This is a genomic window from Saccharothrix saharensis (assembly GCF_006716745.1).
Taxonomy (GTDB): domain Bacteria; phylum Actinomycetota; class Actinomycetes; order Mycobacteriales; family Pseudonocardiaceae; genus Actinosynnema; species Actinosynnema saharense.
The window spans coordinates 57,672-115,342 of sequence record NZ_VFPP01000001.1 but is presented as its reverse complement, the minus strand read 5'-3'; the positions used below and the strand labels follow the sequence as shown (position 1 = coordinate 115,342).

At 73.0% G+C, this 57,671-nt stretch carries 41 protein-coding genes (2 of these 41 cut by a window edge); 13 read left to right on the top strand and 28 right to left on the bottom strand.

Going from position 1 to position 57,671, the window contains the following annotated elements:
- Both FHX81_RS00315 and FHX81_RS00310 read left to right on the top strand, forming a co-directional pair.
- Window positions 1-518: the 3' end of a 3-deoxy-7-phosphoheptulonate synthase gene (locus tag FHX81_RS00315; protein ID WP_141974655.1), read on the top strand. 691 nt of this gene lie to the left of the window's left edge; 518 of the gene's 1,209 nt are visible here — the last part of the coding sequence; its start codon lies beyond the left edge, outside the window; its stop codon occupies window positions 516-518.
- A gap of 228 nt (window positions 519-746) precedes the next feature.
- On the top strand, window positions 747-3,074 hold the full coding sequence (locus FHX81_RS00310; protein ID WP_211363335.1) for an ATP-binding protein: 2,328 nt from the start codon (window positions 747-749) through the stop codon (window positions 3,072-3,074).
- 6 nt (window positions 3,075-3,080) lie between these two features.
- Here FHX81_RS00310 and FHX81_RS00305 read toward each other — a convergent pair whose 3' ends face one another.
- Window positions 3,081-3,779, bottom strand: a complete 699-nt coding sequence (locus FHX81_RS00305; protein WP_141974654.1) for a GNAT family N-acetyltransferase — start codon at window positions 3,777-3,779, stop codon at window positions 3,081-3,083.
- Window positions 3,780-4,173: 394 nt separating this feature from the next.
- On the bottom strand, window positions 4,174-5,781 hold the full coding sequence (locus tag FHX81_RS00300; RefSeq protein WP_141974653.1) for a TlrC/CarA/OleB/SrmB family ABC-F type ribosomal protection protein: 1,608 nt from the start codon (window positions 5,779-5,781) through the stop codon (window positions 4,174-4,176).
- Between the two features lie 218 nt (window positions 5,782-5,999).
- Between FHX81_RS00300 and FHX81_RS00295 the strand changes: the two genes are divergently transcribed.
- The 5 genes from FHX81_RS00295 to FHX81_RS00275 all read left to right on the top strand — a co-directional run bounded on the left by FHX81_RS00295 (window position 6,000) and on the right by FHX81_RS00275 (window position 10,993).
- A complete protein-coding gene (locus FHX81_RS00295) occupies window positions 6,000-7,007 on the top strand; it encodes a protein kinase family protein (protein WP_141974652.1) in 1,008 nt (335 codons plus the stop codon).
- Window positions 7,008-7,009: 2 nt separating this feature from the next.
- Window positions 7,010-7,990, top strand: a complete 981-nt coding sequence (locus tag FHX81_RS00290) for a hypothetical protein (protein ID WP_141974651.1) — start codon at window positions 7,010-7,012, stop codon at window positions 7,988-7,990.
- On the top strand, window positions 7,990-9,225 hold the full coding sequence (locus FHX81_RS00285; RefSeq protein WP_141974650.1) for an adenylosuccinate synthetase: 1,236 nt from the start codon (window positions 7,990-7,992) through the stop codon (window positions 9,223-9,225). The genes FHX81_RS00290 and FHX81_RS00285 overlap by 1 nt, the downstream gene beginning before the upstream one ends.
- A gap of 18 nt (window positions 9,226-9,243) precedes the next feature.
- The gene (locus FHX81_RS00280) at window positions 9,244-9,879 is read left to right on the top strand and encodes an NUDIX hydrolase (RefSeq protein WP_141974649.1); all 636 of its coding nucleotides are present in this window, start codon (window positions 9,244-9,246) and stop codon (window positions 9,877-9,879) included.
- A 139-nt stretch (window positions 9,880-10,018) separates the two neighbouring features.
- Window positions 10,019-10,993 carry a heme-binding protein gene (locus tag FHX81_RS00275; protein ID WP_141974648.1) on the top strand — a complete coding sequence of 325 codons (975 nt, stop codon included), beginning with the start codon at window positions 10,019-10,021 and terminating at the stop codon, window positions 10,991-10,993.
- Between the two features lie 51 nt (window positions 10,994-11,044).
- Here FHX81_RS00275 and FHX81_RS00270 read toward each other — a convergent pair whose 3' ends face one another.
- From FHX81_RS00270 to FHX81_RS00255, 4 genes are read right to left on the bottom strand one after another with little or no spacing between them, the layout of a single operon-like run.
- The gene (locus FHX81_RS00270) at window positions 11,045-12,325 is read right to left on the bottom strand and encodes a ferritin-like domain-containing protein (protein ID WP_141974647.1); all 1,281 of its coding nucleotides are present in this window, start codon (window positions 12,323-12,325) and stop codon (window positions 11,045-11,047) included.
- On the bottom strand, window positions 12,322-13,128 hold the full coding sequence (locus FHX81_RS00265; RefSeq protein WP_141974646.1) for an HvfC/BufC N-terminal domain-containing protein: 807 nt from the start codon (window positions 13,126-13,128) through the stop codon (window positions 12,322-12,324). Before FHX81_RS00265 ends, FHX81_RS00270 begins: the two co-directional genes overlap by 4 nt.
- A complete protein-coding gene (gene bufB, locus FHX81_RS00260; RefSeq protein WP_141974645.1) occupies window positions 13,118-13,954 on the bottom strand; it encodes an MNIO family bufferin maturase in 837 nt (278 codons plus the stop codon). Before bufB ends, FHX81_RS00265 begins: the two co-directional genes overlap by 11 nt.
- Entirely contained in the window at window positions 13,954-14,685 is a 732-nt protein-coding gene (locus FHX81_RS00255) for a hypothetical protein (protein ID WP_141974644.1), read from the bottom strand. The genes bufB and FHX81_RS00255 overlap by 1 nt, the downstream gene beginning before the upstream one ends.
- 260 nt (window positions 14,686-14,945) lie before the next feature.
- Between FHX81_RS00255 and FHX81_RS00250 the strand changes: the two genes are divergently transcribed.
- Window positions 14,946-15,389: a PRC-barrel domain containing protein gene (locus tag FHX81_RS00250; protein ID WP_141974643.1), complete on the top strand. Its 444-nt coding sequence runs from the start codon at window positions 14,946-14,948 to the stop codon at window positions 15,387-15,389.
- Between the two features lie 70 nt (window positions 15,390-15,459).
- On the opposite strand, the gene FHX81_RS00245 is transcribed toward FHX81_RS00250, so the two are convergent.
- From FHX81_RS00245 to pdxR, 3 genes are all read right to left on the bottom strand, one after another.
- Entirely contained in the window at window positions 15,460-16,311 is an 852-nt protein-coding gene (locus FHX81_RS00245; RefSeq protein ID WP_141974642.1) for an alpha/beta fold hydrolase, read from the bottom strand.
- Window positions 16,312-16,369: 58 nt separating this feature from the next.
- A complete protein-coding gene (locus FHX81_RS40190) occupies window positions 16,370-17,101 on the bottom strand; it encodes a hypothetical protein (protein ID WP_170231866.1) in 732 nt (243 codons plus the stop codon).
- Between the two features lie 67 nt (window positions 17,102-17,168).
- Window positions 17,169-18,563: a MocR-like pyridoxine biosynthesis transcription factor PdxR gene (gene pdxR / locus FHX81_RS00235; RefSeq protein ID WP_246107537.1), complete on the bottom strand. Its 1,395-nt coding sequence runs from the start codon at window positions 18,561-18,563 to the stop codon at window positions 17,169-17,171.
- A 46-nt stretch (window positions 18,564-18,609) separates the two neighbouring features.
- On the opposite strand from pdxR, the gene FHX81_RS00230 reads away from it, so the two are divergent.
- On the top strand, window positions 18,610-19,551 hold the full coding sequence (locus tag FHX81_RS00230; RefSeq protein WP_170231865.1) for an aldo/keto reductase: 942 nt from the start codon (window positions 18,610-18,612) through the stop codon (window positions 19,549-19,551).
- A 53-nt stretch (window positions 19,552-19,604) separates the two neighbouring features.
- Here FHX81_RS00230 and FHX81_RS00225 read toward each other — a convergent pair whose 3' ends face one another.
- A complete protein-coding gene (locus FHX81_RS00225; RefSeq protein WP_246107536.1) occupies window positions 19,605-23,312 on the bottom strand; it encodes a glycoside hydrolase family 2 TIM barrel-domain containing protein in 3,708 nt (1,235 codons plus the stop codon).
- Window positions 23,313-23,747: 435 nt separating this feature from the next.
- On the opposite strand from FHX81_RS00225, the gene FHX81_RS00220 reads away from it, so the two are divergent.
- Complete coding sequence (locus FHX81_RS00220; RefSeq protein WP_141974638.1) at window positions 23,748-24,755, top strand: LacI family DNA-binding transcriptional regulator; 1,008 nt, start codon at window positions 23,748-23,750, stop codon at window positions 24,753-24,755.
- On the opposite strand, the gene FHX81_RS00215 is transcribed toward FHX81_RS00220, so the two are convergent.
- From FHX81_RS00215 to FHX81_RS00180, 8 genes are all read right to left on the bottom strand, one after another.
- Window positions 24,717-27,512 carry a beta-galactosidase gene (locus FHX81_RS00215; RefSeq protein ID WP_141974637.1) on the bottom strand — a complete coding sequence of 932 codons (2,796 nt, stop codon included), beginning with the start codon at window positions 27,510-27,512 and terminating at the stop codon, window positions 24,717-24,719. The genes FHX81_RS00220 and FHX81_RS00215 overlap by 39 nt on opposite strands.
- Window positions 27,509-29,806 carry an alpha-xylosidase gene (yicI, locus tag FHX81_RS00210; RefSeq protein WP_141974636.1) on the bottom strand — a complete coding sequence of 766 codons (2,298 nt, stop codon included), beginning with the start codon at window positions 29,804-29,806 and terminating at the stop codon, window positions 27,509-27,511. The genes FHX81_RS00215 and yicI overlap by 4 nt, the downstream gene beginning before the upstream one ends.
- An 88-nt stretch (window positions 29,807-29,894) precedes the next feature.
- Window positions 29,895-30,707, bottom strand: coding sequence for a carbohydrate ABC transporter permease (locus tag FHX81_RS00205; protein WP_141974635.1), 813 nt, complete (start codon window positions 30,705-30,707; stop codon window positions 29,895-29,897).
- Entirely contained in the window at window positions 30,707-31,609 is a 903-nt protein-coding gene (locus tag FHX81_RS00200) for a carbohydrate ABC transporter permease (RefSeq protein ID WP_141974634.1), read from the bottom strand. The genes FHX81_RS00205 and FHX81_RS00200 overlap by 1 nt, the downstream gene beginning before the upstream one ends.
- Entirely contained in the window at window positions 31,606-32,883 is a 1,278-nt protein-coding gene (locus FHX81_RS00195) for an ABC transporter substrate-binding protein (protein ID WP_141974633.1), read from the bottom strand. The genes FHX81_RS00200 and FHX81_RS00195 overlap by 4 nt, the downstream gene beginning before the upstream one ends.
- Complete coding sequence (locus tag FHX81_RS00190) at window positions 32,883-35,798, bottom strand: glycoside hydrolase family 3 protein (RefSeq protein WP_211363334.1); 2,916 nt, start codon at window positions 35,796-35,798, stop codon at window positions 32,883-32,885. Before FHX81_RS00190 ends, FHX81_RS00195 begins: the two co-directional genes overlap by 1 nt.
- 732 nt (window positions 35,799-36,530) lie before the next feature.
- Window positions 36,531-37,667 carry a S1 family peptidase gene (locus FHX81_RS00185; RefSeq protein ID WP_141974632.1) on the bottom strand — a complete coding sequence of 379 codons (1,137 nt, stop codon included), beginning with the start codon at window positions 37,665-37,667 and terminating at the stop codon, window positions 36,531-36,533.
- A gap of 213 nt (window positions 37,668-37,880) precedes the next feature.
- Window positions 37,881-38,606: an SDR family oxidoreductase gene (locus FHX81_RS00180; protein WP_141983626.1), complete on the bottom strand. Its 726-nt coding sequence runs from the start codon at window positions 38,604-38,606 to the stop codon at window positions 37,881-37,883.
- Between the two features lie 83 nt (window positions 38,607-38,689).
- On the opposite strand from FHX81_RS00180, the gene FHX81_RS00175 reads away from it, so the two are divergent.
- Window positions 38,690-39,559 carry a LysR family transcriptional regulator gene (locus FHX81_RS00175; protein ID WP_141974631.1) on the top strand — a complete coding sequence of 290 codons (870 nt, stop codon included), beginning with the start codon at window positions 38,690-38,692 and terminating at the stop codon, window positions 39,557-39,559.
- Between the two features lie 12 nt (window positions 39,560-39,571).
- Here FHX81_RS00175 and FHX81_RS00170 read toward each other — a convergent pair whose 3' ends face one another.
- The 3 genes from FHX81_RS00170 to FHX81_RS00160 form a co-directional block, all read right to left on the bottom strand.
- Window positions 39,572-42,337, bottom strand: a complete 2,766-nt coding sequence (locus tag FHX81_RS00170; protein WP_141974630.1) for a hypothetical protein — start codon at window positions 42,335-42,337, stop codon at window positions 39,572-39,574.
- 202 nt (window positions 42,338-42,539) lie between these two features.
- Window positions 42,540-43,862: a M20/M25/M40 family metallo-hydrolase gene (locus FHX81_RS00165; RefSeq protein WP_211363724.1), complete on the bottom strand. Its 1,323-nt coding sequence runs from the start codon at window positions 43,860-43,862 to the stop codon at window positions 42,540-42,542.
- A 60-nt stretch (window positions 43,863-43,922) separates the two neighbouring features.
- Window positions 43,923-44,873 (bottom strand): universal stress protein, encoded by a 951-nt coding sequence (locus tag FHX81_RS00160; protein ID WP_141974629.1) that lies wholly within the window; start codon window positions 44,871-44,873, stop codon window positions 43,923-43,925.
- A gap of 271 nt (window positions 44,874-45,144) precedes the next feature.
- Between FHX81_RS00160 and FHX81_RS00155 the strand changes: the two genes are divergently transcribed.
- A complete protein-coding gene (locus FHX81_RS00155) occupies window positions 45,145-45,429 on the top strand; it encodes a hypothetical protein (protein ID WP_141974628.1) in 285 nt (94 codons plus the stop codon).
- Here the strand turns inward: FHX81_RS00155 and FHX81_RS00150 are convergent.
- From FHX81_RS00150 to FHX81_RS00120, 7 genes are all read right to left on the bottom strand, one after another.
- Window positions 45,405-46,772 carry an MFS transporter gene (locus FHX81_RS00150; RefSeq protein ID WP_246107535.1) on the bottom strand — a complete coding sequence of 456 codons (1,368 nt, stop codon included), beginning with the start codon at window positions 46,770-46,772 and terminating at the stop codon, window positions 45,405-45,407. The two genes, FHX81_RS00155 and FHX81_RS00150, sit on opposite strands and share 25 nt — an antisense overlap.
- Before the next feature lie 103 nt (window positions 46,773-46,875).
- Window positions 46,876-47,388, bottom strand: a complete 513-nt coding sequence (locus tag FHX81_RS00145) for a DUF1360 domain-containing protein (RefSeq protein WP_141974626.1) — start codon at window positions 47,386-47,388, stop codon at window positions 46,876-46,878.
- A gap of 59 nt (window positions 47,389-47,447) precedes the next feature.
- The gene (locus FHX81_RS00140) at window positions 47,448-48,719 is read right to left on the bottom strand and encodes a glycosyltransferase (RefSeq protein ID WP_141974625.1); all 1,272 of its coding nucleotides are present in this window, start codon (window positions 48,717-48,719) and stop codon (window positions 47,448-47,450) included.
- Window positions 48,716-50,959, bottom strand: coding sequence for a GH92 family glycosyl hydrolase (locus tag FHX81_RS00135; RefSeq protein WP_281291772.1), 2,244 nt, complete (start codon window positions 50,957-50,959; stop codon window positions 48,716-48,718). The genes FHX81_RS00140 and FHX81_RS00135 overlap by 4 nt, the downstream gene beginning before the upstream one ends.
- A 112-nt stretch (window positions 50,960-51,071) precedes the next feature.
- The gene (locus FHX81_RS00130) at window positions 51,072-54,848 is read right to left on the bottom strand and encodes a WD40 repeat domain-containing protein (protein ID WP_141974623.1); all 3,777 of its coding nucleotides are present in this window, start codon (window positions 54,846-54,848) and stop codon (window positions 51,072-51,074) included.
- Between the two features lie 82 nt (window positions 54,849-54,930).
- The gene (locus FHX81_RS00125; protein ID WP_141974622.1) at window positions 54,931-55,932 is read right to left on the bottom strand and encodes a glycosyltransferase; all 1,002 of its coding nucleotides are present in this window, start codon (window positions 55,930-55,932) and stop codon (window positions 54,931-54,933) included.
- A 45-nt stretch (window positions 55,933-55,977) separates the two neighbouring features.
- Window positions 55,978-56,991: an Lrp/AsnC family transcriptional regulator gene (locus FHX81_RS00120; protein WP_141974621.1), complete on the bottom strand. Its 1,014-nt coding sequence runs from the start codon at window positions 56,989-56,991 to the stop codon at window positions 55,978-55,980.
- A gap of 103 nt (window positions 56,992-57,094) precedes the next feature.
- Between FHX81_RS00120 and FHX81_RS00115 the strand changes: the two genes are divergently transcribed.
- Window positions 57,095-57,671 carry the start of a M20 metallopeptidase family protein gene (locus tag FHX81_RS00115; RefSeq protein ID WP_141974620.1) on the top strand. The gene runs 593 nt beyond the window's last position, so the window shows 577 of its 1,170 coding nt (coding positions 1-577); the start codon lies at window positions 57,095-57,097; its stop codon lies beyond the right edge, outside the window.

The window sequence follows — 57,671 nt, the reverse complement described above, 5'->3', positions numbered from 1 at the left end:
CGGGCGGGGTGGACGGCGCGCACGTGCGGCTGCTGAGCCTGGTGCTCAACCCGGTGGCGTGCAAGATCGGGCCGCGGTCCACGCCGGAGTCGGTGCTGGCGCTGGCGGATCGCCTGGACCCGGCGCGCGAGCCGGGGCGGTTGGCGTTCATCGTCCGGATGGGGTGGGCGGAGGTCGCCGGGGCGCTGCCGCCGATCGCCCGCGCGGTGGCCGCGGCGGGTCTGCCCGCGGTGTGGTTGAGCGATCCCTTGCACGGCAACACGGTCCGACTGCCATCCGGCCGCAAGACCCGGTTCCTGGACCAGGTGGTGCGGGAGGCGGAGACGGTGCGCGACGTGCTGGCGCGGGAGGGGCTGCGGTTGGGCGGGCTGCACCTGGAGACGGCGGCGTCCCCGGTCACCGAGTGCGTCGGCGGTCCGATCACCACCGAGGACGAGCTGGCCGCCGACTACCGCACGCTGTGCGACCCGCGCCTGAACCCGGACCAGGCGCTGGAGCTGGTGGACGCGCTGTTCTGACCGCCCTCCACCGCACCCGGCCATCCACCGCACCCGGCCCGGCGTCGCCCCGACCGGCGCCGGGCCGGGTGCGGTCGCCCGGTCGTGCGTCGATCATGCCGGTGCCGGCGCCCTCGGCTAGCATCGTGCCAGCCGGTGTGAAGCACCAGCCGCTCAGGTCGTTGGCACGCGCGGGGCCTGTCCGGTGTGTGGACGACTCCCGCCTGGAACAGGGGGAGGCGTTCGGACGTGGTCGGGTGGTCGGCGCGGCGGTTGTTCCCCGGTGACGACGCGACCAGCGCGGCGCACCGCGCGCACGACTGGGCGTCCACGCCGCTCGGGCCGGTGGAGTCGTGGCCGGTCGAGTTGCGGGCGGCGATCCGCACGGTGATGCCGTCGCGGGTGCCGATGTTGCTGTGGTGGGGCCCGCGGTTGGTGCAGATCTTCAACCACGCCTACACGCCCGTGCTGGGCGGCAAGTACCCGCGCGCGATCGGCCAGCCCGGTGCGGAGTGCTGGGCCGAGGTGTGGGACGAGCTGGAGCCGCTGGCCCGGCAGGCGATGGACGAGGGCGTGTCGACGTACTCGGAGAACCAGCTGCTGTTCCTGCACCGGCACGGCTACCACGAGGAGACCTACTGGACGTTCTCCTACAGCCCGGTGCTGGCCGAGGACGGTGCGGTGGCGGGGATCTTCGTCGCGACCACCGACGTGACCGCGCGGGTGCTGGGTGAGCGCCGGTTGGAGACGTTGCGCCAACTGGGCACGCTGTCGATCGCCGAGGCGGACACGGCCGCGGACGCGTGCCGTGCGGCGGTGAAGGTGTTGGCGGGCAGTGCGGCGGACCTGCCGCGGGTCGCGGCCTACCTGCGCACGGGTGAGGAGGGGCCGGTGCTCGTGGCGTCCACGGGTTCGGGCGCGGACACGCCCGCGGCGGTGGTGGACCGGGTGTCGGCGACCGGGCGGGCGGAGATGCTCGGGCGGGACGAGACGCTGGTGCTGCCGTTGGCGGCGGGCGCGCGGGGCACGCACGGCGCGTTGGTGGTGGGGTTGAGCCCGTTCCGCCGCTTCGACCAGTTGTACGCGTCGTTCGTGGACCTGGTGACGGCGGGCGTGGCGACGGCGGTGGACGACACGGTCGCCTACGAGGCCGAGCGGGCGCGTGCCACGGCGTTGGCGGAGCTGGACGCGGCGAAGACGCGGTTCTTCCAGAACATCAGCCACGAGTTCCGCACCCCGTTGACGTTGCTGCTCGCGCCGTTGAGCACGTTGCTGGAGGATTACGCGGAGGTGCTGCCCGCGGACCAGCGGGAGGCGGTGTCGGCGGCGCACCGCGCGGCGCTGCGGCTGCGCCGGCTGGTCGACACGCTGCTGGACGTGGCCCGTGCCGAGGCCGACCACCTGCACTTGCGGCTGGAGCCGACGGACGTGGCCGCGTTGACCGCGGACTGCGCGGCGATGTTCCGCGCCACGGCCGAGGCGTTCGGCCTGGAGCTGGTGGTCGACGTGGCGGGCGGGACGGTGTGGCTGGACCAGGAGATGTGGGCGCGGATCGTGCTGAACCTGCTGTCCAACGCGGTGAAGTTCACGCCCGAGGGCACGGTGGCGGTCACCGTGCGGATCACGGGCGACAGCTGCGTGCTCACCGTGGCCGACACGGGAGTGGGCATCCCGGAGGCCGAGCAGGGCCGGGTTTTCCAGCGGTTCCACCAGGTCGACGGCGTCACCGGCCGCAGCCGCGAGGGCGCGGGCATCGGCCTGTCGCTGGTGGCGGACCTGGCGGCGGCGTTGGGCGGCACGGTGTCGGTGCGCAGCACGCCGGGGCGGGGCAGCACGTTCACCGTCACGGTGCCGAAGTCGGGGGCCGAGGCGGCGGCCCGGCGGATGACGGTGGACGACCTCGGTGCGAGCTTTTTGGGCGAGACCCGGCAGTGGGCGCCGCCGGCGGCGGCCGAACCGGTGGCGGGCAGCGCGCGGCGGCGGGTCCTGCTGGTCGAGGACAACGCCGACATGCGCGACTACCTGACGCGGCTGCTGTCGGCGCAGCGCTGGCAGGTCGACGGCGTCGGCGACGCGGAGGCCGCGCTGGAGCACGCCCGCGCGGTCCGGCCGGACCTGGTGCTCAGCGACGTGATGCTGCCCGGCCGCGACGGTCTGGCGCTGCTGGGCGAGCTGCGGTCCGATCCGGTGCTGGCGCGCGTGCCGGTGGTGCTGCTGACGGCGCGGGCGGGCACGGAGTCGGCGATCGAAGGGCTGCGCAACGGCGCGGACGACTACGTGGTCAAGCCGTTCCACCCGGCCGAGCTGATCGCCCGCGCGCGGGTGCACCTGGAGCTGTCGAGCTTCCGCGAGGCACTGCTGGCGGAGGGTGAGCGCGAGGCGAGCACGTTGCGGGAGGCGTTGGCCAGCCGCAGCACGACCAGCCAGGCCGTCGGCATCCTGATGGCGTTGCACCGCTGTGACGCCGACACCGCGTTCCGGCGGATCACCGCGATGTCGCAGCGCCGCAACGTGAAGGCGCGCGACATCGCGGCCGAGCTGGTGGCCCGGTTCGTGGCCGGTCTGCCCGGCCGGTGACGGGGGTCAGGCGCGCACGGCCGCCGCGGTGTCGGCGGGCACGCGCAGCAGCGCGATGACCAGTTCCATGCGCAGCCGGAAGCCCAACGACTCGTAGAGCCGGATCGCGGTGGTGTTGCTCGCGGCGGCGTGCATGAACGCCTGCTCGCCGCGTGCCCGGATGCCCGCGGTCACGGCCCGCACCAGCCGGGTGCCCAGGCCTCGGCCCTGGTGGGCGGGATCGGTGCACACGGCGCTGATCTCGGTCCAGCCCGGCGGGTGGAGGCGTTCGCCCGCCATCGCGATGAGCGCGCCGTCGCGGCGCAGGCCGAGGTAGGTGCCCAGTTCGACGGTCCGGGGCAGGAACGGCCCGGGTCGGGTGCGTTCGACCAGGTCGAGCATCTCCGGCACGTCGGCGGGCCCGAGCCGGACCGCCTCGGGCTCGTCGGCGGAGCGCACGCCGGCGTCCACGAGCTGCACCACGTCGAACCGCTCGACGACCTCCCAGTCGGCGGGTGGCGGGTGCGGGGTGGTGATCGGCACGGTGGTGCCCGGTCCGGCGAGCGCGGCGAGGTCGGACCACGTGCTGTCGTCGGGCCGGTCGGGCAGCGCCACGAACGTCGCCACGTCCGGCTGGTAGCGCAGCACCCGCCCGTGCCGTTGGGCGAAGCGGGCGTGCGGTCCGGTCAACGACGTCCAGGTCGGGTTGTCCAGCGGCGAAGCCATCGCGGTTCCCCCCAGTAGTGCGCGATCCACCGGATCATGCGTGCCGGCGGGGCGGTCTGTCCACCGCGTGATCGCCCCGCCCTCGGCGCACCGCGGGGGAATCGGCGCGCTTCGGGCGGGTGGGCTCGCCGGCGTCGACCGGCGTGGTGCGTCGGCTGGACCGGGCCCGACCGGGCTGCGGTCCGCCTCGGCCGTGCCCGACCTCGGTGACGGCATGACGATGGCCGTCGGTCCCCCTGCCGCCTGCCTCGCTGACCGACGACCCGGCGGCCGCGCGGGGCGTGCCGGCTCGGGCCCCGGTGCGGCGTCACCGCGCCGTGCCGGTTCGCGGTCGCGTGGCGGCCGTTCGCGGCGGCGACCGACCTGCACCGGTCGGCCGCCGCCGCGCCCCGGCTCACGTCACCTCGCCGTCCTCCATGTGCAGGTGCGTGCCGCGGAACTCGGCGCGGGTGCGCCGGTCGTGGGTGACGACGACCAGTGCGCCCGGGTAGTCGGCCAACGCCTGCTCCAGGTCCTCGACCAGGCCCGGTGACAGGTGGTTGGTCGGTTCGTCGAGCAGCAGCAGGTCGACCGGTCGGGTGACCAGGCGGGCCAGCTCGGCGCGCCGCCGCTGCCCGTAGGACAGCTCCCCGATGCGCGTGCGCAGGTCGCGCCGGTCGAACAGGCCCAGCGCGAGCAGCACGTCCACGTGCTCGTCGGGGTGACCCGGCAGGCCCTCGGCGAACGCCTGGAGCACGGTCAGCTCCGGCCGCCACGGCGGTTCCTCCTGCCGCAGGTGCCCGACCCGGCCCGGCACGTCGACCACGCCGGCGTCGGGGCGCAGTTCGCCGCCGAGCACCTTGAGCAGCGTGGTCTTGCCCGCGCCGTTGGGCCCGGTCACCAGCAGCCGCTCCCCCGGCCGCACGGTCAGGCGCAGCACCCGCAGCCGGTCGCCGACCCGCACGTCCGACAGCTCGGCCGCCCACCGGGCGTCACCGCCGCCACCGGGGATCCGGGTGGAGAACCGCAGCGGCTGCGGCGGCGGCGCGACCGGGTTGGCGGTCAGCCGCGCCCGGCGTTCCTTGGCGTTACGGATGCGGCTCATCGCGCCGTGCCCACGACCCCTGGCGCGGAACGGCCCGGCGGCGAACACGGCCAGCGGCAGCTTGCGCGGGATCTCGCCGAGCTGCCGCGTCGCCGTGGACAGCAGCCGGTCCTGGCGGGTCAGTTCGGTCCGCCACTCCCGGTGCTCGCGCAGGCGTCGGGCCCGGTGGGCGGCCTTGGCCACGAGGTAGCCGTCGTAGCCGTCGCCGAACCGGGCCGCGCGGCCCGCCTCGACCTCGACGATGGTGGAGGTGACCCGGTCCAGGAACTCGCGGTCGTGGGTGATCGCGACGACCGTCCCGGTGTGCCGGGCCAGGTGCTGCTCCAGCCACGTCACGGCCTGGTCGTCCAGGTCGTTGGTCGGCTCGTCGAGCAGCAGCAGTTCCGGCGAGGACGCGAGGGTCGCGGCGAGCGCGAGCCGGGACAGCTCGCCGCCGGACAAGGTGCCCAGCGCGCGCCGCCGGTCCAACCCGGGCAGCCCGAGGCCGTGCAGGGCCACCTCGACCCTGGTGTCGGCCTCGTACCCGCCCCTGGCCTCGAACAGCTCGACCAGCGACGCGTAGTGCTCCGGGTCGGCGCGCGGGCCGGCCAGGTCGGCCTCGGCCCGGCGCATCCGGGTCTCCAGGTCGCGCAGGTCGGCCAGCGCGAGGTCGACGACGTCGGCGACGGTGGCGTGCGGCGGCAGGTCGACGGACTGGGCCAGGTACCCGATGCCGCCGGGCGCGACCACGGTGACCTCGCCGTGGTCGGGTGCGACCCGGCCCGCGACGATCGCGAGCAGCGTGGACTTGCCGGAGCCGTTGTCGCCGATCACGCCGACCTTCTCGCCGGGTTTGACGGTCAACGAGACCGCGTCGAGCACGACGCGGTCGTGGTAGCGCTTGGTGACGTCGTGCAGGGCTAGTTGCGCGGTGCGCAAGGCAGACTCCTGTTCCCGGCGGGGCACGCCGAGTCATCGGTGCGGAGGAAGGGAGAACTGCGCTCGCGGAGCGGTGCTCGACGCGAACGCGGGACCGATGATCACAGGAAGTACAACATCGCCGACCACCATAGCCCCGAGATCCACCGCACGCCACGTGACCGGCGACACACCGCCATTCCACTCGACCGCGAGTTTGAGTCGTATAGACTCAAACTATGTTCACCAGGGACGAAGCGCTCGACATGGTCGAACGGGCGGGCTCGGCGGCCGACCTGTTCGGCCCGGTCGACCCCGACCCGGACCGGCGGAAGGAGGCACAGCGGCTCTACCTGAAGCTCGCCGCCGTCCTGCACCCCGACCGGGTCGGCCCGCACGACACCAGGGCCCACGCCGCGTCGGCGGACCTGACCCGGCTGCACCACGAGTGGCTGCACGCGGCACCGGTCGACCTGCGCACCGACCGCGCCACCTACCGGGTCGCCGAACGGCACGCCGTCGGCAGCGTCGCCAACGTCTACCGCACCGACGGCCCGCACGTGGTCAAGGTCGTGCGCAACCCCGCGCTCAACCCGCTGCTGCACGCCGAGTGGGACGCCCTGCGCCGCCTCGCCCGCTTCACCGACGAGCACCGCTGGCTGCGCCCCTACTACCCCCGGCTGGTCGACACCTCCGGCGACGTGGCCCGCGGCTCCCGCGCGTTCACCGTCCTCGCACCGCTCGTGGACGGGTTCGTCACCCTCGCCGACGTGCGGCGGGCGTTCCCGCGCGGCCTGGACGGCCGAGACTACGCCTGGATGCACCGCCGGCTGCTGCGGGCGGTCGCGGGCGCGCACCGGATCGGCCTGGTGCACGGCGCGATCACCGCGGACAACGTGCTGATCCACCCCGAGCAGCACGGCGTCGTGCTGGCCGGCTGGACGTTCGCCGTGAACGCGGGCGAACGGCCCCTGGCCACCGACCGGACCACCGCCTACCCGCCGGAAGTCCACGACGGACGACCGGTCACCCCCGCCACCGACGTCCACATGGCGCACACGCTCATGCGCGACCTCCTGGCGGACACCGAGACCGCGCAGCTCCGGTTCGCCCGCGGCTGCGCGCAGGACGACCCGGCCCGACGGCCGGACGCCGTCGACCTGCTCACCGAGTACGACGACCTGCTCGACGACCTCTACGGCGAACGGACCTTCCGCCCGTTCACCCTCACCAGGACAGGAGCCTGACCATGGGACACGGCAAGTGGGACGACAACGCCTACGCGGCGGCCAAGACCTTCCGCGCGGCCAAGGGCATCGACGACTTCGGCTACACCGCCGCGCTGCGGTCGCGCCCGTCGAAGGAGTGGAAGGCCGACCCGTCGCTGGACCCGAAGGGCGTCGTGGCGCGCGAGTGCCGCGACTCACCCGACCACGCCGACTCGACGCCCATCGCGGTGCTGTTCGACGTCACCGGCTCGATGGGCCGCGTGCCGCAGATCATGCAGCGCAAGCTCGGCAAGCTGCACGGCCTGCTCCAGCGCAAGGGCTACCTCGCCGACCCGCAGCTGATGTTCGGCGGCATCGGCGACGCCGACAGCGACCGCGTGCCGCTGCAGGTCGGCCAGTTCGAGTCGGACAACCGCATGGACGAGCAGCTGCGCACGATCTTCCTGGAGGGCAACGGCGGCGGCCAGAAGAGCGAGTCCTACGAACTCGCCGCCTACTTCGTCGCCCGGCACGTCGTCACCGACGCCTGGCAGAAGCGGGGCCGCAAGGGCTACCTGTTCCTCATCGGCGACGAGCTCAACAAGCCCCGCCTGGAAGCCCGGCACATCCGCCGGATCATCGGCGACGACGTCAAGCAGGACATCGACCCCGCCTCGGTCTACCGCGAGCTCAGCCGCAAGTGGCACGTCTACTTCGTGCTGCCCGACCAGTCGTCGTACTACCACGACCAGGACATCGCCGACCACTGGCGCGACCTGCTCGGCCAGCGCTTCCTCAAGCTCGACGACCCCGGCGCGGTGTGCGAGCTGATCGCCGCCACGATCGGCGTGGAGGAACGCGTCGTGGACCTCGACCAGGCGTTGGTCGACCTGGCCGAGGTCGGGTCGGTCGCCGAGAGCGCGGCCGTCGGCAAGGCGCTGGTCCACGTCGGCGGCACGACCGTCGCCACCACGACCGCTCCCCCGCGCCTCGACGGGCCCGACGACGTCACGCTGACGTGATGGACGGGCACATCATCGTCGTCGGCCTCGGGTTCGGCGACGAGGGCAAGGGAGCGGTGGTCGACGCGCTGTGCCACGACGGCCCGGTCACGTCGGTGGTCCGGTTCAACGGCGGCGCGCAAGCCGCGCACAACGTCGTCGTCGGCGACCGGCACCACACGTTCAGCCAGTTCGGGTCCGGCACGCTCGCGGGCGTGCCGACCCACCTCTCCCGGCACGTCCTGGTCGAACCGATCGCCCTGGCCGGCGAGTCGCGCGAGCTGGCGCAACTCGGCGTCCCCGACCCGCTGCGCCTGCTGACCGTCGACGCCGACGCCCTGCTCACCACCCCGATCCACGTCGCCGCCAACCGGGCCCGCGAAGACGCCCGCGGGCACGCCCGGCACGGCTCGTGCGGCAAGGGCATCGGCGAGACCACCTGGTACGGGCTGCTCGCCGACCGCGGCGCGGCACCCGGCGACGTCGTGGAGGACCAGGTCGTCCTCGGCGCACCCGGCGCACCACCGACGGTCGGCGACTGCGCGCACCCCGCCGTGCTGCGCGCCAAGCTCGACGCCCTCGCCCGGTTCTACGAGCCGCTGATCGGCGACGGCCCGTCGGTGGACGACCTCGTGTCGCTCTACCGCGACTTCGCCGGCGCGGTCCGCATCACGACCGGCGACGAGGTGGGCCGCCTGGCCGACCGGGGACGGCTCGTGTTCGAAGGCGCGCAGGGCGTGCTGCTCGACCAGTGGCGCGGCTTCCACCCCCACACCACCTGGTCCACGGTCACCCCCGACAACGCCCGCGACCTGCTCGGCCACCGCCCCGCCACCGTCGTCGGCGTGACCCGGACCTACCAGACCCGCCACGGCGCGGGCCCCTTCCCCACCGAGGACCGCGAAGTCCTCGCCCGGTTCCCCGAACGCCACAACGACACCGGCCGGTACCAAGGCGCGTGGCGGGCCGGCCACCTCGACGCCGTGCTGCTGCGCTACGCGATCGACGCCTGCGGCGGCGTGGACGCCCTCGCCGTCACCCACCTCGACGCCCACGACCTCCAAGTGGCCACCCGGTACGACGCGCCCCTGCCCGCCACCGACCTGACCGCGTTCCTCACCCACCGCGCACCCACCCTCGTCGACCTGCCCGACCCGGTGACCTGGCTCGAAACGCACCTGGACGTGCCGGTCCTGGTCACCGGCGCCGGACCCGACCGGACCGACTACGCGGTGCGCGCACCGGCGCGGCGCTGAGTGCGGGAGAATCACACCATGATCGAGTCGACCCCGGTGTCGGTGGACGTGCTGGCGTTGCGCTTCGACCCGACCCGACGCGCCGTGCTCCTCGGCATCGCGCCCCGCGCGCTCGACCCGTTCGCGGGCGAACTCGCCCTGCCCGGCGTCCTGCTGGGCAAGGGCGAACGGCTGCGTGACGCGGCCCGCCGCGCGGTCACCGGCAAGCTCGGCGTGCCGGAGGCGGCCATCTCCGCCTCCGGCCAGCTCACCACGTTCGACGAACCGTCCCGCGACCCGCGCGGCCCCACCCTCTCGATCGCCCTGTGGGCCACCATCGACCCCGCCGAGCTGACCGACGGCGGCCCCACCTGGACACCGCTGGCCGACGTCCCGCCCCTGGCGTTCGACCACGACCGCATCGTCCACGACTGCCGCCCGCTCCTGGCCGACCACCTCTGGCGCGACACCGCGTTCACCGCCGGCCTGCTGGGCCGCGAGTTCACCACCGCGCAAGCCCTCGACGTCACCGAGTCCCTCACCGGCGACCGCCCCTACCCGGCCAACCTCGGCCGCACGATGGAACGCCTGCCCGGCCTGCACCGCACCGCGCAGCACGCCGCCGCCCTGCCCAAGGGCGGGCGGCCCCCGTCCGTCTGGCGCTGGACCACCTAGCGCACCGCCACCACGCCCGTCCTCGATCGTGTGACGGACGTGCCGCGACGGGTGACGCCCCCGAGGTTTTCTTGAACCGCGTGACGGCCACGGCCGACCATGCCTCACAGGGGGACGGCGAACACACCTGGAGCGCCTGATGCCACTCAAGGCACAAATCGCGGACCTGTCACGCTTCCAGCAACTGCTGATCGGCACGTGGACGAACCAAGACCTGCCCGGCACCGGCAAGGGCGGCCCGGACAGCCCGTACTCCTACAACGTCATGCCCCTGCCCCAGCAATCACCCCAGAACGGCAAGAACCTCGGCTACATCCTCAAGAACTTCACCTACTACGAGACCATCCAGTTCAAGGGCATGGCCGACATCGCGAGCCCCGTCGAGGCACCCAACCGGGGCGGCACCTACCAGCAGTCGCCCTACGTCGTCTTCTACGACCAGCAGATCCGCTTCGCCGAAGGCCCCGGCATCGGCACCATCGTCCACGAGGAGAACGGCGCCTGGCTCCACCTCCAAACCGAGAAGCAGCAGATCGGCCCCTACCCCTACCCGACCGACAACCCCGCCCTTGAACCCGGTGACCCCGAACCACAACCACCGACCCAGACCGCCTGCAAGCAGATCTCCGTGCCGCACGGCGTCTCCGTCCTGGCCCTCGGCAGCTGCGAGGACGGCCTCTTCGCACCGCTGATCCCCGACGCGGCCCCGCCCCTGCCGACCCCCGCAGGCCTCGACACCTCCCCGTACGGCGACACCCTCACCACACCGGACAACTACCAGAACCCCCAACCCGCCCTGACCGAGCACATCACCCTGCCCCTGCAAGCCGCCATCCTCGACCTCGTCGCCGCGGGCCACGGCATCACCAACCACATCCACTGCCAGGTCGACACCGGCAACGGCGGCGCGGTGATGAACATCCCCTTCGAGAAGCGCAGGGCGGCCATCGTCGGCTACGGCGCCGACTACTGGCTCATGTCCCTCGACGGCGGCAACAACTACGACATCCTCGCCTACACGCAGCGGATCGTGCTCGAGATCCTCCTCGGCGACGTCACCTACACCTTCCCGCACCCCACGTCCAACGTCCTCACCAGGGTGCAGCCGAGGTGACGCCGCCGCGGACCGCGTCGACCACCCCGGCCGACGCGGTCCGGCGAACCGCTACCGGCGCACCCCGAGGTCCGGCGGCATCTGGTCGCTGATCAGCCACAGCACGCCGTTGTCCCCGCCCAGCGCCGGGAAGTGCGGCAGCACCCGCTCGCACAACTCCTTCAGGTGCCGGGTCATCGACACCCCCTCCGGGAACTCGTAGTACTCGAACGTCGGCGCGGCCTGCAACCCGCGGTAAGGACCCTCGGTGATCGGCGTGCGGACCAACTCCTTGATCACCCCGAACAGCAGACCCTGCATCGCCGCGATGAACACCCGCTCCAACCCGTAACGCGGGCTGGTCGCACCCGGCTTCACGTCGCTGCCCGAGGTGTTGTACAGCTCGTCCAGCAAGGCCAGCACGTACGTGTAAGCGGCACACCCCAACCGCCCCAGGTCCCGAACCGGCCCCTCCGGGTACTCGGCCACGCGCGGGTTCTCCGGCACCGGGTGGACGTCGCCGATCAGCTCCCACCCGTCCGCGATGCGCTTGAACTTCACGTAGTGCGGAGCCTCGAACAGCCCCGTCGCCAGGTCCTGCGCCGGGTTCGCCGGGTCGATCGGCACCTCCTGCTGATCCGGGTCCATGCCCTCGCCCTGCTCCACGATCACGTTGATCGCGGTCAGCGCCGAGTGCAGGTCGTGCACGATGATCGGCGCACCACCACCGCCCTCGTTCCAATAGGTGTTCGTGTACTGCAAGTCCAGTCGGTTGTGCTTGAACAGCTCCCGCTCCCGCTCCCCCGGCGACCCCGCCCGCCTGGCCACCGACGGGTCCACACCGCACAACCGCTGGAACCCGTCGAAGATCGCCTTGTAGAACTGGCCGATCGTCTGGTACTCGCCCGACTCCGGCGGCGCACCCACCTTCGCCGGCAGCTCCAACGGCATGAACACGTCCGCCACCAGGTCCGTGGTCAACGGCGCCAGCTTCAGCTCCAGCAGCGGCACCCGGTGCAGCATCGGCGAGGGGAACGTCGGCACGAACTCCTCGTGCCGGAACCTGATGTGGTCACCGCGCCCGATCGCCACGATCAGGTTGCGCACCAACGACAGGTGCAGCATCTCCTCGATCACGATGCTCTTGATCAACCGGAACGCACCCGGACCCGCCGACCACTGCGACACGTTGTCCGTCTTGATCGAGTACGCGGCGTACAGGTACAGCGGGATCGTCGACATCTCCAGCCGCGCCGCGTCGTAGAGGTGCGAGAACAGGTCATCGACCGAGTCGATCGGCTTGCCCGCCTTCGGCGGCCGGTACCCCGTGGGCACCGCGTGAGTGGTGGTCATCGGTGCGACGTCCTTCCGTTGATTCCGACGATCAGTCCTTCGGCCGTCCAGGCGCGCACGCACGCGTCGGTCCGCCCGGGGTCCAACCCCGCGCCACGACCGGCCCGACCCACCGGCGTGCCCGCCCGCAACGCCGCCAGCAGCCGGAAGCGCGGCTCGTCGAACTCCGCCACGGTCACCACGAAGTCGGTGCGCGCCACCACCAAGCGGACCTCGGCCGGAGCCGGCAACGGCGGGTCCTGGCCCGCCCTCACCGCGACCGCGAGCACGTGCACCGGGAAACCCGCCCGCACCAGCCGCAGGCACTCCACAGTGGACACGACCGTGTCGGCCCACCCCCGCTCACCCGGCCCCGGCACGGCCGGCGACGGCCCGCGGAACTCCGCACCCGCCGCCGCGTGCGCCTCCGTGAACGCCCGCTCGAACCGGACCACGTCCACCAACAGGTCGATCCAGGGCTCCCGCTCCCCCTCGACCACATCCGGACGGCCCGCGGCCAAGTGCTCGGCGAACCCCGCCCCGAGCGCCTCCAACGTGTGACCGCGCGAAGGCCGCGAAGACAGGTACTCCCGCGCGAACCCCTCGAACAACTCACCGCCCAGCAGGTGCCGGGCGACCGGGTAGTGCGCGCTCAGGCAGTCGACCAACCGCGAGCGGTACCCGTGCTGGTAGATCGCCAGCCGCCGCGCCGCCGACAACCGGGCCGTCCCCACCACCACGTCCGCCACCCCACCGGCACCCGCCGGGTCCAGGATCGCGCCCTGCAACCAGCCCTGCAGCAGGCGCAGCCGCTCAGCCGCCACGAGCCGCCCGCTCCCGCGCCTTGGCCAACTCGGCCGTCAGGACCTCGAACGCCGGCACCCGGTCGTCCCACTCCAGCAGCGCCGTCACCGACGGCAGCAACCCCGTCGTGAACTCGTACAAGTCCCACACCGGATCCGCCACCGGCCGGTCGTGCGTGTCGATCAGGTGCGTGCCGCGGTCGGTGTGCCCCGCCAGGTGCAGGTACACGACCCGGTCGGCCGGCAGCGCCCGCACGTAGTCGTACGGGTCGAACTCGTGGTTGACGGCCGACACGTGGACGTTGTTCACGTCCAGCAGCAACCCGCACCCCGACTCCTCCGCCAACCGGGCCAGGAACTCGCACTCCGACACCGTCGACTCCGCGAAACCCAGGTAGGTGCTCGGGTTCTCCAGGACCAGCGGGCGCTCCAGGACGTCCTGCACGACCCGGACCCGCCGCACCACGTGGCGCAACGACTCCTCGGTCAGCGGCAGCGGCAGCAGGTCGTGCGTGTTCAGCCCGAGCACACCGGTCCAGCACAGGTGGTCCGACACCCACGCCGCACCCACACCGCTCGCCAACCGCCCCACCCGGCGCACGTAGTCCAGGTCGAGCGGATCCGTGCTCCCGATCGACAGCGACACGCCGTGCAGCACCACGGGGAACCGCTCGGCGACCTGGTCGAGCAGGTACCGCGCGTACCCGCCGTTGTCCAGGACGTTCTCCGTGATGACCTCGAACCAGTCCACTCCGGACGGCCCGCGCAGCACGTCGGCGGCGTGCCGCGACCGCAGGCCGACGCCGAAGCCCAGCTCCGGCAGGCCGAGCCGGACCGGCGCCGGCATCAGGTGCGGCCCACGTAACGCGGCAGCTCGCCGCTCCCCCCGGCTTGCGGCGGTCCGCCCGCCTTCCGGGTTCCGCCGGTCTTCCCGCTCTTCGCCGCCTTCGCGGGCTCCTCGGTCCGCACCGTCTTCGCCGTCTCCGTCGCGATCGGCGTCGCGGTCAGGGAGGCGAAGAGCTGCGCGCGATCCGTCTCGTAGGCGGGCACCTTGTCGTTCGGGTAGCCGGCACCGGGCGCCGGGTCGAACGCGACGCCGGCGTCCCACATCCGCGCCTCGAACCGCGTGCGCGCCAGCTTCCACACGCTGGTGCCCTTGAACGGACCCGCCGACGCCACCCGGCACTCGTTGATCGGGCTCGCGCAACTGCCGTTGGCGCTGCACGACTGCTCGCCCGGCTTGGTCTGCTCGACCTCGCTGCCCGCGTACCCGCACCCACCCTGGCCCCGGCACTGGTTGTCGCCGTGGCAGACGTGCAACGCGGTGGCACAGGTGCCCGTGCCGGGCAGCTTCGCCTGACCGGACTCGTCATGGCCCTTGCAGGCGTTCAGCCCCATGCACACGTGCAGCTCGAGCACCGGCGCGGACGTGGTCAGGCCCTCCCGCGGCCCGCCGGCCTCGTGGCTGCTCTCGCGCAGCTCCCGGCCCGCCGGACCACCGGTCAGGAACAGCGCCGCCTGCTCCGCCGACATCCCGTCATGACCGTTGCCGCCACGTCGGTCGTGCGTGCTGCCCATCTTCGCGACCACCTTCCCCAGTGGAGCGCCGTCCGGTCCCGAGCGGAACCGGCCCAATCCCCTTCTACACCGCCGTTTCGCACGCAGGCGGGCGGATCGACGACCCTCCCTGATCGGGTAGGGGACATCACTGATCCGAGGGACGGAAGCGCTCACCGGGCGTGAGCTTCGGTCATCACTGACGTTATCGTGAACACGGAGGAGTCGGCCGCCACTCGATCGGGTACTCCTCGCTCGACCATCCGACCAAGGAGGCCGAGATGCACCCGCTCCCCATCCCCTTCGCGCCGTGGGTGTGGCGCAACGTCGACGAGCTGCTCGACGGGCGCGACACCGACTCCCCCGAGGCCGGTGAGGCCACCCGGTCCCCCGAGCGGCACGACCGACCGGACATCGGCCTGCTCGGGTACGAGGTCGAGGCGCTCGACGGCACGATCGGCGAGATCGACCAGTCCAACGCCCGGGTGCCCGCCGACTGCCTGCTCGTCGACGCGGGCACGTGGTCGTCGCACCGGAAGGTCGTGCTGCCGGTCGGCGCGGTCGCGCGGGTCGACCACGACGCGAAGAAGGTCCACGTCGACCGCACCAAGGACCAGGTGCGGCAGGCCCCGGAGTACGACGCCGACACGTTCGACGCCGACGAGTACCGGCAACGACTCGGCGACTACTACACCGAAAGCTACCGGAGCACGCCACCGTCCTGATCGGGCGGTAGCGGTCCGGTGTGGACCACGCGCACCCGGCGGCCGCCCCCGGCTGCCGGGTGCGCGCGGTTCAGGCCACCAGTTCCATGATCCGGGCCGCGACCTCGGCGGGGGCCTCCAGCGGCAGCATGTGGCCCGCGTCCTCCACCACCACGGACTCGCCACCGACCGCGGCGGCCAGTGCCTTGGCGTTCGACTCGGGCACCAGGCGGTCCTCGTCCCCGACCACCGCGATCACCGGCCGCTCCCCCGCGACGGTCAGCGCCGCCTCCCGGTCGTACCGGTCGACCGCGGGCCGGAACAGGGCGATCGTCTCCGGCCAGTGCGACCACACCATGTCCGCGGTGAGGTTCACGTCCTCCGCGCGCGGCTCGTCGCCGAACAGCCACCAGCGCAACCCGGCGGTCTTCGCGGGCTCGATCTTCTCCCGCACCGCCCGCACCAGGGGCCCGAACGCGCGTTCCAGCTCCCGCACCAGCTTGCCCAACGCCTTGGGCCACGCCAACGACGTCTCCGCCAGGTCCGTCGCGGCGGTCGACACGAACACCACGCCCGCCACCCGTTGGCGGTACAGGCGGGGACGGCGCTCGGCCATCGCCATCGCCGCCATGCCGCCCATCGAGTGCCCGGCGACGACGACCCGTCCCCCGGGCGCGAGCCGTTCGATCAGCTCGCCGAGGTCGTCGCCGAGCTGCTCGATGGTCGCGGTCTCCTTGTCGGCCGGTGAGGACGTGCCGTGGCCCCGGTGGTCGTAGGCGATCACCTGCACGTCCGCCGGCAGCGCGGCCACCACCCGGTGCCAGCTGCGGTGGTCGAGCGCGTAGCCGTGGGCGAGCACCACGGTCACCTCGGCGTCGGGCGGGCCGCCGCGTGCCACGTTCAGCTCCGTGCCGTCCTCCAGCCGCAACCGTTCGGTCGCCATGGCCGCTGTCCCTTCCGTCGTCGGACTCCGTTCAACCAACGAGTAACAACAGCGGCCGTTACGACCAGTCGTCGTCGCGGAGCAGGCGCAGGCGGCGGTCGAGCAGGGCGGCGAAGTCGTGCGGGCGGCCGACGACCAGCTCCACCTCCGCGTCGGCGGTGCGGACCACGACCACCTCGCCGCCCGGCGCGGCCGGCGTGTCCGCCACCCGCACGTCGGTGATCGCGCGCAGCGGCAGCTCGCCGCCGGAGACGTCCGGGGTGGACGGTCCCGTGGCCACGTGCCAGCGCAGCACCTCACCGTCGAAGTTGGCGTGGGCGAGCACGGGGTGCCCGGTGGGGTTGCGCACCTGCCGCGACGCGCTGCGCACGCCGAGCGTGGTCCCGGCGACCGCGCCGCCGGCCACGTCCACCAGCACCGCCCTCGCCCGGGTCACCAGCACCGCCGCGACCGCCGCGGCGAGCACGGTCGGCAGGCCCAGCAGGGCGTGCCGGGTGAGGATGCCGACGCCGAGTGCCTGCGCCGCGCCGGCGTAGGCGATCAGCCCGGCCCACCACCCGGGCCGGCGCACGTAGACCCGTGCCACCAGGAACCACACCGGCACGGTGACGCCGACGGCGAGCAGGACCCACCCGAGCACGGCCACGCCCGACCACCGTGCGACCAGAGCCACGACCAGGCTCACCGCGGGCGGGCCGAGGAAGCCCAGCAGCATCGACGCCCGCACGCGCGCCCACCGGCGTTCGACCTCCGCCCGGACCGACGAGTGCACGCGGAACGGCATCCGCACCCCGCACCACCTCCCGACCGCAGCGTAACGTCACCGTTTCGCACTCATCGGGTACGCACGGTGATGATCAGCGGGTCAGGGCCGCGCGCAGGAGTGCCACGGCGGCGGGGATCTCGGTGTCGCCGATGTTGCCGTACCCGAGGACGAGGGCGCGGTCCGGTGAGCCCTTCGCCCGGTAGTCGTCGAGGTCCGCCAGGCGCAGGCCGGCGGAGGCCGCGGCGCGCACGGTGGCCCCGGTGTCGGTGTCGTCGGGCAGGTGCAGCAGGACGTGCAGGCCTGCGGCGGTGCCGGAGACCCGTGCCCGCGGCAGCTCGGCGGCCAGGGTGGTGAGCAGCAGGTCGCGGCGGGCGCGGAAGCGGCGTCGGCCCGCGCGCAGGTGGGCGTCGTACCAGCCGCGGTCGATGAACGCGGCCAGCGCGAGCTGGTCCAGCACCGGCGGTGCGGCGGCCACCGGGTTCGCGGCCCGCAGCGCCGGGGTGACGCCGGCCGGCGCGACCAGCCAGCCCAGGCCGAGGGCCGGGGAGAGGGTCTTGCTGACCGTGCCGAGCAGGACGACCCGGCCCGGGTCCATGCCCTGCATGACCGCGACCGGGTGGTGGTCGTAGCGGAACTCGGCGTCGTAGTCGTCCTCGATGACGAACCCGTCGACCTCGCGGGCCCAGCGCACCAGCCCGGCCCGGCGCGCCGGGGACAGCACCGTGCCGGTCGGGAACTGGTGCGCCGCGCCGACGACGACCGCCCGCGCCGGCGTCCGGGTCAGGTCGTCCACGCGCAGGCCGTCGTCGTCCACCGGGACGGGGTGGACGCGCAGGCCGGCGCTCGTCGCGGCGTCACGCAGCCGCGGCCAGCCGGGGTGCTCCACGGCGAGGTCCGCGATCCCTTCCGCGCGCAGTGCGCGGCACGTGCGGACGAGGCCGTCGGTGACGCCGGCGCACACGAACACGGACGTGACGTCGGCGTCCGCGCCGCGTGACCGCCGGAGGTACCCGGCGAGGGTGCCGCGCAGCACCGCGTGCCCGGCCGGGTCGGGGATGTCGAGGTCGTAGTGGACGGCCGAGCCGATGACCGACCGGACCGCGTCGGCCCACCGCCGGCGCGGGAACGCGCGCAGGTCCGGCAGGCCGGGCGCGAGGTCGTACCGGATCGCGGGCCGGGTCGGCGCACGGCGGGTGCGCGGCTTCGGCGGTGCCGCCTCCGGCGACCACGAGACCCGGGTGGCCGAACCGACCCGCGCGGCCAGGTAGCCCTCCGCGACGAGCTGCCCGTACGCCTCCGTCACGACCCAGCGGGAGCAGCCCAGCTCCTCGGCCAGCGCCCGGCTCGGCGGCACGGCGTCGCCCTCGGCCAGCCGCCCGTCCCGGATCGCGGTGCGCAGGGCGCGGGCCAGGCGGTCGTGCAGGCGTCCCGGCCCGTCGACCTCCACCAGCGTCGCCCACGCGAAATTGGTCTGGGGAATCACCACGGGATTGGACAGTACCGCCGGGCCGAATCGACCTACGGTGGTGGTCATGATGGACAAGTTGGCCCTGGGCGCGATGCTGTTCGGCACGGTCACCGACGAGCGCCGGTCGTTCGAGCTGCTGGACCGCTTCGTGGACGCCGGTGGCGTCTGGATCGACACCGCGAACTGCTACTCGTTCTGGGAGGACCCGAGCGGGTTCGGCGGGCAGAGCGAGGAGTTGCTGGGCCGCTGGCTGGCGAGCCGGCCGGGCGTGCGCGACCGGGTGCGGATCAGCACGAAGGTGGGCTGCGAGCCGACCGAGGCCGGGCGGTTCCCGGAGACGGCGGAGGGGCTGTCCGCCGGGGTGGTCAAGAACGGGATCGAGGGCAGCCTGCGGCGGCTCGGCACCGACCACGTCGAGCTGTACTGGGCGCACAAGCCCGACCCGGTGACGCCGCTGGAGGAGACCGTCGCCGCGTTCGACGAGCTGGTGGCCGCGGGCGCGGTCGGCCGGCTCGGCGGCTCCAACTACCCCGTGTGGCAGGTGGAACGGGCGCGGCGGATCGCGCGGGACCAGGGCCGGACCGGCTTCACGGCCGTGCAGCAGCACCACACGTACCTGCTACCGCGCCCCGGTACCCGCCCGACCGTCGTGCACCGGTTCGGCGCGGTCACCGACGAGGTGGTCCACTACCTGGAGCACCACCCGGACATGGCGCTGTGGGCGTACACACCGCTGCTCAGCGGGCGCTACACGCGTGCCGACAAGCCGCTGCCCGCCGAGTACGACCACGCCGGCACCACGAACCGCCTGGCCGTGCTCGACGAGGTCGCCGCCGAGACCGGCGCGAACCGCAACCGGGTCGTGCTCGCCTGGCTCACCGGCGGCGACCTCGACGTCACGCCGATCGTCGGCGTGAGCGCGGTCGAGCAGTTGGACGACGCGATCGCGGGCGTGTCTTTGGAGCTGACCGCCGACCAGCGGCAGCGCCTGGACGCCGCGGCGTGACGGCGCGGTGGCCGGGTTCGCCGGTTCGGGGGTGCGGCGAACCCGGCCGTCGGTCACGCGCCCGAGGGCAGCCCCGCGCGTGCCTCCTGGGTGGTCAGCGGGCGCAGGGTCAGCACGTACTCGTAGGTGCTGTCCGGCCGCACCCGGCTGCGGGTGCGGACCGGGTTCGGGGTGTCGCCGACACCGGTCACGGCGTGGCTCGCGTGCAGCGTCACCCACCCCTTGTTGCGCTGGAGCTGGAACGGGTAGGCGGCCCGGTCCAGGTCGTCGTACGGCGTCACGCTGACGTCGTTCGCCCCGGCCACCAGCAGGCCGCCCGTGCGGCCGTCGGTGAGCAGCGCCCAGCGCGTGTCGGTGTGGTTCCCGTGGTCCTGCGGCCGGTGGTAGTCGACGTACTGCTCATCCACAGTGGACGAGTGGACGCCGATCGGGGTGCCGTCCTCGCGGTCGACGTAGCTCTCCGCCTGCCTGCCGTACCAGGCGAACCGGTCGTAGTCGTCCGGCACGGCGAGCGAGACGCCGACGCGCGGGAGGTACGGCAGGGTGCGCATCGCCCCCTGCGGCGTGACCTCGTGGCCGAGCCTGAGCACCCCGCCGTGTTCGACGGTGTAGGTCATGGTCTGGTCGAACCACGCGCCGGCGACGTCCGGGGCGGCCACCCGGCTGTCCACGACCACGCGCACGCCGGTCTCGGCCGGTTCGACCCGGACGTCGGTGACGGTGGTGGCGAGCCGGTCGAGGCCGACCGCGCGCCAGTCCTCCCCCTCCGCGCGACCCCACTTGAACGTCTCGTTGCTGATCGGCGCGCGCCACGCGTCCAACTTCGGCCCGCCCGCGAGCAGCTCCCGGTCCCGGACCTCGACCGACGACAACGTGCCGGTCTTCTTGTCCACGGTGTAGCTGACACCCCGGGCGGCCGCCGTCACGGTGCCCGCGGTGTCGGCGGTGATGGTGGCGCTACCGCCCCCGGGTGCGGGCTCCAGGCCGGGCACGGTCGTGCCGCCGAGGGGGAACTGGTCGTGCGCCACGACGTGACCGGCGGGGATCGTCGGTCCGGCCGCCGTGGTGACGGCCTCCACGGTCAGGAACCGCTCGCGGTCGGCCGGGTTCGCGGGCGGTGGTAGCGGGATCGTGCCGGTCGAGTCGGCGGCCACCCGCAGCGGCTGCCGGCCCCGCGTCACGACCCGGGAACCTTCGCCGACGCGCCACCGCAGCTCCAGCCCGTCCGTGCCGCTGAACTGCCGTTCGTTGCGCACGGACAGCACGCCGTCGGCGTAGCCGAACCGCAGCGGCTGGTGTGCCCACGCCATCTGGGTGGTCTCGGGTTGTGCATGGCGATCGGGACTGACCAGGCCGTCGAGGCCGGACAGGCTCGAACCGTAGGACAGGTGCGTGCCGCGTTCCTCGACCCGGTCGAAGTCCAGGGCCAGCACCGCGCCGCCGACGGGTTCGGCCGCGGTCAGCTCGGCCGGGGTGAGCGGGCGGTCGTAGATCCGGACGTCGTCCACCGCGCCGTGCGCCATCCGCCCGACCCGGGCCGGGTCGTTCCACGAGGTCTCGAAGTCGCGCCCGATGTTCACCTCGGCCGACGACGGGTCGATCGCGCCGGTGAACGGCTTGCTCGCGACCTCGCGCCCGTCGATGTAGAGCCGCAGCGCCGTGCCGTCGTACGTGCCGCTGACCCGGTGCCAGGTGCCGTAGAAGTCGCTCGGCACGGTCGCCTGCACCGCCTGCCAGGTGCCGCTGTGGATGAAGAACTCCAGCGTGTTCTCGGTCTTCATCTTCATGGCGTACTGGTGGTCGCCCTTGCCGACGATGCGGAAGTCGCCGCTCCACTTCGCGGGCTTGACCCACGCGTCCAGGGTCAGCGCCGTGCCCGTGATGTCGAGCTCGCGGTCGCGGTAGACCTCGACGAAGTCGTCGAGACCGGACAGGAACAGCGCCTTGCCGCGGTGGCCGTCGACCAGTTCCGGGGCGCCGGACAGGTGCGCGGAGATGTCGTTGCCGGACGAGTCGGGCAGGATGCGGACCTTCTGCCGGATGCTGCTTTCGGCCCAGTCCCAGATGAAGCCGCCCTGGGTGGCGGGGTTGGCCCGGATGGTGTCCCAGAACTCGCGGAAGTTGCCGAGGCTGTTGCCCATCGCGTGCGCGTACTCGCCGAAGATCAACGGCTTGGTCGTGCTCTTCGCCTGCTGCTCGAACCGCTCCGGCGACGGGTAGCGCGGACCCCAGACGTCGGCGAACGGCGCGTCGCCGTCGGGGTTGTTGGACTGGTGGTACTTCGGCCGGGTGGGCTCGTTGGCGTCCAGCCACTCCGCCATCGCGTAGTGGTGCGCGCCCAGGCCGGCTTCGTTGCCGGTGTCCCACATGAACACGCTGGGGTGGTTCTTGTCCCGCTCGACCATCGCCGTGAAGCGGTCCAGGAACGCGGCCCGCCACTCGGGCTGGTCGGCCTGGCACCAGTTGTCGCAGTTCTCGTGGTTGTGGGTCTCGATGTCCACCTCGTCGGCGATCCAGAGGCCGTGCTCGTCCGCCAGCTCGTAGAAGTAGGGGTCGGACGGGTAGTGCGAGGTGCGCACCGCGTTGACGTTGAGCTGCTCCATCAGGGCGACGTCGCGTTCCTGCGCCGCCCGTGGGACGTGCCTGCCGTGGTCGGGGTCGGTCTCGGCCCGGTTCACGCCCTTGAACAGCGTGCGCTCGCCGTTGACGAGCAACTGCTTGTCGCGGATCTCGATCTCGCGGAAGCCGGTGGTCTCGCTGGTGATGTGGGTGGTGCGGCCGTCCGGTCCGGTCAGCGTGAACACGACGGTGTGGAGGTTCGGCGTCTCGTCGGTCCACTTCGCCGGGTCGCGCACCGGCAGGCTCAGCCCGACCTGCCGGCCCTGACCGGTCACCTCGACCTCCCCGGTGACCTGGCCGACCTCCACGCCGCGGGCGTCGCGCAGGCTCGCCGTGACGCGGTGCGGGCCGGTCGACCCGCCGGACTGGTGACCCACTTCGACGGCGGCGGACAGCGTCGCGTCGGTGTAGGTGGCGTCGAGGTCGGTCCGCAGCGTCACGTCGCCGATGTGGGTCGCGGGCGTCGAGTGCAGCCGGACCGAGCGGAAGATGCCCGAGTAGCGCCACTGGTCGACGTCCTCCAGGTACGCGCCCGTGCTCCACCGGTGCACCTGCACCGCCACGCGGTTGCGGCCCGGCCGCAGCGCCGCCGAGACGTCGAACTCCGCCGGCGTGTAGCCGCCCTGGTCGTAGCCCACGTAGACGCCGTTGACCCAGACGAAGTAACCGGACGTGACGCCTTCGAAGCGCAGGAACGTGGTGCGGCCCGCCGTCCAGTCGGCGGGCACGTCGAAGTCCCGCGCGTACGCCCCGGTGGGGTTGACGTCACGCGGCACCCGGGGCGGGTCGTCCGGTTGGATCTCGGTGGCGATGTTGCGGAAGATCGGGTGGTCGAGCCCGTCGGTCTGCCACGTGTGCGGCACCGTAACCGCGCGCCACGTCGACGTGTCGTAGCCGTCGGCGTGGAAGCCCGCCGGCACCTCCTCCGGCCGCTTGGCCATCGCGATCCGCCACTCGCCGTCCAACGACCGCGTGTACGGGGTGCGCTCGTCGCGGCGAACGGCCGAGTCGACGTCGGCGTACGGGCGCAGGTAGGCGTGCGGGGGCTTCTGGCCCTCCGCGACCATCCCGGGGTTCTCCAGGTAGGTGGAGTAGAGGTCGCCGGGAGGCGCCTCGGCGGTGGCGCTCGGACTCACGGCCACCGCGGAAGCTCCTAGAACGAACATGACTGTCACCAGAGCACGCAGGCTCGGCATGCTGAACCTCCATGTTCAACCAGAACTACACAAGATCCAGCAAGGGCGCCCGGCGCGTCAAGATGCGACGGTGTCGAACCGGAAGACGTGGCGACGACCGTCCGTGAGCGGTCCCCTATGGACAGACGACTGCGGACCACGCTCCACACCGGCATGTGTTAGCGCTAACCCAATCGCGATCACCCGGATCGCCCGGACCCGGGAAGCAAACGATCACTTTGTTAGCTGAGCGAAGATATCGCTCGGCACCTGTGACGTGGAACACGTATGTTAGCGCTCCCAGTCGAACCCCCCGTTCGACACGATTCCGAGCGGCCGACGCGCTCGCCCGCATCGGTCCACAGTGGACTTGAACCCCCTCGGCCGTACTATGATCCATTGATGGTCACCATCGCCGACGTCGCCCGAGCCGCGGGGGTCTCGCCCAGCACCGTGTCGTACGTGCTGTCCGGCAAGCGCTCGATCTCGGAGACCACTCGGCGCCGGGTGCACCACAGCATCCGGGCGCTCGGCTACCGCCCGAACGCGGGCGCGCGGGCGCTGGCGAGCAACCGCACGAACGTGCTCGGCCTCGTCGTGCCGCTGCGCACCGACCTGAACGTCCCCGTGGTCATGCAGTTCGTCACCGCCACGGTCACCGAGGCCCGTTCGCACGACCACGACGTGCTGCTGCTCACCGCGGACGAGGGCGCGGAGGGCCTGCAGCGGGTGGTGGCCTCCTCGCTGGCCGACGCGATCATCGTGATGGATGTCGAGGCGGCCGAGCCGCGCGTGCCCGTGCTGCGCGGGCTGGGCAGGCCGGCGGTGCTGATCGGCGTGCCCGCCGACCCGCAGGAGCTGACCTGCGTCGACCTCGACTTCACCGCGGCGGGCGCGGACTGCGTGCACCACCTGGCCGACCTCGGTCACCGCGACATCGCGCTCATCGGCCCCTCCCCCGCCGTGTACCGGCGCGGCACGAGCTACGCCGGTCGGTTCCTCAGCGGGTTCCGGGCCACGGCCGCGAGTCGCGCCGTCGAAGCCGTCGCGCTGGCCTGCGTGCCCACCTACGACGGCCTGCGGGCCTGCCTGGACGACCTGCTGTCCCGGCCTCACCCGGTCACCGGCCTGGTGGTGCACAACGAGGCCGTCCTCGGCCCGCTGCTGTCGGAACTGGCCCGGCGCGGCCAGCGGGTGCCGCGGGACATCTCCGTGCTGGCGGTGTGCCCGCCCGACCTGGCGCAGGCGCAGTCGCTGCCGCTGTCGTCGGTCGACATCCCGGCCGTGGAGCTCGGCCGGCTGGCCGTCGAGCTGGCGATGCGCCACCTCGACGGCCGGCCCGAACCGGAGGTCCGGTTGCTGCCACCGCGGCTAACGGCCCGGGGCAGCACCGGTCCGGTGGTTGCCTAGGGTCATCAGGCTCACCTCCCCGGGGTCTCCCCGCGCCGCCCCGGTGGAGATCACGGCGAAGGTGAGCGTGTTGTGCTCGCGCAGCACCCCGGTCGGCAGCACGAACTCGCGCTGCGGTCCCGCGCCGTTGAGGTACTGGCCCATGTTCCAGCCGTTGACGAAGATCAGCACCCGGTAGTCGCGGGCGGTGGTGTCCTCGAACCGGAGGCCGAGCGAGACGTCGTGCCCGCGCGGCAGGTCCAGCTCGAAGGTCGTGCGGTACCAGGACACACCCGGTGTCAACGCACCCGGCGGGCGCCGCCAACCGCCGGAGCCGGGCAGGTGCCAACCGGCGCGTTCGCCGTACAGGCCACCGGTGTTCATCGGGCCGCGTTCGCCGTCCACCGGCCGCGAACCGCGGATCTGCCACGAGAGGGGCGCGGTCGAGCCCTCGACCACCACGCCGAACAGCCCGCGCGGCTGCTTGTGGCGGACGTCGTCGGCGGTCCAGTCGTCGTTGTGGCCCATGTTCTCGACCAGCACGGTCAGCGTCGCCTGCTGCCCGTCCGCCAGCAGTCCCCCGGGCACGGCGAAGTCGCCGCGTCCCGGGTCGGGGTTGACCGGTTCGGCGTCGGATTCGGTGCCGCCGGCGGCGGAGCCCAGGTAACGCCCGTTGAGCCAGACCAGGTAGATGCCGCGCCGGCCGGTGATGGCGTTGACCGTCACGGTCTTCTCCGCGCCGGTGGCGGTGAACCGGCCGCGGTACCAGACGTTGCCGTTGTGGTGGCCGTACTCGTCGGCGTAGAGCACGGGCAGCGTCTTGGGCTTGATCGGGCTCGCGGTGGTGGTCTTGTCCGCCGCGGTCCAGCCCGACTCGCCCTGGCCGGGCGCCTCGGCGCGGTACTGCCAGCCGGTCAGCTCGGGCAGGCGCACCGGCTCGGGGCCGGGCAGCGAGCCGACCAGGGACCCGCCGGCCGTGCGCCGCACGACCACCGGCCGACCGCCGACCGTCAGGTGGCGGACCGGGGCGAACACCTCCACCTCGCCGGCGCGGTCGGTGTCGGCGCGCAGCACCAGCCGGTCGCCCGTCACCTCGGCGGACCGGACCAGGGACGTGCCGCGGACGAGCACGGGGCCGGCCGCGGTGTCCTGCCGCCAGAAGTCGGCGGCGGTCTCGTCGGTGCCCAGCATCAGCAGCAGCGGCCTGCGCCCGCCGCCGGTGACCAGGACGCGCGCCAGGCCGGTGTGCGTGTAGTCCAGGCGCAGGTCGCCATGCTCGTAGGAGCTGCCGACCCGGCCGTCGAGCACCCGCACGGTGGGCTCGGAGTCGTAGCGCAGGACCGTGGAGCCCTGCTCGCCGTCACGGCCGTACAGCACGGCCACGTCCCGACCCGACACCTCGACGTGGGTCAGGACCTCCGAGCTCGACCACGCCAGCCGCTGGCCGCCGAGGTCGTACCCGGCGACGAGCACCTTGGCGTCCCGGCCCGCCACCCGCACCGGCACCCGGTAGCGGCCGTCGGGGGTGGCCCAGTCCAGGGTCGTGGACACGTCCGCGGTGCCGGCCAGGTCGGCTTGGCGCACCAGCACGAACTGGGTGCCGGTGTCCGGGTTGGCCCGCGCCCGCGCCAGCACGACCGGGTCGGCGGGTACCGGCGGGGCGGCCGCGTCGGTCTTGGTCAGCGGCGCGACCGCGGTCATGAAGTAGCCCTGCCGCTTGAACTCGTCGTACTTGGCGGTGAGCTGCCGGGACTCGGTGATCGCCGAACCGTAGTCGTAGGAGGTGTAGACGTCGTTCGGCTGCGGCAGCCAGCCCCAGGACGTGCCGCCGAAGGTCATGTAGTAGCCGAACATCGTCGCGCCGCTGGAGATGGCGTTGTTCTTGTAGAACACCTTCATGAAGCTCGGGCCGGTCAGGTCCCGGCACTTGTCGTACCCGGCGTCCTCCAAGTCGATCGCGCCCGCCTGGTACTCGGCCGCGTACACCGGCGCGTCGTCGCGCAGCCTGCGCGTGACGCCCTCGCCCCACGGTCCCCACGCGTCGGGGTTCCCGCACTCGAACGACTGCGGGTAGTCGTCCACGCCGGGGATCTGCACCGCGCCCGGGCCGGACGACCAGTTGGCCAGGTCGCCGTGGCAGCAGTTGTTGTGCACGATCGGCACGTCGATGCCGGCGGCCCTGGCCTGGTCCTGGAGGTCCTGCATGTAGGCCGGGTCGACGTTGACCGCGTACTCGTTCTCCACGTTGTAGGCGATGACCGGGCCACCGCGCGACACCTGGTGCCGCGCGATGATCGGGTTGAGGCGGCTCAACCACTCGGTGTACGCCGCTTTGTACCCCGGATCGCCGGAGCGGGCCCGGCCCGGCACCGTCTTCAGCCACGCCGGGAACCCGCCGCCGCTGGTCTCGGCGTTGATGTACGGGCCGGGCCGGGCCACCACGTACAGGCCCAGGTCGTCGGCCATCCGCAGCAGCCGGTCCACGTCGCGCACGCCGGTGAAGTCGTACACGCCCGGCGAGGGCGAGTGGTAGCCCCAGTGGAAGTACAGGGACACGCCGGTGAACCCGGCGGCCCTGATCTTCTCCAGCACGTCGCGCCACAGCTCCGGGCTGGGCAGCCGGAAGTAGTGGAACTCCCCCGACCACAGCATGACCCGCTCGTCGTCCACCATCAGCGAGTACTTGTCGTAGGTGACCTCGTGCCGCGGCTCGGCGGACACCGGGGTCGCCACGACGAGCGACCCCAGCAGCGCGAGCACGACGGCTAATCGCCTCACCGGACGCCCCGAAGGGTCAGGGTGGCGCCCCCGGCGCTGACGAGCACCCCGTCGGGGTGCGCGCCGACCGACCCGCCGGCCACGTCGTCGACCGCACGCGCGCCGACCAGCAGCAACCGCCAACTCGACGGCGCGCCCTCGACCTCGACCCGGATCTCGTCACCACCCCGGTGGGTGCGGAACGTCGTGTCGCCGACCACCGTCACGTGCTCGCCGTCGGTCAACTGGTACGCCTGGAGCGTGACGCCCTCGGCGTAGTCGTACTCCGGCCGGTCGTCCACGGCGCCGACGGGCAGCACCGTGTCCGGCCGCACGAGCACCGGCACGGTGAGGAAGTCGCAGCGGTCGCGCACCCAGCGCGGTCCTTGCACGGTCTCGCCGGTCAACAGGTGCGTCCACGTGCCCTCGGGGACGTAGTACGACACGTCGCCGGAGTCCGAGAACACCGGCGCGACCAGCAGGTCGTCGCCGAGCATGTACTGGCGCTCCAGGTGGGCGCAGCCGGGGTCGTCGGGGAACTCGACCACCATCGCCCGCATCACCGGCACGCCCTCGGCGGTGGCCTGCCGCGCCGCGCCGTGCAGGTACGGCATCAGCCGCAGCTTCAGCTTCACGAACCGCCGCAGCACGTCGACCGACTCCTCGTCGAACAGCCACGGCACGCGGTACGACGAGCTGCCGTGCAGCCGGCTGTGCGACGAGAGCAGGCCGAACGCGATCCACCGCTTGAACAACGCGGCCGACGGCGTGCCCTCGAAGCCGCCGATGTCGTGGCTCCAGAAGCCGAACCCGGACATGCCCAGCGACAGCCCGCCGCGCAGGCTCTCCGCCATCGACTCGTAGGTGGCCTCGCAGTCACCGCCCCAGTGCACCGGGAACTGCTGCGAGCCCGCCGTGGCGGACCGGGCGAACACCACCGCGTCACCGTCGCCGCGCCGCCTGCGCAGCACGTCGAACACGGTCTGGTTGTAGAGGTGGGTGTAGTGGTTGTGCATCCGCTCCGGGTCGGAGCCGTCGTGGTAGACCACGTCGGTCGGGACGCGCTCGCCGAAGTCGGTCTTGAAGCAGTCCACGCCCTGGGCCAGCAGGGCGTCCAGCTTGGCCGAGTACCAGGCGCGGGCGGCGGGGTTGGTGAAGTCGACCAGCGCCATGCCCGGCTGCCACAGGTCCCACTGCCACACGTCGCCGTTCGGCCTGCGCAGCAGGTAGCCGTTCGCCTTGCCCTCGGCGAACAGCGGCGACCGCTGCGCGATGTAGGGGTTGATCCACACGCAGATGCGCAGGCCGCGGGCGCGCAGCCGGTCCAGCATGCCGACCGGGTCGGGGAACGTGCTCGGGTCCCACTCGAAGTCGCACCAGTGGAACTCCCGCATCCAGAAGCAGTCGAAGTGGAACACGCTCAGCGGCAGGTCGCGCGCCAGCATCCCGTCGATGAAGCCCGACACCGTCTCCTCGTCGTAGGACGTGGTGAACGACGTCGACAGCCACAGCCCGAACGACCACGCGGGCGGCAGCGCGGGCCGGCCGGTGAGCGCGGTGTACTTCCGCAGGATCTCGCGGGGCGTGGGCCCGTGGATCACGAAGTACTCCAGCGACTGGCCCTCGACGCTGAACTGGACCTTCGACACCGCCTCCGAGCCCACCTCGAACGACACGTGGCCGGGGTGGTTGACGAAGATCCCGTACCCCGCGTTGGTCAGGTAGAACGGGACGTTCTTGTAGGCCTGCTCGCTGCTCGTGCCGCCGTCGGCGTTCCAGATGTCGACCGTCTGGCCGTTCTTGACCAGCGGCCCGAACCGCTCGCCCAGCCCGTAGACGGTGTCACCGACCCCCAGCGTCAACTGCTCGCGGACGTGGTGCGTGCCGTGCACGGTCATGAAGCCCATGCCCTTGGTGCCGCTGCTGGTCAGCGGGCGGCCGTCGGCGGTGAAGTCGACCCGCCACCCCTCACCCCGGTTGACCCGCACCGACAACGCGCCCGCGGTCATCACCACCCCGGCGTCGTCCTCGACCACCTTGGCCTCGTGCGCGCCGTCGGAGGCCAGCGCGAACACCGGCTCCGCCGGCGTCCCGCCCGAGAAGTGCGTGATCTTCACACCGATCACGTCGGCCATCGGCGAGGTGAGCCCGAGCGTGACCACCGGGCCCTTGAGCGTGTCGCCGCGGTGCCGGATCGGTTGGGTCGACGCGTGCACGACGACCTCCCCGTGCCCCGCGGCGACGTCACGCACCTCGGCCGGATGGGCCGCCTCGACCCCGGGCCGCAGCAGCCAGTACCCGTCGCTGAACTTCACCCGAACTCCAATCAGGGAAAGCCTTGTTGTTGGTCACCGAGAAACGTCGATCCGGGCTCACCCGGTCCGCGTAAGCGATGCCCGGGCGTCACTTCACCGCTCCCGCCGTGATGCCGCGGGTCAACGCGCGTTGGAAGATCAGGAAGAACACGATCGCCGGGATGACCCCGAGCAGCGCCGAGGCGCTGGTCATGGTGGCGTCCATCATCCGCTGACCCTGGAGCACCCCCAGCGCCACCGGAACCGTCTGGTTCTCGTTGGAGATGAGCAGCACCAGCGGGAGGAAGAACTCGTTCCACGTCCAGATGAAGAAGAACACGAACAGCACGCCCAGGGTGGGACGGCTGATCGGCACCACGATCCGCACCAGGGTCTGCCACTTGGTCGCGCCGTCGATGCGGGCGGCTTCCAGCAGTTCGCGCGGGAAGCCGCCCAGCGTGGAGGTGAGCAGGTAGGTGCCGAACGCGGCCTGGATCACCGTGAAGATGACGATCACGGCCAGTTTCGTGTCGTACAGCCCGACCTCGTTGGCCAGGAAGTACAGCGGGTAGACCAGCGCCTCCTGCGGCAGGGTGTTCGCCACGAGGAACGCCACCAGGATCCACAGCCTGCCGCGGACCCGGCCGATGCCCAGCGCGTAGGCGTTGAACACCGACACGACCACCGCCAGCACCGCCACCGACCCGCTGATCACCACGCTGTTCCACAGCTTCTCGCCGAAGTCGACGCGTTCCCAGAACGCGACGATGCCCTCCAGCGAAATCCCGTCCGGCAGGTCGAGCGGACCGCCCGTGGAGTACTCCGCCGGCGTCTTCACCGCGTTCAGCGCGACGAGGACGAACGGCGCCAGCATCACCGCCGCCAGCAGGATCATCGACCACAGCACCGCGTGCCGCCGCATCAGCGCTCACCCCGGTTCTGCACCCGCAGGAACACCGCGGTGAGCAGCAGGATCAGCACCGTGAGCACCGTGGCGACGGCGGCGCCGTACCCGACCTGGGTCTTCTCGAAGAAGTTCTGGAACGAGTAGTAGGACGGCACATTCGTCGAACCGCCCGGCCCGCCCCTGGTCAGCACGTAGATCGGCGCGAACACCTTGAGCGCGGCGATGGTGCAGGTCAGCAGCACGACGAAGATCTCCGGCCGGATCTGCGGCACGGTGACGTGGAAGAACCGGCCCCACCACGACGCGCCGTCCAGCTCGGCGGCCTCGTGCAGCGACGGGTCCACCCGTCCCATCCCGGCCATGAAGATCACCACCGGGTAGCCGACCTGGATCCACAGCAGCACACCCATGACGGTGAACAACGCCAGGTCGGGGTCGCCGAGCCAGTTCTGCGCCAGCGCGTCCAGCCCGACCGCGCGCAACACCTCGTTCAGCGCGCCGTCCCGCGGCGCGAGGATCCAGCTCCACACGATCCCGGCCACCGCGATCGGCAGCACCTGCGGCAGGTAGACGCACGCCCGCAGCACGGCGGCGTGACGCGACCCGAAGTGCTTGCCGATGAAGTCGAACAGGGCGGCGGCGATGACGAGCCCCGCCAGGGTCGGCAGGATCGCCATCGCCACCACCAGGCCGACGTTGTGCCGGAACGAAGCCCAGAAGGTGCCGTCCGACATCAGCCGGGTGTAGTTGTCCAGCCCGACCCACTCGGGCGTGCCGGCGCCGGACCACTCGGTGAGGCTGATGCCGACGTTCATCGCGAACGGCACCAGGATCACCGCGAGCAGCAGCAGGCCGCCCGGGATCAGGAAGAGCAGGTACGACCCGCGGTCGCGGATCGAGGCCGGGACCAGGCTCATTTGCCGACGCTCGCCGTGTTCTCCTCGTAGTAGTCCGCCAGCTCGGTCAGCGCCTCGTGCGCGCCGATCTGCCCGGTGATCACCTTCTGCACCGACGACACCTGCGCGTCGTAGAAGCCGGGCGCGGGCCAGTCCGGGTAGAACGCCAGCCGGTCGCCGTCCACCAGCGCCTGGAAGTCGTCGTTGAGCTGCTTGGTCCTCGGGTCGGTCGCGGGCGTGGCGCTCGGCGCGACCGGGATGCCGCCCGCGTCGCGCAGCTTGTCCTGGATCGCGGGCGACATGGTGATCTCGATGAAGTCGTAGGCCAACTGCTTGTTCTTCGAGCCCTTCGGCACCACCCACAGGTTGCCGCTGGACCCGGACGTCATGCCCGGCCACGGCACCGCGGCCCACTCGAAGTCCTTCACCTGCGCCTGCACGCGGCCGTACCACCAGCTGCCGCTGACCATGATCGGGTGCTTGCCCTGCATGAACGACAGGCCCATGTCCTCGGCCTTCACGCCGGCGGAGTCCTTCGAGAAGTAGCCCTCGCGCAGCCACTTGGCGAACGTCTCCGCGCCGAAGACCCACGTGTTGTCGTGGAAGTCCACGGGGCCGGTGTAGCGCTGGAAGCGGTCCACCCACTCGCGGTCGGCCTTGGTCAGCGCCAGTTGGTAGAACAGCTGCGCGGCCGGGTACTCCGCGCCGCCCAGCGCCAGCGGCGTGACACCCGCCTTCGCGAACTTGTCCATCGCGGCGGTCAGCTCGTCGAACGTCGTCGGCGCGGCCAGGCCTTGCTGGTCGAACATCGTCTTGTTGTAGTAGACCATCACGTACTCGGCGTAGTTGGGGATGCCGTACCACTTGCCGGACCCCATCACGCCGCGCTCGTCGTACTTGGCAGTGGTGTCGATGCCCGGACCGAGCTTCTTGTCCCACCCGCGCTTGGCGACCTCCTCGCCGAGGTCGGTCAGCAGGCCCTGCTTGGACAGCAGGCCGGCGGTCGCGTTGCCCTTGTTGTACTCCAGGATGTCCGGCGCGTCCTTGGAGTTGAGCACCATCGAGGCGGTCTTCTGGATCTGCTCGAAGCCCTTCTCCTCGAACTGCACCTTCACGCCGGGGTGCGTGGCCTCGAACTGCTTGATCGCCTCGGCCCACGCCACGCCCATGGCGCTGTCCGGGCCCTCGTAGTGCCAGAGCTTCAGGGTGTTCGGGTCGGAGGCTTCCTCCGACCCTCCGCAGCCGGCCACGGCCAGCACGGCCGCCACCGCGGCCGCAAGGAGTCGCTTGGACATCAGGATGATCCCTCCACGGTGAGGTTGTCGATCCGGGCCTTCCCCGTGAAGACCAGGTACACGTCCTGCCGACCGGCCGCACCCCGCAGCGGCGACGACACTTCGGTCCAGGAGTGCTCGTCGGCCGTGGTCGGCACGGCGAGCGTGCCCACCAGGCGGCCGGCGGGCCCGCCGAGGCGCACCTCGACGGTCGTCGGGCCGTCCGGGTTCGCCACCCGGGCCGCCACCGACCGGGCCGACCGGCCCAGGGCGACGTCGGCGAACGAGATCCACTGGCCGGGCGCGGTCGAGGCCACGGCCGTGCCGCGTTCCCGCGTGGTGTCCACCAGGGTCACGCCGGAGTAGTCGTCGAAGTTCTGGGCCGGCGTGGTCCGGCGCAGGTCACGCGGCGGGATCGTCTCCCCCAGCACGCTCACCGCGCGGCGGAGCGAGCCGACCGCGAACTCGTGCGGCGCGGTCTCGACCACCCGCTTCTCCCGGGTCACGTCCCAGAACGACAGGTCGGACGCCGGCACGGTGAACGAGACCGTCTTCGTCTCGCCGGGCCGCAGCTCCACCCGGTCGAACGCGCGCAACCGCTTGACCGGCTGCGCGACGCGCGACTTCTTCTGCTGCGAGTAGAGCTGGACCACCTCGGCGCCCGCCCGGTCGCCGGTGTTGGTCACGTCGACCCGGATCCCCACCTCACCGGAGGCGTGCACCACGGGCCGGTCCACCGCGAGCCGGGAGTAGCGGAACGACGTGTAGCTCAGCCCGTGGCCGAACGGGTACAGCGGCTTGCCGGTGAAGTACTGGTAGGTGTGGCCGGACTTCGAGATGTCGTACCGGAGCATGTCGGGCAGGTCGGCGTCGGACCGGTACCACGTCTGGGTCAGCCTGGCGCTCGGGTTGTGGTCGCCGAACAGCACGTCGGCGATGCCGTGCCCGGTCTCCTGGCCCGCGTGCGAGGTCCACAGGATCGCGGGCAGGTCCGCGGTGTCCCAGTCGCCGGAGTACGGGTAGCCGCTCTCCAGCACCACGATCGTGTTCGGGTTCGCCGCGCGCACCGCGTCGATGACGGCGCGCTGCCCGGCCGGCAGGGCGGTGGTCTCGCGGTCGTCGTCCTCCCGGCCGTTGATGAACGGCATGCTGCCGACCACCACGACGGCGGCGTCGGCGCCCCTGGCCGCCTCGACGGCGCTGTCCACACTGCGGCGCACGACCTCGCGGCCGAACTTCGTGGCGTGCTCCGGGCTGGCCGCGCCCAGCACGAGCCTGCCGTCCGCGCCGACGACCACGTACCTGTTCGCGCCGAACCACGACTGCGTGACGTCGTTGCCCGCGTACTCCAGCACGACCGAGCCGTCGGCCTGGGCCACCAGCTCGAACTGCTGCTGGACGAACCAGCCGTTGGGCTGCACCGCGTTGTTGACCAGGGACCGGCCGTCGCCCAGCGACACGGTCCTGCCGTTCGCGGCGGCCCGCAGCGTCACCGTGCCCTCGCCCCAGTCGAAGACGTCCAGCCCGCTCGCGTCGCCCGGGGTGGCCTCGGTGGCCGTGAGCGGTGCGCCGGCCGCGGCGGTGGACGCGGTGACGTAGCGGCCGGTGGCCAGGTCCTTCAGCCTGATCCGGTCCACGCCCTCGCTGGAGGTGACGGCCGCGCGTTCGGCGAGCGCCCGCACCGGCGTGATCCGGTAGGGCATGGTGCCCGAGTACCAGTCCTCGTAGAGGGTGTCGGCGAGCTGGCCGACGACCGCCACCCGTTTCGTGTCCGCTGTGGACAGCGGCAGGGTGTGGTCGTCGTTGCGCAGCAGCACGACCTGCTCGGCCGCGGCCCGGCGCGCGAGCTGCCGGTGCTCCGGCGCGTCGATGACGGCGGGCGTGGTGGCCGCGTACGGGTTGCGGCCCGCCGGGTCGAACTCGCCGAGCCGGAAGCGGACCGACAGCACGTGCCGCGCGGCGTCCTCGACGTCCGCCACCGTGATCAGGCCCCGGTCGATCGCCGCCTTGATCGAGGTCGTGGTCGGTGCGGAGTCCCGGTTGTCCTCGGTGAAGCTGTCCAGGCCCGCCCGGATGGCCGCCGCGTTGCCCTCCACCTCGTCCGGGTAGTACCGCTGCGCGCCCGCGACGTTGGACGCGCCGCCCGCGTCGCCGACGATCATCAGGTCCTCGTCGGTCCACGAGCGCACCACGTCGTCCAGGTCGTGGTTGACGTGCGTCGGGCGGCCGTTGAGCAGGTTGTAGGACGCCATCACGCCGGTGGCGGCGTCGGCCTCGATCGCCGGCCGGAACGCGGCCTCGTCGTAGTCCTTCAGGATGCGCGGCGGCACGATCGAGTCGACGGTGATGCGGTCGTCCTCCACGTTGTAGGCCGCGTAGTGCTTCAGCGTCGGCGCGGCCTGGAGGTAGTCGGGGTGGTCGCCCTGCACGCCGTGCCCGAACGCGGTCGCGATGACGCCGGTCAGGTGCGGGTCCTCCGAGTAGCCCTCCTCGTTGCGGCCCCAGCGCGGGTCGCGCAGCGGGTTCACCACCGGCGCCCAGAGGTTGAGCCCGTTGAACGCGGGGTCGAGCGCGTGGAACCCGCGCGCCTCGCGCCCGGTCACCGCGCCGACCCGCCGCACCAGCTCCGGGTTCCACGTGCCGGCCAGGCCGACTGCCTGCGGGAACACGGTCGCCTCACCGAGCCACGCGACGCCGTGCAGCGCCTCGGTGCCGGTTTTGAACGCTCCGATCCCGAGCCTCGGGATGGCCGGTTGGTACTGGTGCAGCAGCGAGACCTGCTCGTCGAGCGTCAACCGGCCGAGGAGGTCGGCTATCCGGGACGCGCGGGGCAGGTCCGGATCGCGGAAGGGCGGCTCCTGGGCGTGCGCGGGCAGCGGGGCCGAGAGCAGCAGCGCGACCAGCGGGAACAGCAGCGACCGGCGGGTTCTCGACACTGATCGACCCTTCGTCCCGGGAAGCTCGCGGCTCCCACGCCATCGAAGCGCTTCGATTGGCCACCGTAGAGGGCGGGCGGTGACGTGCGCAACAGGCCGAACGAGGCAGAAGTTGTTAACGCTAATTCACTTGACAGGAGTGCCTTGACACGCGCACGTGATGCGGGATACCACTGTGACCCGGTCCTGTTGCGCTGCTGTTTCGCCAACCAGCGGATGTTAGCGTTAACAACACCGGTGCCGCGAGGCCTCGGGCCCCCTCCTACCCGGGCCGACGCGCGGGGGCCCGCCTGGAGCGCGCCGGGCGGGCCCCCGGCCACGCGCTCTTCGGTTCGGGCTGCCGCCGGGTGGACATCAGGGTGCCCGCCGAGCCCGTCGACGGCACCCTCCCCTTCACCGCCGGTCGCCGCGAAGCCGGCGGGCGACACCCGGCCGATGTCCACTGTGGACTCTGGTGGCGGACCGTCGGCATCGACCCCGACGAGTCGGTGCACCTGTCCGATCCGGAGCCGGTCGAGAAGGCGCCGGAGCTCGCGCGTCGGCGGTGCTGCGGGCCAAGCACGCCGCGCAGCCGTACCGCGAGCACGGGAACCCGCCGTCGTGACGAGGTGGAGATCGCCGCGCCGCCCGCCGCACCGCGCCGACGTCGTGGCGGGTGCGGCGGGTCGGACCCGGTGGTGGGGCCGACGCGCGGACCCGCCCGCGGCGCGGCGGGCGGGTCCGCGGTCGGTGTCAGGCGGTGAGCAGCCGCAGACCGTAGACGGACAGGATCTCGTTGATCGGCTGGAACCAGGTCCGGCCGCCGGACGAGCAGTTGCCGTACCCGCCGGACGTGACGCCCTGGGCCTGGTCGCCGGTGATGAACGAGCCGCCGGAGTCTCCGCCCTCGGCGCACACGCTGGTGCCGGCCATCTGGTGCACGTCACCCTGCGCGTAGTGGATGGTCTCGTTGCGGGACTGGATCACGCCGCAGTGCCAGCGCGTGGTCGAGCCGGAGCGGCAGACCGACGTGCCGACCGGCGCTTCCCACGAACCGCGCACCAGCGCGTCGGACACCGTGCCCCAGCCGAGCACGACGGGCACGTTCCACCAGCCGCCACCGGTGCGGACCCACGCGTAGTCGTTGCCGGGGAACGAGGAGCCGGCGAACTGGCCCTGCCACGACCGGTCCCAGCCGTACACCTGCGCACCCGTGCCGCCGCAGTGGCCGGCGGTGACGTAGCCGCCGTGCACCGAGAAGCCGATGGAGCAGCGGACGTTGCCGGTGTAGTACGGGTCGCCGCCGACGGTTCCGGCGGCGAACGGCACGGGCGCGGCGACGCCCTCGGTGTTCACCTCGACGGGGCCGAGCGCGCGCGCCTCGGCCAGGAACTTCGCGACCTCCGCGGTCTGCACGCCGGGCTGGACGTCCACCACCACCGCACCGCTGCGCGCGTCCGGCCGCCAACTGGTCACCGCCGACGGCACGCCGCCCGCGGCGGACAGCGCGTCGACCCGGTCCTTGACCCGGTCGAGCTCCTTCGCCGTCCGGGCGACCAGCCGCGCCTCGGCGCCGGTGGCCCGGACCCGGTCGGCCGCCGCCGGGTCGGTCACGCCGACCACGAGGACGCCCTTGTCCTGGTCGAACCAGCTACCACCGAACGACGACCCGGCCGCGGCCCGCGCCGAGGGCGCCCGCCTGGTGGCCTCGGCCTCCTGGTCGAGCCTGGTCAGCACCTGCTGCTCGGTCAGCCCGAACGCGGTCCGCATCGCGGACACCAGGCCCGGCGACAGCGCCTGCGGCGCGGGCGCGGCCTGGCCGGACGGCGCCACGACCAGGCCGCTCACCACCAGCGCGGCGGTCACACCGATCTTCGTCAACGTTGTCATAAGCACGCGGTTCTCCTTGTCCACACAGGGAGGCGCACGGTCGGTGCAGGCCGACCGCGCACCCGAGGCAAGTCGGCGAGAGAGCGCTCTCACAGCCTGCTGGTTCAGACCATGCCAACACCCCCACCGCTCCGTCAACCCCACGCGTCCTCCCCTCAGACCGCGAGAGTCCTACGTTCACGACACGGGAGTTCAACGCTCGGGCACCGCGACTCACCACGGAACGACGCCCGCGTCGTCGAAGAACCCGCCGCGTGGGCCGTCGTCCGGCAACGTGGCCAGTCGGATCGCGATCGCGGCACCCTGCTCGGGTGCCCGCGACCCGGCGAACCCGGTGAAGTCGGTGGCGACGTAACCGGGACAGGCGGCGTTCACGATGACGGCGGTGTCGGCGAGCCGGCGCGCGTACTGCACCGTGACGCTGTTGAGCATCGACTTCGACGGCGCGTACGCGGCCATCACCGGGCCCGTCCGCAGTGCCAGCGAGCCCATGTTGCTGGACATGTTGACGATGCGCGGGCTCTGGGCGCGCAGGAGCATCGGCAGCATCGCGTTCGTCACCCGGACGACTCCGATGACGTTCGTGTCCAGGACGGTGCGCAGGACGTCGAGGTCGAGTGTCGTCGGGTCCTGCGCGCCGCCCTCGATGCGGCCGGCGATGCCGGCGTTGTTGACCAGCACGTCCAGCCGTCCCACCGTCCGCTCGACGGCACCCGCCGCCGCGGCCACGCTCTCGTCGGAGGTGACGTCGAGCGCCACCCCGAACGCGTCGACCCCCTCGGCACGCAGGCGCTCGACGGCCTCCTCACGCCTGACCCCGTCCCGCGCGCCCACTCCCACCACGAAGCCGATCGCACCGAGACCCCGGGCGATGGCGTAACCGATCCCCTTGTTCGCGCCGGTGACCAGCGCGATCTTCGTGTCGTTCACGCGACCCATGCTCGGCGGGCCGCGCACCCCTGTCCAAGATCGATCCGGTACGCCGTGATACCCCCCGGGTATCAGCCGGTAGTCTGCGTGCCGTGCCCGACCTCGAGACGCGCGAACTCCGGTACTTCGTCGCCGTGGCCGAGGAGCTGCACTTCGGTCGCGCCGCCGACCGGCTCGGCATCGCCCAGCCGCCGCTGTCGCGCGCCATTCGCCAACTGGAACAGCGGCTCGGTGTCCGGCTCTTCGACCGCGACCGCCGCGGTGTCGCGCTCACCGACGCCGGCCGGGTGCTGCTGCGGGAGGCCGGCACCGTCCTCGACGCCGTCACGGCCGCCGCGCGCCGCACACGACGGGCAGCGGACCCGGACCGGCCTCTGGTGCTCGTGACCAAGGCCGGTGCCTCCCACGAACTGCTGCAACGGCTCCTCGACGCGCACGCGGCCGAACCCGGTGCGGCACCGGTCGAAGTCCTGCTGTGCGAGGTCGGCGAGCAGGCGGGCCTGCTGCGCGACGGGCGGGCCGACGTGGCGCTCATGCACCGCCCGTTCGACGACCTCGCCGGGTTCGACACCGAGGACCTCCACGTCGAGGGCCAGGTCGCGCTGCTGCCCGCCGGCCACCCGCTCGCCACCCGCGCCGAGCTGACGCTGGCGGAGGTCCGCGACGTGCCGGGCCTGCCGATCGCCCGGTGGCCCCGGCTCGACGGGTCCTACCCGGACGGTCCCGGCCCGGAGGTGCGGACCCAGTCGCAACTCGCCCAGCTCGTCGCGCTCGGCCGGACGCTGCTGGTCATCCCGGCGTCCAGCCGCGCGTGGCAGTGGCCCGACCACGTCGCGGTCCCCGTGGTCGACGCGCCGGACGTCACCACCGTGATCGCCTGGCCGCCGAACAGCCGTTCGCCGGCGGTCGCGTCGCTCGTCCGGTCCGCCGCCGCGCTCCGCTCCCCCGCCGCGCGCGGTTGAACGGCCGGCGGTTCAGCAGTCCGGCGTGCCCCACGGGCGGGGTGCCGCCGGGTCGGCCGGCCGGCTGATCTCGTAGACGCAGCTCGGCACCTCCGCCAGGTCGTGCAGGTCGGAGATGGTCAGGATCGCCAGCGGTCGGGTCAGACCGGTCCGGGACCGCGCGAAGTCGATCGGGCCGGTCGCGCCCTCGTAGTCGCCCGGCTCGCGCAGCTCCTGCGCGATCGCCGCCCGGTGCACGGTGGGGAGCGGACCGGTCGACGGTGCCGCCGGGTCGGGGTTGGGCACCCTGGACCGGGTCCGGTTGTCCCGCGCGGCCGCCACGAACAGGCTCGCCGCGTCGTAGGCGAGCCCGATCCGCTCACCCGGCCACGGCATGTGGTCGTCGGACCGGGCGAGCAGCCGGGCGAAGTCCGCCACCCGGCCGACACCGGTGACCCGCTCCCGCACCCTGCGGTGCCCGGTGCAGAACTCGACCAGCGGACGCGCGCCGGGGTGCTCGGGGTCCCGCGCTGCGGGTTGGCCCTTGGTGACGCAGTCGGTCCCGGCGAGCACGACCCGGGCGCCCATCGACACGAACGACACCGCGATGCCCCTGAACTCGTTGCGCAGCCTCAGATCGCTCTGCGCGATGAACCGGGCCGTGGTGTCGTCGCCGATCACCTCGGGCCGGTCGTTGCCGCACTGGTCCACTACCTCGTCGAGGAACCCCGGGAACTCGCCCTCCCGGCCCGCGAAGAACGCGATGTGCCCCGCACCGCAGACCACCTCGACCTCGCCGACCTGCCGGTCCCACGACCGGGTCGCGGTCTCGTCCGCGCCCAGTTCCGCCAGCAGCTCCGACACGAGGCTGTCGAGGTAGTTGTCGGTCAACGGCGGGTGGTACACCGTGACCTGCTTGCCGACCCGGCGGGCGTGCTCGGCGACCAGCTCGGCCTGCACCGCGTTGCCCGGCACGAGCTGGAAGTACAGCGGTGACCGGCTGCCCAGCACCTCGCCGGTCAGCGTGGTGGCCACCACCGGCGTGCCGAGGTCGCCCAGCGCGCCGATGGCGCTCTCCGTGGCGTCCACCGTCAACGCCATGCCGATGACGCCGACGATCGTGGGGTCGGCGGCCAGCAGCGGTTCGAGCAGGTCGTCCACGACGGTGCGGGCGGCGGCCATGCGGTCGCCGCCGTTGGCCACGTAGACCCGCAGCAGCGGTTCGGTGTTGCTGGTCTTGTTCTGCGCCTCCTGCCGGATCAGGAGCCCTTCCAGCTCTTCGGACGTGGACGCGTCCGCGCCGGGGTCGGACACCGGGTGGGTCAGGTCGGCGAAGTAGACCACGCTCACCAACGTCCGCTCGGGGTTGTCCTCGTGCAGCCGTTCGGCCGTGGCGTTGAGCTCGAACACCGCGTGCTGGGCCGCCCGCAGTCGCGGGTCCGGGCCGAAGACCCGCGCCGAGTCGTCGCTGTAGCCCACGCAGGACTGGATGGCCTCGACCCAGCGAACCGCGACGCCACGCGCGGGGTCGGGCAGGCAGTCGTTGTCGACCCGCACCCACCCCCACCGGCCGCCCGTCAACGACACGGCGGCCAGCAGGGCCAGCACCACGCCGGCGACGACCGGTTTCCGCGCGGGCAGCGGGGGTTGGCGCGGCTTGATGCCGCTCAGGTCGACCCACGCCGACTCGTCGGCCTGGGTGGGGTCGTCCCGCTCCCCCGGCAGTCGGACGAAGACGAACCGCGCGTCCGGGCGCAACGCCTGCCGGTGCACCGGCAGCCCGGCCGCCCAGGCGTCCAGTTCCGCTTTGATCCGGCTGACGGGCTCGACCGGCCGCCCGGGCTGGAGGTCGGCGGGCTTGGCGTCCGCGGCGGCGATCACCAGCAGCGGGTCGTGCTCGGTCGACTCGTTGCGGACGTCGTTGATCAGCCGCAGGAGTTCCCACCCGCCGTTGTCGTCGGTCAGGCCCGACAACAGCACGACCGTGTACGCGGTGCGCTGCCACCGGCGCAGGCGCAGGCCGCGCGGCCGGTAGGCCAGGCGCAGGTCCTGGAGGAAGGCGTGCACGAGCAGCTTCTTGACGTGCTCCGGGTTCTCCTCGGCGCGCCTGCCCGCGGTGAGGCGTTCGGCGAACCCGGTGAACGCGGTCGAGTGCCCCGGCACCATGAACGGCTGGCGCATCAGCCAGCGCGGTTCCCGACCGACCAGCGGCACGCCGTGCACCCACAGCCAGAAGCGCAGCGGTCGGTGCCAGACCGTGAGGAGCAGCACCAGCAGCTTCTCGTACACGGACGGTCCACCGAGCTGCTGCGCGGTCGCCTGCGGCTCGACGTCCCTCGCGGTGTCCGCCGCGGCGTACCACTCGCGGAGCTCGCGCACGATCGCGCGGTTGTCGTGGATGTTCTGGGCCGGCGGCAACTGCCGGCCGGTGAGCCAGTCGACCAGCCGGTAGTGGCGGAACGACCGCAGCTTGTCGTGGCCGAACCGGTCGGCCAGCAACCGGCTGTGCAGCACGTCGAGCAGCGGCAGCAGCGGCGCCTCGCGCTCGACCCTCGACCAGCGGTCGGCGGCGGTGGTGGCGGCCGGCCCCGCGTCCGCGTGGGCGTGCGGGACCTTCCGCTTGCTCCGGGCGCCGGTGTTCTCCAGGCGGAGCTCCAGCGCCTTCGGCACGTCGTTGCCGCCGACGTCGCCGATCACGCACAGCAGCGGTAGCGGGCGGTCGCCGCGCAGCCCGTCCCGACCTCGCCGCGGTCTCCACCGCGGGCGGTCCACGAGGTCCCGGATGACGGACAACAACACGTGGACACCACGGAAAAGAGGATCTGTCATTTTCGCCTCGTCCCCCTCGGCACCGGTGCGAGCAGTATCGAGGCGACGGTTCCGGCGAACTCGGCAATGGTCGGGAGCTGCATTCGATCGGACGAATTGCGCGCCGCGGTTGCCACGAATATTGCGGTCGGACGAGCCGTGCGCCGCCCGCGAGGACGGGCGGCGCCTCGCGTCACGAGTTGCGCAGGAAGCGGTCCAACACGCGGACGCCGAACTGCAGCGCGTCGACCGGCACGCGCTCGTCCACGCCGTGGAACAGGCCGGAGAAGTCCAGGTCGGCGGGCAGCTTCAGCGGGGCGAAGCCGAAGTTGCGGATGCCCAGCTGCTGGAACGACTTGGCGTCCGTGCCGCCCGACAGCATGTACGGCAGCACCTTCGCGCCGGGGTCCTCGGCGGTGATGGACGCGGTCATCGCGTCGACCAGCGCGCCGTCGAACGTGGTCTCCACCGGCGGCAGCCCCAGCCACTCGCGCTCGACGTCCGGGCCGAGCAGCTCGGCCAGCTCGCGCTCGAACGCCTCCTCGCGGCCGGGCAGGATGCGGCAGTCCACAGTGGCCTCGGCGACCGACGGGATCACGTTGGCCTTGTACCCGGCGGACAGCATGGTCGGGTTCGCCGTGTCGCGCAGCGTCGCGCCGATCATCCGCGACAGCGCGCCCAGCTTGCCGATCGAGCCCTCCAGGTCGTCCTCGGGGAACTCCAGGCCGGTGATCTCCGACACGCCGGCCAGGAACTCGCGCACGGACGGCGAGAGCACCACCGGGAACCGGTGCTGCCCCAGCTTGGTGACCGCCGCGGCGAGCTTGGCCACCGCGTTGTCGTTGTGGATCATCGAGCCGTGGCCCGCGGTGCCGCGCACCCGCAGCTTGAGCCACCGGATGCCCTTCTCGGCGGTCTCGACCAGGTAGGCCCGGACGTCGTCCTTGAGCGTGATGGAGAAGCCGCCGACCTCGCTGATCGCCTCGGTGACGCCCTCGAACAGCTCGGGCCGGTTGTCCACCAGCCACTTGGCGCCGAACAGGCCGCCCGCCTCCTCGTCGGCCAGGAACGCGAACACGATGTCGCGGGGCGGCACCACGCCGTCGCGCTTGAACCGGCGCGCGACCGCGAGCGTCATCGCGACCATGTCCTTCATGTCGACCGCGCCGCGGCCCCACACGTACCCGTCCTGCACCGCGCCGGAGAACGGGTGCACGGACCACTCGGAGGCGTCGGCGGGCACCACGTCCAGGTGACCGTGCACCAGCAGCGCGCCCCGCGACGGGTCCGCGCCGGCCAGGCGGGCGACCACGTTGCCGCGGCCCTTGGCCCCGGATTCGACGTAGGTGGTCTCGTAGCCGACCTCGCCCAGCTTCTCCGCGACCCACTCGGCGGCCGCGCGCTCACCGACGACCGTGGCCGGGTCCCCCGTGTTGGTCGTGTCGATCCTGATCAACTCGCTGGCCAGCGACACGACCTCGTCCTGCGCGAGCCGCAGCCCGGCCCCGTCATCCAAGTTACTCACCCGGACTTCCTACCATCCGGCGCCGGCGCGGGTCTCGGCGCTCGGACCCGATCACCCGCGCACGACGGCCAGCGGGCAGGGCGCGTGGTGCAGCATGGCGTGGCTGACGGAGCCGAGCAGCGCGCGGCGCACCGGGCCGTGGCCGTGGCTGCCGACGACCAGCAGCGACGCGTGCTCGGCGTGCTCGGCCAACGCCTGGGCGGGTCGGGCGAGCGACACCGCCCGTTCCGCCCGGACCTCCGGGTGGCGGGCGAGCGGACCGGCCAACGACCGGGTGACCAGGGCCTCCGCGGCGGAGTGGAGCTGCTCGACGTCCAGGCCGAGCCCGAGCCCCTGCCCCCACGCGCCGCCCGGCGCCATCGCGTCCACCGGCAGGCCGGTCGTGGCGTGCACGCCGACCACGACGCCGCCGTGCCGCGCGACGTGGTCCACCGCGAACTCGACCGCGCGGTCGCTCGGCTCGGACCCGTCGACCCCGACCACCACCCGGCCGTCGTCGTCCTCGGGATCGTCGTCCTCGGCGTCCCGCACGACCACGAGGGGTCCGGTGAAGTGGTGCGCCAGGTCCGCGGTCACGGAGCCGGCGAACACCCTGGCCAGGCCGGTGGCCCCGGACGAGCCGACGACGAGCAGCAGCGCTTCGCGCCCCGCCTCGGCCAGCACGGCGGCCGGGTGCCCGTCGAACGCGCGGGTGTCCACCTCGACCCCCGGCGCGACCTCAGCGCACTCGGCGGCGAGCTCGGCGAGGTGGTCCTTCGTGTACGCGCGCACCGCCTGCTCACCGACCAGTTGCGGCAGCGGCATGGACACCGGCGTCACGACCACCTCGGGGAACGGCCCGCGGATCACGTTCACCACGACCAGGCGCACCCCGCGGCTCGCCGCCTCGCGCGCCGCCCAGCGCGCGGCGTGCCGCGACCGCTGCGAGCCGTCGAACCCGACGACCACCGCGCCCCGGCCGATCGCGCTCTCCGGGCTCCTCAGGATGTCCGGGCTGGCCATCGCCCACCTCCGGCACTCGGCGTGATCCCGACGCCACCGGGGTAGCCGAGCCGGGCGGACCCGACACGTGGTCGACGTGTTTTCCGGGGTGATCGTGCGCTCACCGGCCGATGGGCGACGCCGCCCGCGCGTTCAACCCGCCGCACGGGCACGGCATGACGGTCGCGGCACGGCAGGCGGTGGCGTTGCGGGATGGCGTGGCCCGCCACGGGCTCGGCGACGGCGCGGCCAGGTGGCTCCGCCGGCGGTTCGCGCGCCTGGGCGACGACCCGTGGCACCTGGCCGTCGCCCAGGACCTGCGCTACCCCGGCACGGCCGGGTCGCCGCTCTCCGGGAACGCTACTTCGACTGGCTCGTGCTCGCCGCCGCCCGCCGCCCGGTCGTCACGCGGGCCCGGATCGACGCCTGCACCCTGTCCGAGCCGCTGTGGACGCTCGTGCTGTCACCACGCGCGGTGCCCGGTCCGGGCCGGCCGCCGACCACCGACGTGCCGCTGACCGAGGCGGAGTCGCGGGCCGTCGCCCCGCCACCTCACCGTCCTTCCGAAGAGGACTGAAGCGCGCGCTCGTCCATCTGCCGGTAGGACACCAGACCGACGGCGGCCGCGAGCACGCCCGCGCCCAGCAGCACCGGGCGCGTGGCGTCCACGTCGAACGAGCGGTCGAAGACGGTCACGACCGTCGGGCCCACCACAGTCACCAGCAGCGGGCCGAGCACGGTCGACAGGCCGAGCACGACCTTCATCAGCGACTGGACCAGCGCGACCATCCGGCCGCGCATCGCGTCCTCGACCCGCGTGCCGATGATGGTCAGCCCGGTGAGGAACGCGACGCCCGCGCACCCGCCCACCACGGCGACCGCGACGAGCGCGAACCACAGGTGCGGCGCGACCGACACGACGGCCAGGCCCAAACCCGCGCCCACGATCGTGACGCCGAACAGCCGGGTGTAGGTCAGCGTCCGGGAGAGCTTCGGCGCGGTCGCCATGCCCGCCGCCAAGCCGAGGAACACGGCGATGAACAGGGTGGCGTAGGCGCTCTCGCCGCCGCCGAGGCTCGTGGCGTAGAGGCGGGCGCTGCCGATCACCCCGCCCGCGGCGGCGAACGCGCCGGTCATGCCGATCACGAGGCCGCGCAGCAGCGGTGTCCGCCACGCGTGTCGCAGGCCGTCGCGCATCATCACCGCGAAACCCGGGCCGCCGGGTGCTTCCCGTCGCGCGGTCCGACCGGACAGCTCGGGGATCCGCGACGCGATCAGCACCGCGGACGAGAGGTAGAGCAGGCCGTTGGCGACGACCGCGATGATCGCGATCCGGAACTCCAGGTCGCCGTCGCGCACGCCGAGGTAGCCCGGGACGCCCGCGATGAGCGAGTACAGGCCGAACCCGCTGACCGTGGCGATGCCGTAGGTCATCACCAGGCCGAGCTGGTTGGCCGTGTCGACCTGGTCGGGCCGGCGCAGCAGGTTCGGCACCGCCGAGTCCTTGGCCGGGATCCACAGCATCGCGCAGCAGCCGACCAGGAAGTTCGCCGCGAACAGCCACCACGCCGTGCCGACCAGCGCGATCGACAGGAACAGCCCGCCGCGCGCCAGGTCGCACACCACCATCACCTTGCGCCGGTCGAACCGGTCCGCCAGCACGCCGCCCAGCGGCGCGAACAGCACCCCCGGCAGCAGCTGGGTCAGCACGACCGCGCTGAGCGCGAACCCCTCCCAGCCGTACCCGGCGGCCAGCTTCGTGACCAGCCCGGTCAGCGCCAGCAGCGACAGCCAGTCGCCCACGCTGCACAGGAACGTGACACCCCAGAGCCGTCGGAACGGCCCGATGGCCAACACCTCACGCGCCCGCCGCGCCGTCGACGTCCCGGCCCCACCCGGACCGTCCCCCTCGGCCACCACACCGACACCGTCGCCTTGAATGCCGCCACCCCCGCCGTAGTCGCAGATGATCAGACTAACGACGACGGCTCGACGCCTCCCCCGCATTGCGCGATCACGGCGGTCAGCCCTCGGCCGCGGTGTCCTTGAGCTTGCTGTCGACGACGTGCAGCCAGTCCGACACCGCGACCGCGGACAACGTCGTGGCGACCAGTCGGGTGGCCCGCGGCGCGAACACCATCCCGGCGGTGAGCGCGCTGGCGATCCACACCCCGGAGCAGAACGGGCAGGTCACCAGCTCGCCGGCGGCGTGCCGCACGCCCTCGCCGCGCACCGACTCGTTCACCTCCGCCGCGCCCGCCGGCCCGTCGAACCGGGTGAGCGGCGCGCGCAGCACGCTGGTCACCGCGCCTTTCGTCAGCAGGCGGCTGGCCTTGTGCGTGGCCAGTGACAGGAGCGCGACGTCGTGGACGGCGACCCGTTCGGGCAGCCGCACGCCGAGCCGTCGGCCGATCGCGGTGGCCCCGACGACGAGCGCGCTGTACGAGCAGAGGGTGGCCAGGTAACCCCGCAGGGGACGCTGCTCGCCGGCGGAGTAGGCGGCGCTGACCCGCCGGAAGGCGTCGGTGATCGGCATGGCTCAGGTGTAGCCCCGCACCGCCGGTTCAAACGCACGCCGTCGACCCTCTTCCCCGTTCAGCCCGTGACGGGCGCGGTGGCGAACAGGTCGTCGAACACCCGCACCCGGTCGAACGACAGGGCGTGCGCCCGCGCCCGGTCCGCCAGCGACCGGCGCTCCTCGGCCGACATCTCCAGCACCGCGCGGTCGATCGCCGCGGCGATCGCGGTGACGTCGCCGGCGGGCACGGTGATGGCCGTGCCGCCGACCGCCTCCCCCGTGCCGCCGGTGGTCGTCGTGATCACCGGACCGCCGCCCGCCAGCATCTTCTCGGTCAACGCGATGCCGAACGTCTCCACGAAGTCCGGCTCCGGCTTGGTCGGCAGCGCGTAGGCGGCGCAGCCGCGCATCAGCAGCGGTTTCTCGTCGTCGGCCACATCGGACAGCAGCACCACCCGGTCGTCGTCACGGGTGAGCGCCCGCACCTCGGCCAGCGCCGGACCGCTCCCGGCGATCACCAGCTTGACCCGCGACCGCGACCGCGACCGCGACCGGGCGAACGCCGCCACCAGGTCGTGCACGCCCTTGGCGCGGGCCACCCGGGACAGGAACAGCACGTAACCGTCGCGGTCGAGGCCGCGGCGCGCCAGGGCGGCGTCGACCCGCGCGGGGTCGAGGTCCAGGTAGGCGGACGTGTCGATCGGCGGGTAGCTCACCGCGACCCGCGCCCGGCACTCCTCGGCCAGCCGCGTGCCGCAGTGGGCGTCGACGGCCTCGGCGGCGGCGATGATCTCCTGCCGGGTGTACTCCGACACCGCGATGACCTGGTCGTTGGCCAGGAACGTGGTGAACAGCGCCACCGCCGCCCCGAATCGCCCGTCACGCAGGCACGAGCGGATCACGTTGGTGACGTCGGAGCCGACCGCCTTGGCGATGGTGCGCACCTCGGGCCCGAACCCGGCCGCCCGCGCCGCCGCCACGGCCTCGCCCACGACCGCCGTGTGCGGCACGAGGTACATCGACAGGCACGTGGTCGGCACCGGTTCGGCGAGCAGCTCGACCAGCCGGCCGGTGAGCCCGGCCAGGTACCGGCCGTCGGGCACCCGGTAGTCGCCGACCGGCTCCGGCCGTTCCACGGTGATGCCCGCGCTGTAGGGCGTGATGCGGTCCAGGGGCTTGAGCGGCAGCCCCGCGGCCTGGAGCGCCGGTATCGGCCAGGTCAGCAGCCGCACGTCGTCGAAGCCGCGGGTCAAGGCGACCTCGGCGAGGTTGCGGGCCTCGCCGGAGTGGCCGCAGATCACCGGATCGGCGCGGACCACTATGACGAGGCGGCGGTTCGGCCTGCTCATGTGCGGGCTCCCGGTGCGAAGGGGTGGGGCGGTGCGGGGTCGGGGCGTGCGGGATCGGACAGGGACGGCGGCCGGACCCGGCGGCCCCACGCCGACGGTTCCGGGCCGAGGTCGAGGTGCAGCCGGCCGCCCGCGTGGACGTCCGCGGCCCGCAGGTGCGCCACGTCCAGCGGTCGCCCGTTGAGCCGGGCGGACCGCACGTACTGCCGCGGTGGCACGCGGTCGGGACCGTCGGAGCCGATCGGCGTCTCCCGGTGCCCCGTGGTCTCCACGACGAACTCCCGGTCGCCGACGTGCAGGGTGGCGCGTTCGAACGCGGGCGCGTTGACCAGGAACAGGTTCTGGCCGGCGACCGGGAACAGCCCGAGCGACGCCCACACGTACCAGGAGCTGAGGCCGCCGGAGTCGTCGTTGCCCGGCAGCCCGCCGGGACCGGTGCCGAACTGCCAGGTCAACGCCGCGTGCACGACCTCGGCCGTGCGGTCGGGCCGGCCCGCGTAGTGGTAGGACCAGGGCGCTTCCATGTCCGGCTCGTTGTTGAGGCCCTCGAACCGGTTGAGCGAGTAGCCGACCGCCATCTCCACCGGGTCGGGCCGCCGGCCGGGCTGCACCACCGGCGGCGCGCCGAAGCCGAAGAACGCGTCCAGCATCGCCACGAACGGCTCGTCGCCGCCCGCCAGCGCGATCCGCCCGGCCATGTCGTGCAGCAACCGGAACGAGTAGTTCCACTTGCCGCCCTCGTAGAACGACGAGTCGCGCAGCAGGCCCGTGGCCGGGTCGAACGCGTTGGTCCACAGCAGGCTGCGCGCGGCGAGGTCGTCGGCGAGGCGGCCGTCGCCCAGCGCCCGCGCCACGCCCGCCGTGCAGTGGTAGGCGTAGGCCAGGTCCAGGGTGTGCGAGATCGGGTGCACGACGCCGTGCTCGTAGAAGTCCTCGCCGTAGAGCCGGCGCAGGTCTGCTTCCATGTGCACCAGCGCCCAGTTCCAGTCCAGGTCGCCGAGCCCCAGCGCGTGCGCGTCGGCCAACGCGGTGTGCACCAGGGCGCTGGCCTGCCGGAAGAACCGGTCCGCGCCCCGGGCCATGCGGTAGCCGATCGGGAAGTTGCCCTCCTCCTCGCACACCCGGACCAGCGACTCCAGCAGGTCCACCGCCCGGTCCGGCACGATCGCCGCCAGCAGCGGCACCTGGGTCTTGTAGATGTCCCACATCGTGCAGACGTCGAACGCGAACGGCCCGGACTGCGGCCAGAACGGGCTCTCGTCGTCGGCGAAGCACGGCTTGATGAGCGAGTGGTACAGGGCGGTGGCGAACACCTGCCGCCTGGCCGGCGTGCCGCCCTCGACCTCGACGCGGCCGACGTGGTCGCGCCACCGGTCCGCGGTGCGCTCCCGGGTGGCGTCGAACGCGGGCGGGTGCGGCCCGCACTCGCGGTGCAGGTTGTCCCGGGCCTGCTCGCAGCCGCGCAGGGAGAAGCCGATCCGCACCTCGACGGTCTGCCCGGCGCCGGTCGGCCCGAGGAACAGCAGCCCGAACGGGCGCAGCGTGGTCTGCCGGATCCGGTCGAAGTCGAGCCGCGTGCCGCCCTCGATCAGCCGCCGGTCGTGCCACAGCATCTGCCGCCAGCCCGGCGAGTCGACCTCGACGTGCACCGACAGCGGCACGCCCTCCACCACCACCGTGCCCTGCGCCCGACCGTGGCCGAGGCTCTCGACGTGCGCGCGCAGCGGAACCGTTCGGCCGTGGTCGATGGCCAGGCCGCCGCACGACAGGTCGACCACGATGCGCGCGTTGCGGTGCTCGGGGAACGTGTACCGGTGGACCGCGACCTTCGCGCCGACGGTGATCTCGCACCGGACACCGGTGTCGAGCGTGGCCGCGTAGTAGCCGGCCCGGGCGACCTCGTCGTGCAGCGGCCAGGACTGGCCGAGCGCGTCCAGCGGCTGCACCATCGGGGTCACCCGGACGTAGTTGTAGTACTTGCGGATCGCGCCGGTGCCGGACTGCTGGAAGTGGGTGAACCCGGACGCCCGCGGCCCGTCGAACATCTCCTCCGGCAGGCCCTCGGTGTTCTTCGTGTACCGGCCGTAGCCCGTCGGGTAGGCGCCGGAGTAGGCGCAGGCGGACACCATGCCGAGCGGCGAGGTCGCGCCCGGGTGGGTGTTGCCGATCTGCGCTTTCGGCCACCACCAGGTGGCGGCGAGACCCTGCGCCCTGGGCAGGGAGGTCGCCGCCGTGCCGATGAAGGGATCAATCTCGTCCAGGATGGCGCGACTGTAGGTCCGCGCGGCGGCGCCGGTGGTTTCCGCGACGTGAACTCGGTGGGAACGTGCGACGCGCGATCACCGGTCCGGGTCACGGGCAGGGTGGCGCGAAGTCCGGTTGCCCCACGTGCTTCTCCCACTGCGCGGCCGTCAGCACGTTGCGTGACGCCGCGCAGATCCGCTCGATCACCCGGTCGACGTCGAGCGGCCAGAGCTTCGCGGTCCGGTCGCTGCTGCCGGTGACGAGGAATCGCCCGTCCGGGCTGAACGCCACCGCGTTCACCGCGTCGGTGTGACCGGGCACGGCGGGGCCGACCGCCCTCGGCTCCGCCTTGTCCGTGACGTCCCAGAACCGCAGGACGCGGTCCTTCCCGGCGCTGGCGAGGGTGCGCCCGTCGGGGCTGAACGCGACCGCGTACGCGTTGTCGGTGTGCGCGCCGAGAGCCGGAGCCGCCTCCTTGAAGTCGTCCGGGTCGCCGACGTCCCACAGCCGGACCGCGCCGTCCTCGGCCGCGCTCGCCGCGGTGCGGCCGTCCGGGCTGAACGCCACCGACCACACCGGACCGGAGTGCCCGGTGAGCGTGGTGCCCCAGGGTGTGGGCGGCAGGTTGGTCAGGTTCCACAGCCGCACCGCGTTGTCGCTGCCACCGGTGGCCAGCACCTGCCCGTCGGGGCTGAACGCCAGCGACGCGAGGCGGTAGCCCGCGCTGACGGTGAGCACCGAGACCTGGGTCGCCCGGGCGGGGGTCGCCACGTCCCACAGCCGCACCACGCCCTCGTCGCCGCCGCTGGCCAGCACCCGTCCGTCCGGGCTGAACGCCACCGTCCACACGTACCCGGTGTGCCCGGTGAGCTGCCCGAGCGGCGCGGGCTTCGCCGGGTCGGCCACGTCCCACAGCCGCACGACGTGGTCCTTGCTCCCGGCGGCCAGGGTGCGCCCGTCCGGGCTGAACGCCAGCGACGTCACGGACTCGCCGAACCCGGTCAGCGGCGTGCCGAGCGCTTCCGGCGCGGCCGGGTCGGAGGTGTCCCAGAGCCGGACGGTGCGGTCGACGCCGGTGGTCGCGAGGGTGCGGCCGCCACGGCTGAGCGCCACCGCCTCCACGCTGCCGGTGTGCCCGGCGAGGAGGGTGCGCGGGACGTCCCACAGCCGCACGGTCCGGTCATGGCTGCCGGTGGCCAGCGTGTGCCCGTCCGGCCGGAACGCCACCGCCGTCACCGGACCGGTGTGGCCGGTGAGCGACCAGCCCAGCGGTGCCGGGTGCGCCGGGTCGGCCACGTTCCACAGCAGCGCCTTGTGGTCGTAGCCGGCGCTGGCCAGGGTCCGGCCGTCCGGGCTGAACGCGAGCGACCAGATGTAGCTGGTGTGGCCGGTGAGCTGGCCGAGCTGCGCGGGCTTCGCCGGGTCGGCCACGTTCCACAGCCGCACCGTGCGGTCCTGGCTGCCCGTGGCGAGCGTGCGCCCGTCCGGGCTGAACGCGACGGACAGGACCGGTCCGGTGTGGCCGTCCCCGGGTGCGGCGAGCGACGTGGGCCGCGCCGGGTCGGCGACGTTCCACAGCAGCAGGTGGTTGTCGTTGTCCACGCTGGCCAGCGTCCGGCCGTCGGGGCTGAACACCGCTTCGAAGACGCTGTCGGTGTGGCCGGTCAACGGCGCGCCGATCGCGGTGGGCGCGGCGGGGTCGGTCACGTCCCACAGCCGGACCGTGCTGTCCTCGCCCGAGGTGGCGGCCGTGCGGCCGTCCGGGCTGAAGGCCACCGACGAGACCGTGCTGATGTGGCCGGCCATCCGGCCCAGCGCGACGGGACGGGCGGGGTCGGCGAGGCTCCACAGCTGCGTCGCGCCGTTGCCGGTGCCCGCCAGCACCTTCCCGTCCGGGCTGAACGCGAGCGAGACGACCACGCCGGTCAGGTCGGTCAGCGTCGGGCCCAGTGGCGTCGGGCGGGCCGGGTCGGCGACGCGCCACAGCCGCACCTCGCGGTTCTCCGCACCGGTGGCCATGAGCTGCCCGTCGGGGCTGAACGCCACGGCGCGCACGTTGTCCGTGCCCGCGGGCAACGACGTGGCCAGCACGGTGTTCGCGGCGGCGAGCAGCTTGGTGGCCTGGTCGGGCGACCGGCGCATCCGGTAGGCGGCCAGGTCGAGCTGCACGGCCAGCGAGGCGTCGGTGTAGCCGACGTGGTCGGCTTCGGCGGTGACCTGGTTGTAGACGGCGGTGTCGCGGTGCTCCACGGCGGCGTCGCGCGCCTCCCGCGCCGCGTCGCCCTGCCGGAACGCGACCACGGCCGTGACCGAGGCGATCAGCGCCAGCGCGGTCAGCAGCGCGAACCGGTGCCGCCTCGCCCTGACGCGGCGGTGGTGCCTGCGGACGGACTCGGCGAGGAAGAGGGCCGCGGTCGGCGGCAGGTCACGGGTGGACGCGACCGCGCGGGCGGTGTCCAACCGGCCGCCGCGGTAGAGCCGGGACGGGTCGCGGTGGTCGCGGTCCCACCCGGCCGCCGCCTGCTCCAGCTCCTGGCGGACGAGGTTGCCGGCCCGGTCGGAGTTGATCCAGTCCCGCAGGCGCGGCCACGCGCGCACCAGCGCCTCGTGCGTGATCTCGACCGTGTCCTGGTCCCGGGTGAGCAGCCGGCTGCCGGTGAACGCGTCCACCACGGCCGCCACGGCCTCCGGGTCGCGGCCCAGGGCGGCCAGCTCGGAGCGGGGCACGCGGCGTCGGGTGTCGCCCGTCTCGCCGTCGCCGACGGCGACCAGTCGGGGCAGCAGCGCTTCGGCGATCTCGCGGCCCGTGTCGTCCAGCGCGGTGAAGACGCCCTCGGCGGTGGTGGCCACGGCCTCCCGGATGCCGCCGGTGGCCCGGTAGCCGGCCACGGTCAGCGTGTGGCCGTGCCGCTGCTGCCAGGTGGCGCGCAGCGCGTGCGCGAGCAGCGGCAGCCGACCCGCCTCGTACCGGCCGGCGGCGGGGTCGTCCGACGTGGCGACGCCCAGGTCGGCCAGGAGCAGTTCGACCAGGCCCGGCTCGACGTCGAGCCCGACGGCCCGCGCGGGCAGCAGCACCGCCTCGCGCAGCTCGGTCCCGGACATCGGCCCGAGGAACAGCTGGTGGTCCTGCGAGGCCGCCCGCAGGTGGGGGTAGTCGGCGCAGGAGGCGTAGAAGTCCGCGCGCAGCCCGTACACGACCAGCGCCACCGGCGGCTGCCCGTCCGGGCCGGGCGCGGCCAGGCGCGCCAGCAGGTCGAGGAAGTCGGTCCGCTCGCGTTCGTCCTCGCACAGCGTGAACAGCTCTTCGAGCTGGTCGACGACCACGACCAGGCGGGCGGGCCCGGTACCGCCGCGGTCCGCCAGCGCCTCGCGGGTCAACGCCACGACGACCTCGGGGTCGGCCGCCCGCACCCGTTCCGGCTCGGTGCCGACGACCGCGGCCAGGTACTTCGCCAGCACCGGCACCGGCCGGGCGGTGGGCGTGAAGAGCAGGCACGGCCAGTGCCGCGAGCCCTCCAGCCGGCCGGCCGCCAGCGCGGGCAGCAACCCGGCCCGCAGCAGCGACGACTTGCCCGCGCCCGACGGTGCGACCACCACCAGCGGCCCGCCCTCGCGGAGCCGCTCGTCGAGCCGGCCGACCAGCTCCGCGACCAGCCGGTCGCGGCCGAAGAACCACCGCCCCTGCGCGGGACCGAACGCGACCAGGCCGGGGTACGGGCACTCGTCGCCGGCCGCGTCGGCGTCCACCCGCCGGACCCGGTGCACGCCGTCGGCGTAGTGCAGGTGCAGGTCCCGGCCGACGAGGTACTGGTCCTGGCCGGCCTGGAAGATCACCGACCCCTCGGCGGCCTCGACCCGCTGGTGGACGTCGAATCGCGAATCCACACCATTCCCCTAGCCAGTACCGGGCGGCGAACGCCGGGGAGTATGCCAATCCGCAGAATTGCGATTCGGCGAAGGGGTCCTTTCATGTGCGTTCCACATATTCGGGGAGTCGGCGGGCCACGTCGTCCGGCGAGGGCATCCGCGCGATCTCCGCGGCGATCGAGCGGGCCGCGTCGACGTGCCCGCCGGGTCGTGCCAAGGTCCGGACGTGGTCGGCGATCGCGTCCGCGCCCACCTCGTCCGGCAGCAGCCGCGCACCGGCCCCGGCGGCGGTGACGGCCTCGGCGTTGGCGAACTGGTCCGCGCCCTGGGGCAGGAACAACTGCGGCGCGCCGACGGCGAGCGCGCCCAGGGTGGTGCCGCTGCCGCCGTGGTGCACGACGACGTCCACGTGCGGCAGCAGGTCGGCTTGGGACACCCAGGACCGGACGGTGACGTTGTCCGGCAGGGAGCCGAGCCGGTCCGGACGCACGCGGCCGGTGGCGACGACGACCCGCGCGTCCACCGCCGACAATCCGCTGATGGCGGTGGCCAGCAGTTCCGGTGTGCCGAACGCGGTGCCGAGCGTCAGGTAGACCAGGGGCTGCGACGTGCGGCGATCCTCCCAGGAGGACAGTTCGTCCGGCTCCGAGAACGCGACCGGGCGCAGCTCGATCCGCTCCGAGTCCGCCAGGAAGTCCCTGTCCTGCAACGACGGCGGGCAGATGTCGACGTGCGGCCGACCGGGCACCGCCCGCTCCGGCCGCTCGAAGCCGATCCCGTCGGGGAACAGGCGGCCGAAACCGTGCCAGAGACCGGGGATCCCGGCGCGGCGCGCGGCTGTCGCGGCGCCCGGCACACCCCACCCGTGCACGACGAGGTCCGGCCGCAGTCGCGCCAGCTCCGGCTCCAGATCCTCGGCGTACATCTCGTAGAACGTGTCGGCCGGGCGGAACGGCCGCAGCCCGTTCGCGGCCAACGGCGCGTGCACCTCCTCGCCGACGGCGAAGTGCACTTCGTGCCCGGCCTCGCGGGCGGCGACGGCCAGCGGGACCATCGGGTAGGTGTGCCCCGCGGACGCGAGCGAGGCGAAGAGAACGCGCATGATCGCGAAGTTACGCCTTCGGCCCGACGCGCGGACCCGCTTCCGTCACGCGGTCGCCCACGGATCGACGGGCACCACTTCGGTGATCCGGCCCGTTTCGTCCACCAGGCACCCCATCCGCTTCACCGCGCGCAGGGTCACGGCCCGGTCGGTGAGCGTGAGCGCGGGCAGCCGCCGGGCCAGTTCCGCCTCCAGGCGCTGGACATCGCCCAGCGAGCGCAGCCACAACGTCATCACCAGGTTGTCGGCGCCGGTGACGGCCGCGCACAGCCGGACCTCCGGCAGCTCGGTCAACGCGGTCGCGGTCCGGTCCAGCTCGTCCGGCGGCACCCTGGCCCAGAACGTCGCCGTGATCGGCCACCCGGTGATCGGTTGGGCGACCTCGCAGCGCAGCGACAGCAGCCGGCCGTCGACCATCTCGCCCAACCACCGGCGCACGGTGGACCCGCTCCGCCCGGTGCGGGCCGCGATCTCCGCCGCCGGCCGGCGTCCGTCGTCGAGCGCGCGCAGCACCTCCCGGTGGTGGGGCTTCCACACCGCGCGGCCGCCGGTCGGCCGGCCGGCACCGGCCCGCGCGCGCCGCTGGGGTTCGAGCGCGCCGAGCCGCCAGTGGTTGCCCTCGCCGTAGACGGTGGTGACGGTGTGGGTGCGGGTCCGCCGCAGGCCCGGCAACCCGTGCAGCTGCTGGAGCACGACGTGCGACAGGCCGGCGAGGTCGGGGGTCAGCACGGTCAGGAACAGGTCCCGGCCGCTGCTGATGACGGAGATCGACACGATCTGCGGTATCCGGGACAGCACCTCCACGGCGTGCGGACGGGCGGTCGGCTCGATGTCGACCTCGATGAACGCGTTGCAGTGGTCCTGGGCCCACAGCCGCACCTCGGGGTAGGCGGTGACGCGCGCGAGCCCCGCGTCGACGAGCCCCTGCCACCGCCGTGCCGCGGTGACCGGGTCGACGCCGAGCGAGCGCCCGACCTCGTGCCACGACGCCCGCGGCGCGGCCTGGAGGGCGTGGACGAGCCTGAGGTCGGTCTCGTCCGGTGTGAGCGAATCCTGCATAGAAGACCATCCTCGTGAGTGATCTTGCCCATTCGAGGGCCGAGCGTGGCAGCCGACCTGATCCTCGGCAAGTACCCGCCACGAACCCGAGGAGTGATCACCCATGTCGGTGCACGAGGACGCCACCGCCCTGCTGGACGACCTGGTGCTGCTGCGACGGCGGCTGCACGCCGACCCCGAGGTCGGCCTCGACTTACCGCGCACGCAGGAGAAGGTGCTCGCCGCGCTGGACGGGCTGCCGCTGGAGCTGACGTTGGGCGAGTCGTCGACCTCGGTGACCGGAGTCCTGCGCGGCGCGCGGCCGGGACCGGTGGTGCTGCTGCGCGCCGACCTGGACGCGTTGCCGATCCAGGAGCGCACCGGGCTGGACTTCGCGTCCCGTGTGGACGGTGTGATGCACGCGTGCGGCCACGACATGCACACCGCGATGCTGGTCGGTGCCGCGCGCCTGCTCGCGGCGCGGCGCGGCGGGATGGCGGGCGACGTGGTGTTCATGTTCCAGCCCGGCGAGGAGGGCTGGGACGGGTCGGCCGCGATGATCGAGGAGGGCGTTCTGGACGCGGCGGGCCGCAGGGCGGACGCCGCCTACGCGTTGCACGTGTTCGGCGCGGGCGTGCCGCACGGCGTGTTCTCGGCCCGCCCGGGCACGACGATGGCGGCTTCCGACGTGCTGGAGGTGA

What these genes read in the sequence shown, in the direction of transcription:
- FHX81_RS00160 (WP_141974629.1), bottom strand. Translation starts at nt 44,873, where the DNA reads ATGGCCAGCCCGGACATCCTGAGGAGCCCGGAGAGCGCGATCGGCCGG.
- FHX81_RS00290 (WP_141974651.1), top strand. Translation starts at nt 7,010, where the DNA reads ATGGGACACGGCAAGTGGGACGACAACGCCTACGCGGCGGCCAAGACC.
- FHX81_RS00255 (WP_141974644.1), bottom strand. Translation starts at nt 14,685, where the DNA reads ATGGGCAGCACGCACGACCGACGTGGCGGCAACGGTCATGACGGGATG.
- FHX81_RS00230 (WP_170231865.1), top strand. Translation starts at nt 18,610, where the DNA reads ATGATGGACAAGTTGGCCCTGGGCGCGATGCTGTTCGGCACGGTCACC.
- bufB (WP_141974645.1), bottom strand. Translation starts at nt 13,954, where the DNA reads ATGCCGGCGCCGGTCCGGCTCGGCCTGCCGGAGCTGGGCTTCGGCGTC.
- FHX81_RS00180 (WP_141983626.1), bottom strand. Translation starts at nt 38,606, where the DNA reads ATGGGTCGCGTGAACGACACGAAGATCGCGCTGGTCACCGGCGCGAAC.
- FHX81_RS00120 (WP_141974621.1), bottom strand. Translation starts at nt 56,991, where the DNA reads ATGCAGGATTCGCTCACACCGGACGAGACCGACCTCAGGCTCGTCCAC.
- FHX81_RS00270 (WP_141974647.1), bottom strand. Translation starts at nt 12,325, where the DNA reads ATGACCACCACTCACGCGGTGCCCACGGGGTACCGGCCGCCGAAGGCG.
- FHX81_RS00285 (WP_141974650.1), top strand. Translation starts at nt 7,990, where the DNA reads ATGGACGGGCACATCATCGTCGTCGGCCTCGGGTTCGGCGACGAGGGC.
- FHX81_RS00305 (WP_141974654.1), bottom strand. Translation starts at nt 3,779, where the DNA reads ATGGCTTCGCCGCTGGACAACCCGACCTGGACGTCGTTGACCGGACCG.
- FHX81_RS00250 (WP_141974643.1), top strand. Translation starts at nt 14,946, where the DNA reads ATGCACCCGCTCCCCATCCCCTTCGCGCCGTGGGTGTGGCGCAACGTC.
- FHX81_RS00195 (WP_141974633.1), bottom strand. Translation starts at nt 32,883, where the DNA reads ATGTCCAAGCGACTCCTTGCGGCCGCGGTGGCGGCCGTGCTGGCCGTG.
- FHX81_RS00295 (WP_141974652.1), top strand. Translation starts at nt 6,000, where the DNA reads ATGTTCACCAGGGACGAAGCGCTCGACATGGTCGAACGGGCGGGCTCG.
- FHX81_RS00220 (WP_141974638.1), top strand. Translation starts at nt 23,748, where the DNA reads ATGGTCACCATCGCCGACGTCGCCCGAGCCGCGGGGGTCTCGCCCAGC.
- FHX81_RS00200 (WP_141974634.1), bottom strand. Translation starts at nt 31,609, where the DNA reads ATGAGCCTGGTCCCGGCCTCGATCCGCGACCGCGGGTCGTACCTGCTC.
- FHX81_RS00245 (WP_141974642.1), bottom strand. Translation starts at nt 16,311, where the DNA reads ATGGCGACCGAACGGTTGCGGCTGGAGGACGGCACGGAGCTGAACGTG.
- FHX81_RS00205 (WP_141974635.1), bottom strand. Translation starts at nt 30,707, where the DNA reads ATGCGGCGGCACGCGGTGCTGTGGTCGATGATCCTGCTGGCGGCGGTG.
- FHX81_RS00140 (WP_141974625.1), bottom strand. Translation starts at nt 48,719, where the DNA reads ATGAGCAGGCCGAACCGCCGCCTCGTCATAGTGGTCCGCGCCGATCCG.
- FHX81_RS00145 (WP_141974626.1), bottom strand. Translation starts at nt 47,388, where the DNA reads ATGCCGATCACCGACGCCTTCCGGCGGGTCAGCGCCGCCTACTCCGCC.
- FHX81_RS00275 (WP_141974648.1), top strand. Translation starts at nt 10,019, where the DNA reads ATGCCACTCAAGGCACAAATCGCGGACCTGTCACGCTTCCAGCAACTG.
- FHX81_RS00185 (WP_141974632.1), bottom strand. Translation starts at nt 37,667, where the DNA reads ATGACAACGTTGACGAAGATCGGTGTGACCGCCGCGCTGGTGGTGAGC.
- FHX81_RS00125 (WP_141974622.1), bottom strand. Translation starts at nt 55,932, where the DNA reads ATGCGCGTTCTCTTCGCCTCGCTCGCGTCCGCGGGGCACACCTACCCG.
- FHX81_RS00280 (WP_141974649.1), top strand. Translation starts at nt 9,244, where the DNA reads ATGATCGAGTCGACCCCGGTGTCGGTGGACGTGCTGGCGTTGCGCTTC.